General features: G+C 73.5%; 50 protein-coding genes, 1 tRNA gene and 1 pseudogene. 29 read left to right on the forward strand and 23 right to left on the reverse strand.

Annotated elements, in window-relative coordinates:
* The 4 genes from ACFRU2_RS39535 to ACFRU2_RS39550 form a co-directional block, all read right to left on the reverse strand.
* On the reverse strand, positions 1–1,485 hold a 1,485-nt coding region (locus tag ACFRU2_RS39535; RefSeq protein ID WP_382981152.1), incomplete at its 3' end, for a DEAD/DEAH box helicase.
* Positions 1,486–1,605: 120 nt separating this feature from the next.
* Positions 1,606–1,809 carry a cold-shock protein gene (locus ACFRU2_RS39540; RefSeq protein ID WP_112447913.1) on the reverse strand — a complete coding sequence of 68 codons (204 nt, stop codon included), beginning with the start codon at positions 1,807–1,809 and terminating at the stop codon, positions 1,606–1,608.
* Positions 1,810–1,936: 127 nt separating this feature from the next.
* Positions 1,937–3,142, reverse strand: a complete 1,206-nt coding sequence (locus ACFRU2_RS39545) for a sensor histidine kinase (RefSeq protein WP_382981153.1) — start codon at positions 3,140–3,142, stop codon at positions 1,937–1,939.
* 125 nt (positions 3,143–3,267) lie between these two features.
* Positions 3,268–4,413, reverse strand: coding sequence for a peptidoglycan DD-metalloendopeptidase family protein (locus ACFRU2_RS39550; protein WP_382981155.1), 1,146 nt, complete (start codon positions 4,411–4,413; stop codon positions 3,268–3,270).
* A gap of 228 nt (positions 4,414–4,641) precedes the next feature.
* Here ACFRU2_RS39550 and ACFRU2_RS39555 point away from each other — a divergent pair, with 228 nt between their 5' ends.
* The 3 genes from ACFRU2_RS39555 to ACFRU2_RS39565 are packed head-to-tail and all read left to right on the forward strand — an operon-like array spanning position 4,642 to position 6,575.
* Complete coding sequence (locus tag ACFRU2_RS39555) at positions 4,642–5,295, forward strand: response regulator (protein ID WP_382981156.1); 654 nt, start codon at positions 4,642–4,644, stop codon at positions 5,293–5,295.
* Positions 5,296–5,340: 45 nt separating this feature from the next.
* Positions 5,341–6,174, forward strand: coding sequence for a class I SAM-dependent methyltransferase (locus ACFRU2_RS39560; RefSeq protein ID WP_382981210.1), 834 nt, complete (start codon positions 5,341–5,343; stop codon positions 6,172–6,174).
* Between the two features lie 11 nt (positions 6,175–6,185).
* Complete coding sequence (locus ACFRU2_RS39565; RefSeq protein ID WP_382981157.1) at positions 6,186–6,575, forward strand: YrdB family protein; 390 nt, start codon at positions 6,186–6,188, stop codon at positions 6,573–6,575.
* Here the strand turns inward: ACFRU2_RS39565 and ACFRU2_RS39570 are convergent.
* Genes ACFRU2_RS39570 through ACFRU2_RS39580 form a run of 3 tightly spaced genes read right to left on the reverse strand, consistent with a single transcriptional unit; the run spans position 6,557 to position 9,545 of the window.
* Complete coding sequence (locus tag ACFRU2_RS39570; protein WP_382981158.1) at positions 6,557–7,540, reverse strand: acyl-CoA dehydrogenase family protein; 984 nt, start codon at positions 7,538–7,540, stop codon at positions 6,557–6,559. The genes ACFRU2_RS39565 and ACFRU2_RS39570 overlap by 19 nt on opposite strands.
* Positions 7,540–8,685, reverse strand: coding sequence for an acyl-CoA dehydrogenase family protein (locus ACFRU2_RS39575; RefSeq protein ID WP_382981160.1), 1,146 nt, complete (start codon positions 8,683–8,685; stop codon positions 7,540–7,542). The genes ACFRU2_RS39570 and ACFRU2_RS39575 overlap by 1 nt, the downstream gene beginning before the upstream one ends.
* Positions 8,685–9,545 carry an enoyl-CoA hydratase gene (locus ACFRU2_RS39580; RefSeq protein ID WP_382981161.1) on the reverse strand — a complete coding sequence of 287 codons (861 nt, stop codon included), beginning with the start codon at positions 9,543–9,545 and terminating at the stop codon, positions 8,685–8,687. The genes ACFRU2_RS39575 and ACFRU2_RS39580 overlap by 1 nt, the downstream gene beginning before the upstream one ends.
* A gap of 46 nt (positions 9,546–9,591) precedes the next feature.
* Here ACFRU2_RS39580 and ACFRU2_RS39585 point away from each other — a divergent pair, with 46 nt between their 5' ends.
* From ACFRU2_RS39585 to ACFRU2_RS39610, 6 genes are all read left to right on the forward strand, one after another.
* Positions 9,592–10,740, forward strand: a complete 1,149-nt coding sequence (locus ACFRU2_RS39585; protein WP_382981162.1) for an acyl-CoA dehydrogenase family protein — start codon at positions 9,592–9,594, stop codon at positions 10,738–10,740.
* Positions 10,737–11,531, forward strand: a complete 795-nt coding sequence (locus tag ACFRU2_RS39590) for an SDR family oxidoreductase (RefSeq protein WP_382981164.1) — start codon at positions 10,737–10,739, stop codon at positions 11,529–11,531. Before ACFRU2_RS39585 ends, ACFRU2_RS39590 begins: the two co-directional genes overlap by 4 nt.
* A gap of 15 nt (positions 11,532–11,546) precedes the next feature.
* The gene (locus ACFRU2_RS39595) at positions 11,547–12,158 is read left to right on the forward strand and encodes a TetR/AcrR family transcriptional regulator (RefSeq protein ID WP_274552401.1); all 612 of its coding nucleotides are present in this window, start codon (positions 11,547–11,549) and stop codon (positions 12,156–12,158) included.
* 16 nt (positions 12,159–12,174) lie between these two features.
* The gene (locus tag ACFRU2_RS39600) at positions 12,175–13,332 is read left to right on the forward strand and encodes an acetyl-CoA C-acetyltransferase (protein WP_382981165.1); all 1,158 of its coding nucleotides are present in this window, start codon (positions 12,175–12,177) and stop codon (positions 13,330–13,332) included.
* Between the two features lie 109 nt (positions 13,333–13,441).
* Positions 13,442–14,155 carry a signal peptidase I gene (gene lepB / locus ACFRU2_RS39605; protein WP_382981166.1) on the forward strand — a complete coding sequence of 238 codons (714 nt, stop codon included), beginning with the start codon at positions 13,442–13,444 and terminating at the stop codon, positions 14,153–14,155.
* A gap of 58 nt (positions 14,156–14,213) precedes the next feature.
* Complete coding sequence (locus ACFRU2_RS39610) at positions 14,214–15,470, forward strand: MFS transporter (protein WP_382981167.1); 1,257 nt, start codon at positions 14,214–14,216, stop codon at positions 15,468–15,470.
* Between the two features lie 48 nt (positions 15,471–15,518).
* Here the strand turns inward: ACFRU2_RS39610 and ACFRU2_RS39615 are convergent, their stop codons facing one another.
* Entirely contained in the window at positions 15,519–15,848 is a 330-nt protein-coding gene (locus ACFRU2_RS39615; RefSeq protein ID WP_382981168.1) for a hypothetical protein, read from the reverse strand.
* A 65-nt stretch (positions 15,849–15,913) separates the two neighbouring features.
* On the opposite strand from ACFRU2_RS39615, the gene ACFRU2_RS39620 reads away from it, so the two are divergent.
* A tRNA-Ala gene (locus ACFRU2_RS39620) sits at positions 15,914–15,995 on the forward strand.
* Positions 15,996–15,999: 4 nt separating this feature from the next.
* On the opposite strand, the gene ACFRU2_RS39625 is transcribed toward ACFRU2_RS39620, so the two are convergent.
* From ACFRU2_RS39625 to ACFRU2_RS39635, 3 genes are read right to left on the reverse strand one after another with little or no spacing between them, the layout of a single operon-like run.
* On the reverse strand, positions 16,000–16,890 hold the full coding sequence (locus tag ACFRU2_RS39625) for an alpha/beta hydrolase (protein WP_382981169.1): 891 nt from the start codon (positions 16,888–16,890) through the stop codon (positions 16,000–16,002).
* Positions 16,887–17,633, reverse strand: a complete 747-nt coding sequence (locus ACFRU2_RS39630) for an SDR family NAD(P)-dependent oxidoreductase (protein ID WP_382981170.1) — start codon at positions 17,631–17,633, stop codon at positions 16,887–16,889. The genes ACFRU2_RS39625 and ACFRU2_RS39630 overlap by 4 nt, the downstream gene beginning before the upstream one ends.
* A 3-nt stretch (positions 17,634–17,636) precedes the next feature.
* A complete protein-coding gene (locus ACFRU2_RS39635) occupies positions 17,637–18,767 on the reverse strand; it encodes an LLM class flavin-dependent oxidoreductase (protein ID WP_382981171.1) in 1,131 nt (376 codons plus the stop codon).
* A gap of 116 nt (positions 18,768–18,883) precedes the next feature.
* Here ACFRU2_RS39635 and ACFRU2_RS39640 point away from each other — a divergent pair, with 116 nt between their 5' ends.
* Positions 18,884–19,546, forward strand: a complete 663-nt coding sequence (locus tag ACFRU2_RS39640) for a PadR family transcriptional regulator (protein ID WP_382981211.1) — start codon at positions 18,884–18,886, stop codon at positions 19,544–19,546.
* Between the two features lie 47 nt (positions 19,547–19,593).
* On the opposite strand, the pseudogene ACFRU2_RS39645 reads toward ACFRU2_RS39640, so the two are convergent.
* Positions 19,594–20,007, reverse strand: a pseudogene (locus ACFRU2_RS39645) (flavin reductase family protein); the annotation flags it as partial.
* A 98-nt stretch (positions 20,008–20,105) separates the two neighbouring features.
* Between ACFRU2_RS39645 and ACFRU2_RS39650 the strand changes: the two are divergent.
* Genes ACFRU2_RS39650 through ACFRU2_RS39665 form a run of 4 tightly spaced genes read left to right on the forward strand, consistent with a single transcriptional unit; the run spans position 20,106 to position 24,268 of the window.
* Positions 20,106–21,752, forward strand: a complete 1,647-nt coding sequence (locus ACFRU2_RS39650; protein ID WP_382981172.1) for a FadD3 family acyl-CoA ligase — start codon at positions 20,106–20,108, stop codon at positions 21,750–21,752.
* Positions 21,749–22,930 (forward strand): acyl-CoA dehydrogenase family protein, encoded by a 1,182-nt coding sequence (locus tag ACFRU2_RS39655; protein ID WP_382981174.1) that lies wholly within the window; start codon positions 21,749–21,751, stop codon positions 22,928–22,930. The genes ACFRU2_RS39650 and ACFRU2_RS39655 overlap by 4 nt, the downstream gene beginning before the upstream one ends.
* A gap of 51 nt (positions 22,931–22,981) precedes the next feature.
* Positions 22,982–23,710: a vWA domain-containing protein gene (locus ACFRU2_RS39660; protein ID WP_382981175.1), complete on the forward strand. Its 729-nt coding sequence runs from the start codon at positions 22,982–22,984 to the stop codon at positions 23,708–23,710.
* Positions 23,711–23,746: 36 nt separating this feature from the next.
* The gene (locus ACFRU2_RS39665; RefSeq protein ID WP_274552389.1) at positions 23,747–24,268 is read left to right on the forward strand and encodes a pyridoxamine 5'-phosphate oxidase family protein; all 522 of its coding nucleotides are present in this window, start codon (positions 23,747–23,749) and stop codon (positions 24,266–24,268) included.
* A 54-nt stretch (positions 24,269–24,322) separates the two neighbouring features.
* Here ACFRU2_RS39665 and ACFRU2_RS39670 read toward each other — a convergent pair whose 3' ends face one another.
* Entirely contained in the window at positions 24,323–25,858 is a 1,536-nt protein-coding gene (locus ACFRU2_RS39670; protein WP_382981176.1) for a glycoside hydrolase domain-containing protein, read from the reverse strand.
* A 116-nt stretch (positions 25,859–25,974) separates the two neighbouring features.
* Positions 25,975–26,469 carry a MarR family winged helix-turn-helix transcriptional regulator gene (locus ACFRU2_RS39675; RefSeq protein ID WP_382981177.1) on the reverse strand — a complete coding sequence of 165 codons (495 nt, stop codon included), beginning with the start codon at positions 26,467–26,469 and terminating at the stop codon, positions 25,975–25,977.
* A 95-nt stretch (positions 26,470–26,564) separates the two neighbouring features.
* Here ACFRU2_RS39675 and ACFRU2_RS39680 point away from each other — a divergent pair, with 95 nt between their 5' ends.
* From ACFRU2_RS39680 to ACFRU2_RS39690, 3 genes are all read left to right on the forward strand, one after another.
* Positions 26,565–27,038, forward strand: coding sequence for an SgcJ/EcaC family oxidoreductase (locus tag ACFRU2_RS39680; RefSeq protein WP_382981178.1), 474 nt, complete (start codon positions 26,565–26,567; stop codon positions 27,036–27,038).
* A gap of 86 nt (positions 27,039–27,124) precedes the next feature.
* Positions 27,125–27,814, forward strand: a complete 690-nt coding sequence (locus ACFRU2_RS39685) for an SgcJ/EcaC family oxidoreductase (protein WP_382981180.1) — start codon at positions 27,125–27,127, stop codon at positions 27,812–27,814.
* Entirely contained in the window at positions 27,811–28,608 is a 798-nt protein-coding gene (locus ACFRU2_RS39690; protein WP_382981181.1) for an SDR family NAD(P)-dependent oxidoreductase, read from the forward strand. Before ACFRU2_RS39685 ends, ACFRU2_RS39690 begins: the two co-directional genes overlap by 4 nt.
* A gap of 16 nt (positions 28,609–28,624) precedes the next feature.
* Here ACFRU2_RS39690 and ACFRU2_RS39695 read toward each other — a convergent pair whose 3' ends face one another.
* The 3 genes from ACFRU2_RS39695 to ACFRU2_RS39705 all read right to left on the reverse strand — a co-directional run bounded on the left by ACFRU2_RS39695 (position 28,625) and on the right by ACFRU2_RS39705 (position 30,952).
* Positions 28,625–29,713, reverse strand: coding sequence for a hypothetical protein (locus tag ACFRU2_RS39695; RefSeq protein WP_382981182.1), 1,089 nt, complete (start codon positions 29,711–29,713; stop codon positions 28,625–28,627).
* Complete coding sequence (locus ACFRU2_RS39700) at positions 29,710–29,934, reverse strand: hypothetical protein (RefSeq protein ID WP_382981183.1); 225 nt, start codon at positions 29,932–29,934, stop codon at positions 29,710–29,712. The genes ACFRU2_RS39695 and ACFRU2_RS39700 overlap by 4 nt, the downstream gene beginning before the upstream one ends.
* A gap of 100 nt (positions 29,935–30,034) precedes the next feature.
* Positions 30,035–30,952 (reverse strand): NAD-dependent epimerase/dehydratase family protein, encoded by a 918-nt coding sequence (locus ACFRU2_RS39705; RefSeq protein ID WP_382981184.1) that lies wholly within the window; start codon positions 30,950–30,952, stop codon positions 30,035–30,037.
* A 111-nt stretch (positions 30,953–31,063) separates the two neighbouring features.
* Here ACFRU2_RS39705 and ACFRU2_RS39710 point away from each other — a divergent pair, with 111 nt between their 5' ends.
* Positions 31,064–32,044: a GlxA family transcriptional regulator gene (locus ACFRU2_RS39710; RefSeq protein WP_382981185.1), complete on the forward strand. Its 981-nt coding sequence runs from the start codon at positions 31,064–31,066 to the stop codon at positions 32,042–32,044.
* 30 nt (positions 32,045–32,074) lie between these two features.
* Here ACFRU2_RS39710 and ACFRU2_RS39715 read toward each other — a convergent pair whose 3' ends face one another.
* A complete protein-coding gene (locus ACFRU2_RS39715; RefSeq protein ID WP_382981186.1) occupies positions 32,075–33,037 on the reverse strand; it encodes an FAD binding domain-containing protein in 963 nt (320 codons plus the stop codon).
* Positions 33,034–35,604, reverse strand: a complete 2,571-nt coding sequence (locus ACFRU2_RS39720) for a molybdopterin-dependent oxidoreductase (RefSeq protein WP_382981187.1) — start codon at positions 35,602–35,604, stop codon at positions 33,034–33,036. The genes ACFRU2_RS39715 and ACFRU2_RS39720 overlap by 4 nt, the downstream gene beginning before the upstream one ends.
* 283 nt (positions 35,605–35,887) lie before the next feature.
* Between ACFRU2_RS39720 and ACFRU2_RS39725 the strand changes: the two genes are divergently transcribed.
* Positions 35,888–36,229, forward strand: a complete 342-nt coding sequence (locus ACFRU2_RS39725; RefSeq protein ID WP_382981188.1) for a DUF1330 domain-containing protein — start codon at positions 35,888–35,890, stop codon at positions 36,227–36,229.
* 161 nt (positions 36,230–36,390) lie between these two features.
* Here ACFRU2_RS39725 and ACFRU2_RS39730 read toward each other — a convergent pair whose 3' ends face one another.
* Positions 36,391–36,780 (reverse strand): ATP-binding protein, encoded by a 390-nt coding sequence (locus tag ACFRU2_RS39730; RefSeq protein ID WP_382981190.1) that lies wholly within the window; start codon positions 36,778–36,780, stop codon positions 36,391–36,393.
* Between the two features lie 148 nt (positions 36,781–36,928).
* On the opposite strand from ACFRU2_RS39730, the gene ACFRU2_RS39735 reads away from it, so the two are divergent.
* Positions 36,929–37,477, forward strand: coding sequence for a GntR family transcriptional regulator (locus tag ACFRU2_RS39735; RefSeq protein ID WP_382981191.1), 549 nt, complete (start codon positions 36,929–36,931; stop codon positions 37,475–37,477).
* Positions 37,474–38,256, forward strand: a complete 783-nt coding sequence (locus tag ACFRU2_RS39740) for a GntR family transcriptional regulator (RefSeq protein WP_382981192.1) — start codon at positions 37,474–37,476, stop codon at positions 38,254–38,256. The genes ACFRU2_RS39735 and ACFRU2_RS39740 overlap by 4 nt, the downstream gene beginning before the upstream one ends.
* Before the next feature lie 317 nt (positions 38,257–38,573).
* Here the strand turns inward: ACFRU2_RS39740 and ACFRU2_RS39745 are convergent, their stop codons facing one another.
* From ACFRU2_RS39745 to ACFRU2_RS39755, 3 genes are all read right to left on the reverse strand, one after another.
* The gene (locus ACFRU2_RS39745) at positions 38,574–40,034 is read right to left on the reverse strand and encodes a glutamate synthase subunit beta (RefSeq protein ID WP_382981193.1); all 1,461 of its coding nucleotides are present in this window, start codon (positions 40,032–40,034) and stop codon (positions 38,574–38,576) included.
* Entirely contained in the window at positions 40,027–44,568 is a 4,542-nt protein-coding gene (gene gltB, locus ACFRU2_RS39750) for a glutamate synthase large subunit (protein WP_382981212.1), read from the reverse strand. The genes ACFRU2_RS39745 and gltB overlap by 8 nt, the downstream gene beginning before the upstream one ends.
* A 377-nt stretch (positions 44,569–44,945) precedes the next feature.
* Entirely contained in the window at positions 44,946–45,677 is a 732-nt protein-coding gene (locus ACFRU2_RS39755) for a VIT1/CCC1 transporter family protein (RefSeq protein WP_250743816.1), read from the reverse strand.
* A 268-nt stretch (positions 45,678–45,945) separates the two neighbouring features.
* Between ACFRU2_RS39755 and ACFRU2_RS39760 the strand changes: the two genes are divergently transcribed.
* The 7 genes from ACFRU2_RS39760 to ACFRU2_RS39790 all read left to right on the forward strand — a co-directional run bounded on the left by ACFRU2_RS39760 (position 45,946) and on the right by ACFRU2_RS39790 (position 55,166).
* Positions 45,946–46,932: an ADP-ribosylglycohydrolase family protein gene (locus ACFRU2_RS39760; protein ID WP_382981194.1), complete on the forward strand. Its 987-nt coding sequence runs from the start codon at positions 45,946–45,948 to the stop codon at positions 46,930–46,932.
* Positions 46,933–47,501: 569 nt separating this feature from the next.
* Positions 47,502–49,016, forward strand: a complete 1,515-nt coding sequence (locus tag ACFRU2_RS39765; RefSeq protein ID WP_382981214.1) for an ADP-ribosylglycohydrolase family protein — start codon at positions 47,502–47,504, stop codon at positions 49,014–49,016.
* Positions 49,013–50,200 (forward strand): ADP-ribosylglycohydrolase family protein, encoded by a 1,188-nt coding sequence (locus ACFRU2_RS39770; RefSeq protein ID WP_382981195.1) that lies wholly within the window; start codon positions 49,013–49,015, stop codon positions 50,198–50,200. Before ACFRU2_RS39765 ends, ACFRU2_RS39770 begins: the two co-directional genes overlap by 4 nt.
* Positions 50,197–52,122: an ADP-ribosylglycohydrolase family protein gene (locus ACFRU2_RS39775; RefSeq protein ID WP_382981197.1), complete on the forward strand. Its 1,926-nt coding sequence runs from the start codon at positions 50,197–50,199 to the stop codon at positions 52,120–52,122. Before ACFRU2_RS39770 ends, ACFRU2_RS39775 begins: the two co-directional genes overlap by 4 nt.
* Positions 52,119–53,024 (forward strand): ribokinase, encoded by a 906-nt coding sequence (rbsK, locus tag ACFRU2_RS39780; RefSeq protein WP_382981198.1) that lies wholly within the window; start codon positions 52,119–52,121, stop codon positions 53,022–53,024. Before ACFRU2_RS39775 ends, rbsK begins: the two co-directional genes overlap by 4 nt.
* A 97-nt stretch (positions 53,025–53,121) precedes the next feature.
* On the forward strand, positions 53,122–54,348 hold the full coding sequence (locus tag ACFRU2_RS39785; RefSeq protein WP_382981199.1) for a CaiB/BaiF CoA transferase family protein: 1,227 nt from the start codon (positions 53,122–53,124) through the stop codon (positions 54,346–54,348).
* On the forward strand, positions 54,345–55,166 hold the full coding sequence (locus tag ACFRU2_RS39790; protein ID WP_382981200.1) for an HpcH/HpaI aldolase/citrate lyase family protein: 822 nt from the start codon (positions 54,345–54,347) through the stop codon (positions 55,164–55,166). The genes ACFRU2_RS39785 and ACFRU2_RS39790 overlap by 4 nt, the downstream gene beginning before the upstream one ends.
* The last annotated feature ends 181 nt before the right edge of the window (positions 55,167–55,347 follow it).

The following is a 55,347-nucleotide window of genomic DNA, read 5'->3' on the forward strand; positions in this document are numbered from 1 at the left end:
GCCGCGGCCGCCCCCGGCGGCCGGAGCCGCACCCGTGCCGGAGCCGGTGCGCGGACCGCCCGAGCGGCGGCGCGCGCCACCGCCGGAGCCGCCGCCGGCCTGGCCGGCGGAGCGCTGGCGCGGCGGGGTGGCCTGCGGGACCTCCATGACGACCGGGATGCCCGAGGGCTCCTTGGCGCCGGTGATGCGCGCAAGCTCCTCGTCGGAGGACTTGATCTGCGCGGTGCGCGGGGAGATCCCGGCGTCCGACATCAGGCGGGTCATGTCGCGCTTCTGGTCGGGCAGGACCAGGGTGACGACGCTGCCGGACTCGCCGGCACGGGCGGTACGGCCGCCGCGGTGCAGGTAGTCCTTGTGGTCGGTCGGCGGGTCCACGTTGACGACGAGGTCGAGGTCGTCGATGTGGATGCCTCGCGCGGCCACGTTGGTGGCGACCAGAGCGGTGACCTCGCCCGTCTTGAACCAGTCGAGGGTCCGGTTGCGCTGCGGCTGCGAGCGGCCGCCGTGCAGGCCGGAGGCGCGGACGCCGTCGGCGAGGAGCTTCTTGACCATGCGGTCGACCCCGCGCTTGGTGTCGACGAACATGATCACCCGGCCGTCGCGAGCGGCTATGCGCGTGGCCACGGCCTTCTTGTCGGTCTCGTCCATGACGTACAGGACGTGGTGCTCCATCGTGCTGACCGCGCCGGCGGACGGGTCGACGGAGAAGGCGACCGGGTCGGTGAGGAACATCTTGACGAGCTTGTCGATGTTCTTGTCGAGGGTCGCCGAGAACAGCATGGTCTGACCCTGGGGCTGGACCTGCTTGAGCAGGGAGGTGACCTGCGGCATGAAGCCCATGTCGGTCATCTGGTCGGCCTCGTCGAGGACCGTGATGGAGACCTGGGAGAGGTCGGCGTCACCGCGGTCGATGAGGTCCTTCAGGCGGCCGGGGGTGGCGACGAGCACCTCGGCGCCGCGGCGCAGGGCGCCGGACTGCCGGTTGATCGACATGCCGCCGACGACGGTCGTGATGCGCAGGTTGACGGCCGTGGCGTACGGGGACATCGCGTCGGTGACCTGCTGCGCGAGCTCACGGGTCGGTACGAGGACCAGGGCGAGCGGCTGCTTCGGCTGGGCGCGGCGGCCGGCGGTGCGGGCCAGCAGGGCCAGGCCGAAGGCCAGCGTCTTGCCGGAGCCGGTACGGCCGCGGCCGAGCAGGTCACGGCCGACGAGGGAGTTCGGCAGGGTCGCGGCCTGGATCGGGAACGGCTCGGTGACACCCTGGGCGGCGAGGGTCTTCAGCAGCGCCTCGGGCATGTCCATGTCCCCGAACGAGTCCACCGGCGGCAGGGCCGGGGTCAGCGGTTCGGGCATGGTGAATTCTTGGGGCCTGGCTACGGGGGCGGACTTCTGCCGTCCCGCGCCAGCCTTCGGACGTCCCTGGGCCGCACCTCGACCCCGGGTGGGGCGGCGGCTGGGTCGTGCGGAGCTGGAGCTGGTCATGCGAGAAAGCCCTCCTGAAACCGGCAGGTACTGCAGAAAACGCTGCAATCAAATGGTTCGAAACAGCAGACAAGCCGGGGCCCGCACCTACTCGGTGCGGACCCCGGCGTGCTGACTGCCTTAGGCGGGGAGGATGTTCTCCGCCTGGGGGCCCTTCTGGCCCTGGGTGACGTCGAAGGACACGCGCTGGCCCTCGTTGAGCTCACGGAAGCCCTGGGTGGCGATGTTCGAGTAGTGGGCGAAGACGTCCGGGCCGCCACCGTCCTGCTCGATGAAGCCGAAGCCCTTTTCCGAGTTGAACCACTTCACGGTGCCAAGTGCCATTTTTGAATCTCCTGAATAGGCGGCAAAGGGCCCCATCCGGAGATTCCGGCAAAACAATAAAAGCGCCTGTCGGAGCATTCCCGTCAGGCGCACATAAAGTTCATGGGTACCACAACTGCAACGAGCTCTAAGCTAGCACACGTCGGTCGGGGAGTGTCGCCGCGAGCATGTGACCTCCGTCCTGAGTGGATCCGGCGCGCAGCTTCCCGCCCACCTCCGCGAGGGCGCGCCGGAGCCCCGGAATGCCCATCCCACCGGAGTCGAGGACGATCCTCTCCCCCTCCGGGGCGGTGTTGATCACGTCGAGGCGGACCTCCCCGTCCTCGGCGTACAGATTCATCCGAACGGCGGAGCCGGGGGCGTACTTCGCCGCGTTGGTGAGTCCCTCGCGGGCTATCCGCAGCAGCAGCCGCCCGTCGCCGGCCGGGAAGGACCCCAGGCCGGGCTGGGTGTGGTGGGTGATCTCCATGCCGGTGGCCCGCATGTTCCGGGCCAGGGAGCCGAGGAAGCGGCCCACGTCCACGGGAGAGGTGTACGCGCGGCTGCCCGCGGGGTCGGTCAGCATGTCCAGCACCTCCCTGACCTCGGCCATCGCGGCCCGCGCCGATTCCTCCACGGCGCCGGCGGCCTCCCGGACCCGGGGGTCGGCCTCGGCGTCCAGGCGCAGGGCGGCGGCCTGCATCGTGAGGGCGGTGAGGCGGTGGCCGAGCCCGTCGTGGGTGCGCTGGGCCAAACGGGTGCGTTCCTGGACGACGGCCAGGTCGGCCGCCTGGTCCACGGCGGCGTGGGCCTGGCGGGCCCGCTCGCGCAGCGCGGTCATGACGTGCCGGTTGCGCCGCACGGTCTCCCCGTACAGGGCGGGCACGAGGATGGAGCCGAGGACGAAGGAGGCGGGGTCGCGCCCGGCGTACCCGAGGGGCAGGAAGAGGTCGCGGGTGGTGGCGTAGACGGCGCCCATCAGCAGGACCCCGACCCAGCGGTGGGACCGGCCGTACGCGGCCAGGGCGTAGGCGGCGAAGACGAGGGGGCCGCGGTCGTCGGAGACGACGGTGGCGGCGGTGGCCGCGAGGGCCGGGATCCAGGGGTGGGAGCGGCGCCAGAGCAGGGAGGCGGCCGCGAGCCAGCCGGCGGCCAGGCTGGTGGGGTAGTCGGTGACGAGGCCGAAGCGGTGGACGTCGTGGAGGTTGAGGGTGGTGAGCAGTCCGCAGAGCAGGGCGAGCCAGCTGTCGGTGCGGCGGGCGCGCACGGGGTCCGGGGCTCCGCTGCTCTCCCCCGTCAGGGTCCGCAGACCCCGTTCCAGCAGCTGTCCGGTGCGACCGGGCACGGCCTGCATGACTCCACCCCTCCCCGTCTGCGCACAAAACTGCGCAGAGCATGCCAAAACGTCCCCCCAGGGTGCCCTTCTTCCGCCGAAGGGGCATCCCGGGGGGACGTGTTCTTGGTGGCGCGGCGGGCCCGTTACAGGGAGACGCCGAGGCCGTTCAGCCAGGTGACCGGGTTGACGTCGGCGCCGTAGCTGTTGCTGGAGCGGACCTCGAAGTGGAGGTGCGGGCCGGTGGAGTTGCCGGTGTTGCCGGAGCGGCCGATCTGCTCGCCGGCGGAGACGCGCTCGCCTTCGGAGGCGGTCGCCGAGGACAGGTGGGCGGAGAGGGTGTAGCGGCCGTCGTCGTGCTTGATGACCACGGCGTTGCCGTACGCGCCCTGCCAGCCGGAGGAGACGACGGTGCCCGCGGCCGCGGCCCGCACCGGGGTGCCGGTGGACACCGCGAAGTCGATGCCGGTGTGGTACCCGGCCGCCCAGCCGCCCGCCTGGTGGTAACGGGCGGAGATGCTGCCGCCCGAGACGGGCAGGACGCCCTCGGCGCCGCTGCTGCGGGAGCTGCTCCGGGAGGAGCCCGAGGAGTCCGAGGAGTCGGAGTCGTCGGAGGAGCTCGACGAGCTGGAGGGCTTCGGCGCGGCCGGGGTGCTGCTGCCGGAGTCGGAGGAGCCGCCGGAGCCGTACGCGAGGCGCTGGCCCGGGAGGATCATGTCCGGGTTGGACCCGATCACCGAGCGGTTCTCGGAATAGAGGGTCTGCCAGCTGACGCCCAGTTCGGAACCGATGGTGCCGAGGGTGTCTCCGCTGACGACGGTGTAGCTGTTGGCGCCCTGGGACTTCGGGGCGGCCGGGGCGGCCGGGGCCTCGGCGTTCTTGTTCGCGGTGGAGGTGCCCGTACCCCTGTTGGTGGCAGCCGGGGCCTCGGGGGCCGGGCCGCCGCGCTGGAGGCCGGCGAGCTTGCCGCAGGCGGGCCAGGCGCCGGGGCCCTGGGTCGCCAGGACCTTCTCGGCGATGGCGATCTGCTGCGCCTTGGTGGCCTGGTTGGCCTGGGGGGCGTACTGCCGGCCGCCGAACTCCGCCCACGTGCTGGAGGAGAACTGCAGGCCGCCGTAGTAGCCGTTGCCGGTGTTGATGCTCCAGTCGTTGGTGGACTCACACTGGGCGACCTTGTCCCACGTGCCGACCGACGCGGCGGACGCGGGCTGTGCCACGAGACCCACGGCGGCGGGTGCGGCGATACCGGCGACAACGAGACCGGCGAGGGTACGAGCAGACGGGAAAGACATGCGGAGTTCCTGACTTCGGGGACATTGCGGAGGCCGGTGCACCGGGTGAAGCGGTGGTGCGTTCTGCCTCGGTAACCACCGTCCGGGAGGACGGGGGGTCGCCGAAGTCGCCGAAAGAGGACAGGACGGGCAGCAAAAGGGGACTGGGGAGGGAGGGTTGGACGGACTTAAGTCCCTATATGGCGGTAATGTCCGCAATAAGACGGGGATTCAGGGGAGGTGGGTCACATGACGATCCGCGTGATGGTGGTCGACGACCAGAGCCTCATACGGTCGGGACTGGTGACCCTGCTCGCGAGCGCGCCCGACATCGAGGTGGTCGCGGAGGCCGCCGACGGGGCCGAGGCGGTGCCGCTGGCGCGCACGTACCGGCCGGATGTGGTGCTCATGGACCTGGTCATGCCGAAGGTCGACGGCATGGAGGCCACCTTGCAGCTGCTGCGGCTGCCGGAGCCGCCGCGCGTGCTCGTCCTCACCGGCTACACGGCGGACGACCTGGTCCTGGACGCGCTACGGGCCGGAGCGGCGGGATTCCTGCTGAAGGACCTGCGCCCCGAGGAGCTCTTCGCCGGCATCCGCACGGTGGCGGCGGGCGGCAGCGCACTGGCACCCGGGGTGATGCGGGTGCTGCTGGAACGGGCGGACTCCCGCACCGAGGCGCCCGACCACGCGGAGCAGCTCTCCACCCTGTCCCCCGGCGAGCGGGACGTCCTCGCGCTGGTCGGCGAGGGCCGGACGAACCTGCAGATAGCGGAGGCGCTGCACCTGTCCCCGGCGAGCGTGAAGACGTACGTCTCGCGGATCCTGACGCAGCTCGACCTCTCGAACCGGACCCAGGCCGCGATCCTGGCCTACGAGGCGGGGCTGGTCCGCGCCGCGTGACCGGGCGGGGCCGGGCGGGGCGGGGCGGACAATGGCGGCATGACGATGACTCCCCGCTCCCGGGCCCGGTCCTTCGACACCGCCGCCGCTCTGTACGCGGCACACCGGCCCGGCTATCCGGAGGCGCTGTACGACGCGGTCGAGGAGTTGGCCGGGCGCCGGTTCGCGGGGGCGCGGGTGGCCGACGTGGGGGCGGGCACCGGAATCGGCACGGCCCCGATGCGGGCCCGCGAGGCCGAGGTGGTGGCCGTCGAGCCCGGGGACGGGATGGCGGCGGAGTTCCGCGTCCGCAACCCCGGGATCCCGATCGTGCGCGGGGACGGGAACCGGCTGCCGCTGGCCGGGGCCGCCTTCGACTTCATGACGTACGCCCAGGCCTGGCACTGGACGGACCCGGCGCGGTCCGTGCCCGAGGCGCGCCGGGTGCTGAAGCCCGGCGGGGCGCTCGCGATCTGGTGGAACGACCTGGACGAGTCGGCCGACTGGGTCGTCGAGCAGGGCGAGCGGATCCGTGTCTTCTTCGGGGCCGACGGCCCGGGCGGCGCGATCACGGGTGGGGCCGGCGCGGTCGGCGGGAGCGCCCAGGCGCTGGGCTACCGCACGCTTCCGCGGGGCCTCGACTCCGGTTTCGCCACGCGGAGCGTCCCGTGGTCGCGGCGGATCACGCTGGAGGCCCACCTGGCGAACCTGGCCAGCCACTCCGCGTTCCTGCTGCTGGGCGAGGCGGGCACGCGGGAGTTCCTGGACGCCGAGCGGGAGCGGCTGCATCCGGCATTTCCGGACGGAGTGGTGGAAGAGCCCTACGTGGTCACCCTCAGCGTGGCCGTCATCCGAGACGGTGCGGTCGCGCCACTAGCGGATCACGCCCCGGCCCCGTGAAGCTGACCGCCATGTCTCCCACTCCGCCTCCGCCGTCTTCCCGGCTGTCCCCGCCCGTCCACGCGTTCTTCCTCGTCAACGAAGGCATCGCCTTCCTGCTGGAGCTGCTGATCCTGGTCGTGCTCGCCTGGTGGGGCTTCAGCCGGGACATCGGCTGGGCGGGGTCCCTCGGCCTGGCGGTGGCCGCGCCGGCCGCCGCGGCCGTCCTCTGGGGGATGTTCGCCGCACCGAAGGCCCGGTACGCCGTCCCGCTCGCCGCTCAGCTCGGGGTGAAGGCCGTGGTGTACGGCGCCGCCGCCCTGGCGCTGTTCGCGCTCGGGCAGCGGCAGCCGGCCCTGTGGTTCGCGGTGGCCGTGGTCGTGAACACGGCCCTCTCCGCGTACTACCGCAACCGCTCCTGAAGCACCGCCGCCCGGCACTGCGCGGGGCTCCCCCAGGCGTCGCGCAACGGGCGGGCCTTGCGCAGCCACAGGGAGAGGTCGAGCTCCTCGGTGTAGCCGACGGCGCCGTGGAGCTGGAGCGCGGTCATGGCGGCCGCGTACGCCGCTTCGCCCGCGGTCAGCTTCGCCGCGGCGATCTCCCCGGGGGCCAGGGAGAGCGCGGCCGCCCACAGCAGGGGCCGGGCGAACTCCAGGCCGAGCAGGGTGTCCGCGAGCCGGTGCTTCACCGCCTGGAAGCCGCCGATCGCCGTGCCGAACTGCGTGCGCTGCTTCGCGTACTCCACCGTGCGCGCGAGGAGGGCCTCGCCGGTGCCGAGGCACTGGGCGGCGGTGAGCAGTCGGGCCCAGTCCGCGGCGTCCCTGGCCGCCGCGGTGACCGCCGGGCCGGCGGCGAGGAGTTCGCCGCCGCCGTCGGGGAGGGCCAGGCGGCGGGCGGGGTCTACGGAGGTGCGCAGCGTCCCGGCACCGGGGGCCAGGCGGAGTTCCCCGGCCGGGGACACCGTGAAGAGGTGGGTGGCCGCGTCGGCGTCCAGGGCGTACGGGCCCCCGCCGGGCAGGGTGAGGGTGGCCGAGGTCTCCCCCGCGACGAGCCCGGGGAGGAACCGCTTGGCCAGTGCTTCGTCGCCGAGCCGGGTCAGGAGGACGGCGGCGGCGGCCGTCTCCACCACCGGGCCGGGGACCCCGGCGCGGCCCAGCTCCACGAAGCCGGTGGCCAGCTCCAGCGGCATCAGGCCCATGCCCTCGTGGGCCTCGTCGGCCGCGAGGGCGAACAGTCCGGTGTCGGCGAGCCGCGCCCACACGGCCTTGCCCGGTGCGTGGTCGCCCGCGCCCCAGGCCCGTACCGCCGCCGGGACGTCGCAGGCGCCGAGCAGACCCCGCAGGGTGCGGGCGAAGTCCGACTGTTCTTCGGACGGCAGGAAGCGCATCAGCGGCGGCCCTTCGGGAGGCCGAGCAGCCGCTCGGCGATGATGTCGCGCTGGATCTCGTTGGTCCCGGCGTAGATGGGGCCGGCGAGGGAGAAGATCCACGGCTCCGCCCATTCCCCGTCGGCGAGTTCCGCGTCGGGGCCCAGCAGGTCGAGGGCGCTCTCGTGCAGGGCGATGTCGTACTGGGACCAGAACACCTTGTTCAGGCTGGACTCGGCGCCGATCGTCTCTCCGGCGGCGAAGCGGGAGGCGTTGGCCCAGGTGAACAGCTGGTAGGCGCGTGCTCCGACGACCGCGTCGGCGACCCGGTCGCGCCGGGCGGTGTCGGCCGGGTTCCCGTGGCTCTGCCAGAGCTCCACGAGACGGTCGGCGGCGGCGAGGAAGCGGCCCGGGGCGCGCAGGGTGAGCCCGCGCTCGTTGCCGGTGGTGGACATGGCGATCCGCCAGCCCTGTCCGGGCTCCCCGATGACGTCCGCGTCGGGGACGAAGACCTCGTCGAGGAAGAGTTCCGCGAAGGCGGGCTTGCCGTCGAGGCGGCCGATGGGCCGCACGGTGACCCCGGGGGCGTGCAGGTCGAACATCAGGTAGGTGAGGCCCTGGTGGGGTTTGGGCGCGTCGGGGTCGGTGCGGAAGATCCCGAAGGCCCGGTCGGCGAAGGCGGCCCGGGAGGACCAGGTCTTCTGTCCGGACAGCAGCCAGCCGCCTTCGGTGCGCACCGCCCGGGAGGTGAGGGAGGCGAGGTCCGAGCCGGATTCGGGCTCCGACCAGGCCTGGGCCCAGATCACCTCGCCGCTGGCCATGGAGGGCAGGACGCGGGCGCGCTGTTCGTCCGTGGCGTGGTCGAAGAGGGTGGGGGCGAGCAGGTTGATGCCGTTCTGCGAGACCCGGCCGGGTGCGCCCGCGGCCCAGTACTCCTCCTCGAAGACCAGCCAGTGCTCGATGTCGACGCCGCGGCCGCCGTACTCCTCGGGCCAGGACACCACCGACCAGCGGGCGGAGTGCAGGAGCGCCTCCCATTCCCGGTGGGCGGCGAAGCCCTCGCGGGTCTCCAGCGAGGGCAGGGGGGTGGCGGGCACGTGCGCGGCGAGCCAGTCGCGCGCCTCGGCCCGGAAGGCCTCCACGTCCGCCGAGTGGTCGAGGTCCATCAGCTGTTCGCCTCCTTCATCTTCATCGCGGCGATGTTCATTCCGCCGAGCGAGTCCGCCGCCGTTTCGGCGTTGTGGGCGTGCGCGAGGTGGTGCAGGCCGAAGACGGAGTCCATGCCGGTGTGGAGTCCCTGGAGGTCTTCGGCCTGGTTGACGGCCCGCTTGGTGAGGGCGAGTCCGAAGGAGGGCATCTCGGCGATCCGCAGGGCGAGCCGGTCGGTGGCTCCGGCCAGTTCGGCCCGCTCGACGACCCGGTTGACCATGCCGATCTCGTAGGCGCGGCGGGCGGGCATCCGGTCGCCGGTGTAGAGGAATTCCTTGGCGATGCGCGGGGGCATGGCCCACGGGTGGGCGAAGTACTCGACGCCCGGGATGCCCATGCGGACGACCGGGTCGGCGAAGAAGGCGTCCTCGCTGGCCACGATCAGGTCGCAGACCCAGGCGAGCATCAGCCCGCCGGCCACGCACGCGCCGTGGACGGAGGCGATGACGGGTTTGGGCAGTTCGCGCCAGCGCCGGCACATGCCGAGGTAGACCTCGGATTCGCGGGCGAAGCGGGATTCGGCGCCGGAGCGCTGGGAGTGGTCCCACCAGAGGCCGGCCCGGCGTTCGAAGGGCAGGTGGGCGTCGCGCTCGGGGGTGCCGATGTCGTGGCCCGCCGAGAAGTGCTCGCCGGCCCCGGCCAGGACGACGACCTTGACCGCGGGATCGTCGGCGGCCCGGTAGAAGGCGTCGTCGAGGGCGTAGGTCATCGCGCTGTTCTGGGCGTTGCGGTACCGGGGGCGGTTCATGGTCACGTACGCGACCGGGCCGCGGCGCTCGTAGAGCACGGGGGTTTCGTCGGGCATCTCTTCGCGCATCACTGCATCCTTCCCTAACAAGTGTTTGGTAGGTTAACGTACGGCCATGAGCAGCGTCGAGGAGTTCCGCACCGAGGTTCGGAGTTGGCTACGGGCCCACCTCACCGGCGAGTTCGCCGCCCTCAAGGGCCGCGGCGGACCGGGCCGGGAGCACGAGGCCTTCGCCGAACGCCTCGCCTGGGAACGGCACATGGCGGCGCACGGCTGGACCTGCGTGGGCTGGCCCGTCGAGTACGGAGGCCGCGGCGCCAGCACCGCGCAGCAGATCGCCTTCCACGAGGAGTACGCCCTGGCCGACGCGCCCGCGCGCGTGAACCACATAGGCGAGCAGCTCCTCGGCCCCACCCTCATCGCGCACGGCACCGAGGAGCAGCGGCGGCGCTTCCTGCCGCCCATCCGGGCCGTGGAAGAGCTGTGGTGCCAGGGGTACAGCGAGCCCGACGCCGGCTCGGACCTGGCGAACATCCGCACCCGGGCCGCCCTCGTGGACGGCGCGTGGGTGGTGGACGGCCAGAAGGTCTGGACCTCCCTGGCCCACGAGGCGCAGTGGTGCTTCGTGGCCGCCCGCACCGAGCCGGGCTCCCGTCGGCACGCCGGACTGTCCTACCTCCTGGTCCCGATGGACCAGCCCGGGGTGGAGGTCCGGCCCATCGTGCAGCTGACCGGCACCTCGGAGTTCAACGAGGTCTTCTTCGACGGGGCCCGCACCGACGCCGCCCACGTGGTCGGCGCGCCCGGCGACGGCTGGGCCGTCGCCATGGCCACCCTCGGCTTCGAGCGCGGCGTCTCCACCCTCGGCCAGCAGGTCGGCTTCCGCCGCGAGCTGGAGGACCTGGCCGCGCTGGCCAAGCGCAACGGCGCGATGGCCGATCCGCTGATCCGCGACCGGCTCGTCCGGGCCTGGATCGGCCTGGAGACCATGCGCGCCTCCGCGCTGCGGCCCGGGGTCGCCCCGTCCACGGCCAAGCTGTACTGGGCCCGCTGGCACCGGGACCTCGGCGAACTCGCCATGGACGTCTGCGGAGCCGCCTCGCTGCTCGCGGCCGGGGCGCACGGGGACCCGTACGACCTCGACGACTGGCAGCGGCTCTTCCTCTTCTCCCGCGCCGACACCCTCTACGCGGGCTCCGACGAGATCCAGCGCACCATCGTCGCCGAGCGCATCCTCGGCCTTCCCAAGGAGGTACGGGCGTGAACCGGATCGGCAATGCACCCGAGTACGTGGCCGGGCACGGGCTGCTGACCGGCCGGAGCGCCGTGATCACCGCGGCCGCCGGGGCCGGCATCGGCGGGGCCACCGCGCGCCGCTTCCTGGAGGAGGGGGCCCGCGTCCTCATCGGCGACGCGCACGCCCGCCGCCTCAAGGAGAGCGAGGAGGCGCTGGCCGCCGAGTTCGGCGCGGACCGGGTCGCCTCCCTGCCCTGCGACGTCACCGACGAGGAGCAGGTGGGCGCCTTCTTCGCGCTCGCCGAACGGCTCCACGGCCGCCTCGACCTCGTCGTCAACAACGCCGGGCTCGGCGGCACGGCCAACCTCGTCGACATGACCGACGAGCAGTGGTCCCGCGTCCTCGACGTCACCCTGAACGGCACCTTCCGCTGCACCCGCGCCGCGATGCGCGCGATGAAGGCCTCGGGAACGGGCGGGGTGATCGTCAACAACGCCTCCGTGGTCGGCTGGCGCGCCCAGACCGGGCAGGCCCACTACGCCGCCGCCAAGGCCGGGGTGATGGCGCTGACCCGCTGCTCGGCGCTGGAGGCAGCGGAGTTCGGCGTACGGATCAACGCGGTCGCGCCGAGCCTGGCCATGCACCCGCACCTGGTGAAGGTCACCAGCGAGGAGCTGCTCACGGAACTCACCGCCCGCGAGGCCTTCGGCCGGTACGCCGAGCCCTGGGAGGTCGCCAACGTCATCGTGTTCCTGGCCAGCGGCTACTCGTCGTACATGACGGGCGAGACCGTGTCGGTCAGCAGTCAGCACGCGTAGGCCCAGAATGGCCCCGTGCCAACGAACAAGAAGAAGCAGGTGACCGCGTCGCCCGAACGTCGCCGCGAACTCCTCGACACCGCCGCCGAGGTCTTCGCCGCGCAGGGCTACAACGCCACCACCGTCCGAAAGATCGCCGACGCCGCCGGCATGCTCGCCGGCAGCCTCTACTACCACTTCGATTCCAAGGAATCGATGCTCGACGAGATCCTCTCCGCCTTCCTGACCGAGCTGTGGGAGGGGTACGACACCGTCCTCGCCGCCGGTCTCGGACCCAGGGAGACCATCGAGGCCCTCGTCACCGAATCGTTCCGGGAGATCGACCGGCACCGCGCCGCCGTCGCCATCTACCAGAAGGAGTCCCGGACCCTGTCGGTCCAGCCCCGCTTCCACTACCTCTCCGACTCGCAGGTCAAGTTCGAGAAGGCGTGGCTGGGGACGCTGGAGCGCGGGGTCGCGGACGGGGTCTTCCGCGCCGACCTGGACATCCGCCTCACCTACCGCTTCGTGCGCGACACGGTGTGGGTGGCGGCGTCCTGGTACCGGCCGGGCGGCCAGCACAGCCCCGAGGAGATCGCCCGCCAGTACCTGTCGATGGTGCTGGACGGGATCGCCACCCGTACGTAACCCCTGAGGAGTTCCGATGCCCGAGGCCTACATAGTCGAAGCGGTGCGCACCCCCGTGGGCCGCCGCAAGGGGGGCCTGTCAGAGGTCCACCCGGCCGACCTGGGAGCGCACGTCCTGAAGGCGCTCGTCGAACGGTCCGGGATCGACCCGGCGGCCGTGGAGGACGTGGTGATGGGCTGCCTCGACAACGTCGGGCCGCAGGCCGGCGACATCGGGCGGACCGCCTGGCTGGCCGCGGGGCTCCCCGAGGAGGTCCCGGGCGTCACCATCGACCGCCAGTGCGGGTCCTCGCAGCAGGCCGTGCACTTCGCGGCGCAGGGCGTCATGTCCGGCACCCAGGACCTGGTGGTGGCCGCCGGCACCCAGAACATGTCGATGGTCCCGATCGCCTTCGCCTCGCGGCAGGCCGCGGAACCGCTGGGCTTCACGGAGGGCCCCTACCTGGGGTCGCAGGGCTGGCGGGCCCGGTACGGGGACTCCCCGGTCAACCAGTTCTACGGGGCCCAGCTGATCGCCGAGAAGTGGGGCATCTCCCGCCTCGACATGGAGGAGTTCGCCCTGCGCTCCCACCAGCGGGCGCTGCGCGCGATCGACGAGGGCCGCTTCGAGCGGGAGATCGTGCCGTACGGGTCGGTGTCGGTGGACGAGGGTCCGCGCCGCGACACCACCCTGGAGAAGATGGCGGGGCTCAAGCCGGTCATGGAGGGCGGCACGATCACGGCGGCGGTCTCCTCCCAGGTCTCGGACGGTGCGGCGGCGATGCTGCTGGCCTCGGAGCGGGCGGTACGGGAACACGGGCTGCGCCCGCGGGCGCGCATCCACCACCTGTCGGTGCGCGGCGAGGACCCGATCCGCATGCTGTCGGCTCCGATCCCGGCGACGGCGTACGCCCTGAAGAAGACGGGCATGTCCCTCGCCGACATCGACCTGGTCGAGATCAACGAGGCCTTCGCCCCGGTGGCCCTGGCCTGGCTGAAGGAGACGGGCGCGGACCCGGAGCGGGTCAACGTCAACGGCGGCGCGATCGCCCTGGGACACCCCCTGGGCGCGACGGGCGTCAAGCTGATGACGACCCTGCTGCACGAACTGGAGCGCACGGGCGGCCGCTTCGGCCTCCAGACCATGTGCGAGGGCGGCGGCCAGGCCAACGTCACCATCATCGAGCGGCTCTAGCCCCCGCCGGAACGGCCCCCGGGGCACTGCTCCCGGGGGCCCTCTTTACCGCCGGCACACCGCCTCATGGTGTTTCGTGGTCCTGGTCGACACATGATCGGAGGCCTCGATGGGCGCCCCAGCCGACGCGCAGACCGCGTCCAGGTCCAAGCAGCGGCCGTTCTGGAAGGAGCTGCCGCTGCTCGTCGCCATCGCCCTCGTGGTGGCGTTCCTGATCAAGACCTTCCTCTTCCAGGCGTTCTCCATCCCGTCGGACTCGATGCAGAACACCCTCCAGCGCGGGGACCGGGTCCTGGTCGACAAGCTCACCCCCTGGTTCGGCTCGGAGCCCGAACGCGGCGAGGTCGTCGTCTTCCACGACCCGAGCGACTGGCTGAAGGACGAGCCCGTCCCGCAGCGCAACGCCCTCCAGAACGCTCTCAGCGCCATCGGCCTGATGCCCTCCGCCAACGAGAAGGACCTGATCAAGCGGGTCATCGCGGTCGGCGGCGACACGGTCGAATGCCGCGGGAACGGACCGGTCGAGGTCAACGGCAAGGCGCTGGACGAGCCGTACGTCTTCCCGGGGAACACCCCGTGCGGCGACAAGCCGTTCGGGCCGCTCACCGTGCCGGCCGGGAAGCTCTGGGTCATGGGGGACCACCGGCAGAAGTCCTCGGACTCCCGCTACCACCAGAACGACCCGAAGACCCACGGCTTCGTACCGGTGTCGGACGTCGTCGGCCGCGCCGTCGTCGTCGCCTGGCCCGTCACCCGCTGGGCGACCCTGCCGGTCCCGGACACCTTCGGACAGCCGGGGATCGGCGACCAGGGCAAGCGCTAGGCGTCTCGCCCTACGAAATATTCGTCTCGCATGACGGAACGCTCACTAGAGTGCCGGCATGAAAGAGGCGCGGATACCCCGCAGTTGGCTCATGCTCGCTCTGGGCACCGGCGGCCAGACCGCCAGCACGACGGTGCTCTACGGGCTGCCCTACCTGCTCCCCGCGCTCCAGCGCGAGCTCGGGCTGTCGCTGGTGGGCGCCGGGGTCCTCGTCTCCTGCCCGATCGCCGGGGTGCTGCTCGGCCTGATCGGCTGGGGCGTGGTCGCCGACCGGTACGGGGAGCGGGTGGCGCTGTCGGCCGGACTGCTGGGCGCTGCCGGGGCGATGGCCCTGGCGGCCGCCGCGCCAGGGGTCCGGCCGCTGGGCGCGCTGCTCGTACTGGCCGGGGCGGCGGGCTCCTCCGTCAGCTCGGCCTCGGGACGCCTGGTCATCGGCTGGTTCCCGCCCGCCCGGCGGGGCGTCGCGATGGGGGTGCGCCAGGCCTCGCAGCCGCTCGGCATCGCGCTGGCCGCCGCCGTCCTGCCCCCGGTGGCCCACCAGGCCGGCCTGTCCGCGGCCTTCGGTCTCTGCGCCGCGCTGTGCGGGGGTGCGGGGGTGGCGATGGTCCTGTTCGCCGCCGACCCGCCGCGTCCCGGGCCGGCGGCCGGTGAGCCGGCGCCCAGCCCGTTCCGGGGTGGCTACCTGTGGCGGCTGAACGGAGTCGCCGCGGCGCTGTGCGTGCCGCAGTTCGTGGTGACCGGGTTCTCCCTGCTCTTCCTGACCGAGGTGCGCGGATGGTCCGCCGGCACCGCCGGCACCGTGCTGGCCGTGGCCAACCTGGCCGGCGCGGGCGTGCGGCTGTTCGCCGGCTGGTGGTCCGACGCCGTGGCCAGCCGGGTCCGGCCGATGCGGCTGCTGGCCGTGGCCACCGCGGCGGACCTGGTGCTGCTGACCGTCGGAGCCGCCTGGCACTCGCCGGTCGCCACCGTGGCCCTGCTGGTGGCCTCGGGCCTCACGGTCAGCACCAACGGCCTGCACAGCACGGCGGTCGCCGAGTACGCCGGCCCCGACTGGGCAGGCCGCGCCCTGGGGGTGCACCAGATGGGGCAGCACGCCGCGGTGGTCCTCGTCCCGCCACTGGCGGGCGCGCTGATCGCGGGCCACGGATACCCGCCGCTCTTCGCCGCGGCGGCGGCCTTCACCGCGCCGGCCATCGCCTTGCTGCCGCACGCCGACAGGACCACGCCCTGGGCCGCACCGGCAATTCCAGCCCCTCCGGCGTTTGAGGAGCGGGGTCTGGGGCGGAGCCCCGGGGAACGGGCGAAGGGCGGGTAGGGGACTTCGCCCCGGACAGCGGGACCGGCGCCGCGGCCGGCCGACCGGTCAGCGGGCCGGGGCCCGGCGGGAGAGCCGGGTCAGGGACACCGTCTGGGTGAGGGTCAGGGCTCCGGTGAGGATCTGCCAGAGGAGCGGGTCGGGGGCGTCCAGGGCGCGGGCCGCGGACAGGGCGATCGCCACCGCGCCGAGCGCGAGTGCGATCCGGTGGACGAAGCCGGCGTCGGTGCCGTGCGGCAGTCCGGACACCAGGGCGACCAGGCCGAGCAGGATCGGCAGCCAGTGCGGCTGGGAGCCGCGCATCAGCAGGGCGGCGGCGAACTCCGCTGCGAGGGCGAGGGAGTTGCGCGCCAGGGCCCCCGGGACCGATATCGACATGCGCACATCATGCCGGGGATATTCGCGTGCGCGTCCGGCGGGTCGCCTCCTAGGATCCGGGGCAAGGGCTGGGTCGTAGCACAGAGGTAGTGCGCCTACACAGCATGGAGGAGGACGCCGGTTCGAATCCGGCCGCCCAGCCCCCCACCCCCTACTTCGCGGGTGTCGCCGCCACCCACGCCCCCGCCGCCGCGATCGCCGCGGCCGCGGCGGGGAGCGGCAGGCCGAGGAAGCCGTGGAAGACCCCGGGGACCAGATGGACCCCGCAGTCCACGCCCGCCCCGCCCAGCCGGCGCCCGTAGGCCAGGCCCTCGTCCCGCAGGACGTCGCAGTCGGCCAGGACCAGCAGCGTGCGCGGCAGCCCCGAGAGGTCGGGGGCCCGCAGCGGGGAGACGTGGGGGTGGTCCGGGTCGCCGCCGTACTGGTCCCAGTACCAGGCCATGTGCGCGGCCGTGTGGAAGTGACCCTCCCCGAACTCCGCCACCGAGGGCTGCTCCATCGAGGCGTCCAGCGCCGGGTAGAACAGCAGCTGGCCGGCGACCAGTTCGGGGGCCCGCAGCGCCGTCACGGCCGCGAGGTTGCCTCCGCTGGAGTCCCCGGCGACGACCAGCCGCGCGGGATCGCAGCCCAGTGCGGCCGCCCGCGCCCGGGCCCACAGCAGCACCGTCAGCGCGTCGTCGGGCGCCGCCGGCCAGGGGTGTTCGGGCGCGAGGCGGTAGTCCGCGGAGACCACCACCGCGCCCGAGGCCACGGCCAGTGCACGGCACAGCGCGTCGTGGGTGTCCAGGCCGCACATCACCCAGCCGCCGCCGTGGAGGAACACGGCGAGGGGACGGCCCGCGGCGCCCGGCGCCGGGTCGTAGATCCGGACGGGAACCCCGTCCCCGTCCGCGTCCCGTACGGAGGCCACCTCCGCGCCCCCGCCCGGGGAAGCGGCCGCGGCCGCGCGCAGGGCGGCCGGGTCCCCCGGTCCGGGGAAGGCGGCCGCCATCGCGTCGCACAGCCGGCGGGCCGCCGGGGACAGCCGATCGGTGCCGCTCATCGCGCCGTCATCCCGCCGTCGACCGTGAACTCCGCGCCCGTGATGTACGAGGAGCCGTCCGAGCAGAGGAAGAGGACCAGTTCCCCGACCTCCTCGGGCCGCCCGATCCGCCCGAGCGGCAGGTGCGACCAGTCCCGCCCCGCGACGGCCTCGCTGACCATCGGGGTGTCGATCGCCCCCGGATGCACGGAGTTGATCCTGATCCGGTCCCCCGCCAGGTCCAGCGCGGCCGACTTCGTGAGCCCGCGCAGGGCGAACTTCGTCGACCCGTACGCCGCGTGGCCCGGGATGCCGACCAGCCCGGCGGTGGAGGAGACGTTGACGATGGAGCCGCCTCCGGCGGCGCGCAGCACCGGGGCCACCGCCTGGATGCCGAGGAACGGCCCGAGCAGGTTGACCCGCAGGAGGGCTTCGAACTCCTCCAGGCCCTGGCGCTCCACGTGGGCCGTGCGCCACAGCGCGGCGTTGTTGACCAGGGCGGAGACCGTGCCGAAGGCGCGTACGGCCTCGCGGACCACCTCCGCCCAGCTGTCGGCGTCGGCCACGTCGTGGCGGACGTAGAGTCCCTGGTCGCCGAGCGAGGCGGCGACCGCGCGGCCCTCCTCCTCCCGGATGTCGGTGACCACGACCCGCGCGCCGGCCTCGGCGCAGAGCCGGGCCTCGGCCGCGCCCTGGCCGCGTCCGGCGCCGGTGATGACGACGACCTTGCCGTCGAGGACCCTGCCGTCGAGAGAGGGGCTCACGGGTCAGCCCTCCAGGGCGCGGAAGTGCGGGATGACCGTCTCGCCCCACTGGCGGATGGTCTCCATGCAGGCCTCCTGGGGGACGGTGCCCATCTGGATCAGGCACATGACCTCGTCGACGCCGATCTCGCGCAGCTGCTCGACGTAGGCGATGGCCGTCTGGGCGTTGCCGTAGGCATGCTCGGCGTTGTAGGTGCCGGTGTCTATGGGGCGGGCCGGGATGTTCGCCTCGTGGAGCTTGGCGACGAGCTCCTCGCGGCCCTTCTCCAGCGCGGCCACGTGCTCCTCTGCGGTCTCGTCCTCGGAGTAGCCGGTGGGCTCGGGGGCGTTGCCGTACCAGTGGGCGATGGACTCGGCGAAGAAGCGCTGGCCGCGGGTGCCCAGGCGCAGGGCCCGCTCGGCGTCGTCGAGGACGATGGTGGGGCAGAGCGCGGAGAGGTGGTCGTTGACCTCGGTGGAGACGAAGCGGTCCCCGCTGCGGGTGGCGATGGCCTCGTCGTAGACCTTGCGCATCGTACGGACGTCGTCGGCGCCGGCGAATCCCATCACGAGGGCTCCGATGCCCAGTTCGGCGGCGAGCTTGAGGGTGTCGTGCTTGGAGCAGGCCATGAAGAGCGGCGGGTGCGGGTCCTGGACCGGCCGGGGCAGGACCGCGCCGGGGCCGATGTCGATGGAGCCGTGCCACTCGAACTTCTCCTCGCGCCAGGCGGAGGAGAAGATCCGCAGCGCTTCCTCCATCTGCGGGTAGGTGTCCTCGGGGCGGACCCCGTACATGGACATCTCCTGGCGGGTGGCCCCGCGTCCGGCGCCGATGTCCACGCGGCCGCCGGAGAGCACGTCGAGCATGGCGGCGCGTTCGGCCACGCGCACGGGGTGCTGGTAGCCGAAGGGCATGGTGACGACGCCGTGGCCGATGCGGATCTTCTCGGTCCGGGCGGCGACCCAGGTCAGGAAGATCTCGGAGGCGCTCATGTGGGCGTACTGGGTGAGGGCGTGGTGCTCCACGGCCCAGATCCGGTCGAAGCCCATCTCCTCGGCGAACACGGCCTGTTCGACGCAGTCGTGGATGACCTGGCGCTCACGTTCGGGCGTCGGGTCGACGAGCTGCGCCTCGAAGATCATCGAGAACTTCACGGGGTGCCTCCCAGCCGTGCGCTGCGCACGGCACGTCGGTGATGTATTTCGAATAGGAATATTTCTAGCAGTCATATCGGGCCGGGGGAAGGGCCGCCGCGAAGACCGGTCGTAGACTGCGCTGCGTGACCAACGAGGCGACAGAAGAGACGAACGGGCGCACGCTCCCCGCGACCAGCTGGGCGGTGCTCGGGCTGCTCTCCTTCGGGGAGGAGCTCTCCGGTTACGACCTGAAGAAGTGGTCGGACTGGTCGCTGCGCTTCTTCTACTGGAGCCCGTCCTTCAGCCAGATCTACAGCGAGCTCAAGCGGCTGGAGAAGGCCGGCTACGCCTCTTCGCGGATGGTCGCCCAGGAGACCGGCACCCGCGACAAGCGGGTGTACCGGATCACGGACGAGGGCATGACGGCCGTACGGCGCTGGGCGCGCGAGGCGCCCGTCGACCCGCCGGTGCTCAAGCACGGGCCGATGCTGCGGCTGTGGCTCGGCCACCTGCTGGAGCCGGAGCAGATGCGCGAAGTCCTCGTCCAGCACCAGGAGTTCGCGGAGAAGATGCGGCGGCGCGCGGTGGCCGACGCGGACGGGGCCCGGGAAGAGGCCTCGTGGGCGTACCCGACGCTCACCCTCAAGTGGGCGGAGCGGTACTACGCCTCGGAGCGCGACCTGGCGGCCGCCATGCTCGACGACATAGCGGAACTGGAGAGCGCGCGCGGCGCGGCCCCGGAGTCCGCCCCGACCCCGCCGACCCCGGCGCCTGACGAGCCCGGCAAGCGCCCGTAGGTGCGCCGGAAGTAGAGCAGCGGCGCGCCTTCGCGGTGCGCCGTCAGGGCGGTGACCCGGCCCAGCGCGATGGCGTGGTCACCGCCGTCCAAGGCGGCCTCCAGGTCGCATTCGACGGTGGCGAGGACCCCGTCCAGCAGGGGCGCGCCGTTGCCGCCGGCCCGCCAGGGGACCCCGGCGAACTTGTCGCCCCCGGTCACGGCGAACCGGCGGCACAGCTCCTGCTGGTCGGCGGCGAGGATGTTGACGGCGAAGGCTCCCGCCGCCTGGATCCGGGGCCAGGTGGTGGACGTGCGCGCCGGGCAGAAGCAGACCAGCGGCGGGTCCAGGGACACGGACGAGAAGGACTGGACGGCCATCCCGACGGGACGGCCGTCGGCTCCGCGTGCCGCGATGACGGCGACGCCGGTGCAGAAGCTGGACAGGACCGACTTCATGTCGGACATGGCTGCCTCCCTCATGGGAACCTCCCTGATTATTTCTACTAGGTATATGCCTAACCGAAACACCTGTGATTGGATACCGCCCACGCTCGCTCGTCAAGTAGGGAGGGTCCCCGATGCCACCGCCCCCGCCTCAGCCGCCCGCCACGCTCGCCCGGCTCCCCGAGTACGCCGCCGCCGCGTACGGGGAGCGCGAGGCGCTCGCCGACGGAGAGGTCCGCTGGACCTTCGCCCGCCTCGCCGCCGAGATCTCCGCGGCCGCCCGCGCCGCCATCGCCCACGGCATCCGCCCCGGCGACCGGGTCGCGATCTGGGCCCCCAACAGCCGCCGGTGGATCACCGCCGCCCTCGGCGCGGTCGGCGCCGGAGCGGTCCTCGTACCGGTCAACACCCGCTACAAGCCCGCGGAGGCCGCCGACATCATCCGGCGCAGCGGCTCCCGCGTCCTGTTCACCGAGCGCGGGTTCCTCGGTACCGACTACGCCCGTGACCTGCACGCCTCCGGCGAGGACCTCGGGGCGCTCGCCTCGACGGTGATCCTGCGCGACGGGCGCGAGGCGGACGCGGCGGACGCGGCAGACGCCGAGGACGCGGCCGCCGGACCCGACGGGCCGCCCGGGACCGTCTCCTGGGAGGCGTACCTGGGCGCCGGCGAGGCCGTCCCCGACGCGGAGCGCGCCGCGCGCGCGGCCGCCGTACGCCCCGAGGACCTCAGCGACATCCTCTACACCTCCGGCACCACCGGCCGCTCCAAGGGCGTCATGACCACCCACGGCCAGGCCGTCCGGCTCTACGCCTCCTGGTCCGGCCTCGTCACCCTGCGCCCCGGCGACCGGTACCTGCTGGTCAACCCCTTCTTCCACACCTTCGGCTACAAGGCCGGTGTCCTCGCCTGCCTGCTGCGCGGGGTCACCATGCTCCCCGAGGCGGTCTACGACACCGACCGCATCCTGCACCGCATGGCCGCCGAGCGCGTCACCTGCCTGATGGGCCCGCCGACCGTCTTCCACGGCCTGATCCGCCACCCGGCGCGGGCCGCGCACGACCTGTCCGCGCTGCGCCTGGCCGGCACCGGAGCCGCCTCGGTGCCCGCCTCCCTCGTCGAGGAGATCCGCACCGAACTGGGGGCGCCCGACGTGTTCACCGCGTACGGGCTCACCGAGTCCGGCGGGGTCGTGTCCGTCTGCCCCACCGACGCCGACGCCCGGACCCTCGCCCACACCGTCGGCCTGCCGCTGCCGGACACAGAGGTACGGATCACCGACCCGCTCGGCGCGGTGCTGCCCGCCGGGGAGCCGGGCGAGGTGCAGGTCCGCGGCTACCACGTCACCCCCGGCTACCTGGACGACCCGGCGAGCACCGCCGAAGCCGTCCTGCCCGGCGGCTGGCTGCGCACCGGAGACATCGGCGTGCTCGACGGGCGCGGCTACCTCTCCATCACCGACCGGCTGAAGGACATGTACGTGGTCGGCGGGTTCAACGCCTATCCGGCGGAGGTGGAGAACGTGCTGCTGACCCACCCCGCCATCACCGACGCGGCGGTCGTCGGCGCCCCCGACGAGCGGCTCGGCGAGGTCGGGGTGGCCTACGTCGTCACCACCGGGCCGGTCACCTCCGAGGAGCTGACCGCCTGGACCCGGGAACGGCTGGCCAACTTCAAGGTGCCGCGGCGGTTCACCCGGATGGATGAGCTCCCGCGCAACGCGGGCGGCAAGCTGCTGAAGACGGAGCTGCGCCGCACGGCGCGAGGGGAGTCGGCGTGAGGTCGCTGGAGCCGACGAGGGAGCAGGAGGAACTCCGGGACGCGGTACGGGCGGTCCTGGCCCGCCACCCCGGCCACACGGCCTGGGCTCCGCTGACGGCGCAGATCGGCGCGGCCGCGCTGGCGGTCCCCGAACAGTACGGCGGGCTGGGCTGCGGGCCGGCCGAAGTCGGGGTGGTCATGGCGGAACTGGGGCGCGTACTGAGCCCCGTACCGTACCTGGGATCGGCGGTGCTGACGGTGGAGGCCCTGCTCGCGTCCGGGGACCGGGAGGCCTGCGCGAAGCACCTGCCGCACCTGGCGGAGGGCACGGTCGTGGGCGCCCTGGCCTGGGCGGAGGAGCAGGGAGACCCGCTCGCGCCGGGGGGCGGGTGGGAGGACGGCGACCTGTCGGCCCGGGCCGAGCCCGCCGGGGCGGACTGGCTGCTCACCGGCACGAAGCAGTACGTCCTGACCGGCCCCGCCGAGCCGTCCCTGCTGCTCGCGTTCGCCTGGATGGATCCGGCTCCGGGTCCCGGCACCGCCGCCGGGGCAGCCAGGTCCGCCGGGTCCGCCGCAGCAGCCGGGCCCGGCATCCCCGTCCCGCCCGGCCAGGGCAAGCGCCGGCTCGGGCTGTTCGAGCTCCTCGCCGCGCCGGCGGCCTTCACCGTACGGTCCACGATGGACCGCACCCGCCCCCTCGCGGAGCTGACCCTGGACCGGACCCCGGCCCGGCTGCTCTCGGCCGACGGCGCGGGCGTCCTCGCCCGGGTCCGGGACCTGGCCTGCACGGCGCTCGCCGCCGAGCAGGCGGGGGCGGCGGCGCGGGCACTGGAGGTGACGGTCCGGTACGCGAAGGAACGGGTGCAGTTCGGGCGGCCCATCGGCTCCTTCCAGGCGGTCAAGCACCGGCTCGCCGACCTGCACACCGCGGTGGAGGGAGCCCGCTCCCTCGCCCTCGCGGCGGCCGCCGCCGACGCGGCCCCGGAAGCGGCGGCCGCCGCCAAGTCGGCCTGCTCGGAGGCCTCCGCGTACGTGGCGGGCGAGATGATCCAGCTGCACGGCGGCATCGGCATCACCTGGGAGCACGAGGCGCACGAGTACTTCAAGCGGGCCCACGGATCGGCCCTGCTCTTCGGCTCCCCCGCCGCACACCGCGAACGGCTCGCGGTCCGGCTGGGGTTCCTCCCGGCCGGGTGACGCACCGGCGACCGGGGGCGCGGGGAGCGGAGGCTGTCGTACGCTCGGCCCATGACGGGCAGTGCGATAGACCTCCGGAAGATCGAAGAGACCGCCCCGGCGCTGGTGAGCCTGTACAAGAGTGCCGGGGTCTCGCTCCGCAAGCACGGTCTGGAGGGCGGCCGGGCCGCCGTCTACCTGGTCCTCGACTACTCCGGCTCGATGCGCCCGTACTACGACGACGGCAGCGTGCAGGCCCTCGCCGACCGGGTGCTGGGGCTCTCCGCGCACCTGGACGACGACGCCCGCGTGCCGGTCGTGTTCTTCTCCACCGAGGTCGACGCGGTCGAGGAGATCTCCCTGGCCGGCCACGAGGGGCGGGTCACCGCGATCGCCGCCGGCCTCGGCCACATGGGCAAGACGGCCTACCACGCGGCGATGGACGCGGTGATCGACCACTACCTGGACTCGGGTTCCACCCTCCCCGCGCTCGTGGTCTTCCAGACGGACGGCGGCCCGATCAACAAGCTCGCCGCCGAGAAGTACCTGTGCAAGGCGGCCCGGCTGCCGCTCTTCTGGCAGTTCGTCGGCTTCGGGAACACCCGCAGCTCACAGTTCGACTTCCTGCGGCGGCTGGACGAACTGCCCGTCCCGCAGAAGCGGGTGGTCGACAACGCGGGCTACTTCCACGCCGGCCCCGACCCGCGGACCGTCGCGGACCCGGAACTGTACGACCGCCTGGTCGGGGAGTTCCCGACCTGGCTGACGGCGGCCCGGGCGGCGGGGATCGTGCGCGCCTGACCGGCGGGTGCGCGCACCTCGCGCTTTGATGGGCGTATGACGACGAACAACTGGGCCGTATTCGAAAAGGCGGAACCGGAATTCGCGGCGGCCGTCCAGGCCCGCTTCGCTCAGTTCCCGCACCACGTCCTGGCGACCCTGCGCAAGGACGGCTCCCCGCGCGCGACCGGACTGAACGTCGAGATCCGCGGCGGCGAGCTGTGGCTGGGCATGATGCCGGGGTCGATGAAGGGGAAGGACCTGCGGCGCGACGGGCGCTTCGCCCTGCACACCAACCCGGGTCCGGGCGAGACCATGCCCGACGGGGACGTGCGGATCGCCGGGCGGGCGGTGGAGATCGTGGAGCAGCCCGAGCTCCACCGGTACGCGGAGGAGGCCGAGGAGAACGACACCCCGCACCCCTTCGACCTGTTCCGCGCCGACCTGACGGAGGTGGTCCACGTCGGGGTCGAGGGCGACGACCTGGTGGTCCGCTCGTGGACCCCGGAGCACGGATTGCGCACCCTGCGCCGGGGCAACGACGACGAGCCGGCCCGCGAGGAGCCTGCGGCGGGCTGAGCCGCCGGGGGGCTGGGGGGCTGGCTTGCGGCCCGGACGCCCCCTGGACCCCGGCTAGACCCTGGCCGGGGTCTTCGCCGGGACGACCGCCGGGGTCTTGGCGGGGGCCTTGGCCGGGGACTTGGGCGAGGCCTGGGCGGGGGCCTTGGGCGAGGCCTGGGCGGGGGCCTTGGGCGAGGCCTGGGCGGGGGCCTTGGGCGAGGCCTGGGCGGGTGCCTTGGCCGGGGACTTGGCGGAGGATTTGGCCGGAGACTTGGCCGGGGACTTGGCGGGAGCCTTCTTGGCCTTGCCCGGGGTCTTCGGGGTCTTCGGGGCCTTGGCCGGGGACGGGGTCTGGGCGCCGACGTCCAGCCAGCTCCGGTCGATGTTGAGCGTCACGTCGCCGTACGTGGCGTCGTGGTCTCCCCGGAACTGGTGGGCACGACGGCCCCCCGTCCACCGGTCGGTCCCGGCGGGCAGGCCCAGGTCGGCGTCGGTGACCGAGGCCGCGCCGTTCCAGCGGGCCACCCACAGCACGTCGGGCATGGCCTCCGGGGCCTGGTCGTAGTGGGCGCTCAGCGCCTTGGCACCGGAGCTCGCCGCGACGTAGGCGGCGGCCCCGTAGCCCAGTTCGTGCAGCCGGGTCGTCCAGGCCGTGAGGTAGGCGACGACCGGGGCGTCCCAGGTGGCGCGGTCCGTGTAGTTCTCGAGGTCGTTGTAGAGGACCGTGCCCTCGGCCATGCCCAGCGCCGCGGCCGCGTGGGCCGCGCCCTCGGCCTCGGCCCGGCCCTGTTCGTTGGCCTCGGAGGGGTCGGTGGAGAGCCCCGTGGAGGAGCTGTTCCAGGGCTGGGGGCCCACCCAGATCGGCATGAGGTGCCAGCCCGCCTCGGCCTGCCGGCTCACCCAGCCCGCGGTGAGCTGCGGCTGGGCGCAGGCACGGGCGCGGCCGCCGATGTAGACGCCGACGGCGCCGAAGGGCGAGTCGGCCCGCCAGGCGTTCATGGTGCGCTGGGTCGGGGCCGTGCAGGCGTCGAAGCCCTCGCCGGTGAAGGGCGTCTGGACGGTGGTGCGGGAACCCCCGCCGACCACGCCGACCGGATCGACGGGGACCGGGCCGGGGGCGGCCGGGGGTGCGAGGGCGCGGGCCCGGGTGAGGACCCCGCGGACGGCCTCGGGGGTGGACCCGTAGGAGACGGTCGCCATCACCCCGGCGCGGCGCAGGGCGTAGCGGATCTCGTTGCTGTCGCCCCGGACCTTGGGCAGGGGGTCGCCCTCGTCGCCTCCGACGGTGGGGATGTCGGCGCGCGGCGGGGCTCCGTCGAGCGGCTCCAGGTGCAGGGTGTCGGAGCGGGGGGCGGCCGCGCGGGCGGCTCCGCATTCGCCCTGGGCGCCGGCGTGTCCGAGGTAGAGGGTGGGCAGGTCGAGGCGCAGGCAGGCGTCGGGGTTGCGGTCGAGGTCGACGACCCGCCAGTCGGCGGGGACGGTGAGGCGCAGCCCGCGGTAGTCGACGGTGCGGCCGTCGGTGGTGTGGCCGTCGGCGGACCCGAGGGGGACGGGGGCGAGCAGCGCGGCGCCCAGCAGGCAGCTCAACATCATGTGGGAGGGGAGCATGTGACCCACTGTTACCAGAAGCCCCGGAGGATGACACAGAGGCACGAGAGCCCGCGGTCACCTGTTGACGGGACGGCCGCACGGCAGTGTGGCCGATCCCCCTCGCCCCCGCTCCCCTACTCCGCCGCCGGGCGGCCCTTGCCCCGGCGGGGCGCGGTGGCGCCGCGGATCTCCTCCGTGGCCGCGCGGAACGCGGGCGCGGCGCGGGCGAAGTAGTCGAAGAGCAGGGCCTGCTGCTCCGGGGTGTAGGAGCCGATCACTGCCGCGATGTGCCGGCGGGCCGGTCCGACCACGCCCTCGATGCGGTCCAGCGCGTCCGGTACGGGCTGCACGATGACCCGGCGCCGGTCCCCCGGATCGGCGGCCCTGCGGGCGTAACCGGCCCGTTCGAGGCGGTCGATGAGCCGGGTCGTCGCGCCCGTCGTCAACCCGGTGCGAGTGGCGAGCTCGCCGGAGGAGAGCCCTCCTTCCAGGGTGATGAGACTGAGCGCGTACCACTCGGAGGTGTGCAGTCCGGCCGCCTCTGCGCTGGCCAGGCCCTGGAGTCCGACGGCGTCCAGGTACTGCCGGAAGGTCGTGTGCGCGTCCGGGACGCCGCCACCTGTTGCCATTTTCGGGATCGCCTCCTACATTTATATCTGCACGCATGCAGATACTGCGTTCGCTCAGTATCTGCTTCAGTCTAGCCAATTGGGAGTGGTCCGTCATGCAGCAGCCCACCAGCGAGTCCCTCGCCTCCGCCTCCGCCACGGCCTCCGTCCGGGCCGTGCTCGACCGGCTCGTCGCCGCCTGGGAGGCCCACGACGCCGAGGCGTACGGCGAACTGTTCACCGAGGACGCCACGTACATCACCTACGTCGGCACCTTCTACCGGGGCCGCCATGACATCGCGGACAGCCACCGCACCCTCTTCGCCGGCTTCCTCAAGGGCACCCGGCTGGCGGACGAGATCCTCGACGTCCGCTTCTACGGGCCCGACGTGGCCGTGGTGAACGGCCGCGGGGACACCTACAAGGGCAAGCGCCCGACGAAGCTCACCAAGATCCAGACGTACACCCTCGTCCGCGACCCGGACGGGTCGTGGCGGATCGCCGCCTTCCAGAACACCAAGCGCAAGCCCCTGATGGAGGCCGTGTCCTACCGGTTCGCCCCGGGCCTCGTCCCGGCCGCGGAGCGCTGACCGTGCGCCGCGACCCCGCCCCCGCACCCGCACCCGCACCCGCACCCGCACCGACGACCTTCCCGACGACCTTACGGAGAACCCGCATGACCACCGTCAGCACCGACGCCCGCACCGCCGACCGCGCCACCGCCCCGAGCACGGGCCCGGCGGCCCCGCCCGCGCCCCGCTCCCGCCGACGCACCCTCAAGCGCGCCCTGATCGGCACCGCGCTCGCCCTCGGCCTCACGGCCGGCGGCGGCTACCTGTGGCTCGACGCCACCTCGGAGGTCAAGGTCACCGGCTCCGCCGCCTGCACGGCCGTCACCGCCACGGAGTCCGGCACCGGTGGCCGTTCGGGCGACCGCGACGCCGTCTGCGGTGTGCTGGCCTCGCTCGCCGGGGCCTGGGGCGCCGCCGATGCCGACGCGTACGGAGCCCTCTTCACGCCGGACGCCACGTACACGACGTACGTCGGCACCCACTACCAGGGCCGCGGCGACATCACCGAGGCCCACCGGGCCCTCTTCGGGGGCTTCGTCAAGGGCACCAAGCTGGCCGACTCGATCCTGGGCATCCGCTTCCTCGGCCCCGACGCGGCCGTGGTCACCAGCCGCGGCGACACGTACGAGGGCGGGCGGCCGGCGGAGCTGTCGAAGGTCCAGACGTACACGCTGACCCGCGAGAGCGACGGACAGTGGCGGATCGCCGCGTTCCAGAACACCCAGCGGCAGCCGGTCATGGAGCGGGCGTCCTTCCTGCTGTCGCCCGGCACGGTGCCCGGAGCCGAGAAATGACGGCCCGCACCGCCCTGGTCACCGGGGCCAGTTCCGGCATCGGCCGGGCCTTCGCCCGCGAACTCGCCGCGGCCGGCTGGACCGTGACCCTCGTGGCCCGCGGCGAGGACCGGCTGCGCGCCCTCGTGGAGGAGCTCGGACCCGGTCACCGCCATCTGGCAGCCGACCTGTCCACCCCCGAGGGACAGGGGCTGGTCGCCGCCGAGCTGCGCCGGCGCCCCGTCAACCTGCTGGTCAACAGCGCCGGCACCGCCCACCACGGGCCCTTCGCCGGGTCCGACCCGCGGGACGCCCTCGCCGCCACCCACCTGGGCTGCGACGCCGTCATCACGCTGGCGCACGCCTTCCTCTCCGGGGCCCGCAGCGGAGACGCCCTCGTCAACGTCTCCTCCACCCTCGGCAGCGCCCCGTCCCCCGGCCTCGCCGTCTACAGCGCCGGCAAGGCCTTCGTGACCGCCTTCTCCGAAGCGCTCTGGCACGAGCAACGCCCCCGCGGCGTCCACGTCATGGCCCTCTGCCCCGGACCCACCGCCGCGGATCCGGACAACGAGACCGAGCCGATGCCGGAGACGGAGACGGAGACGGAGCCGACGTCCGCGGCCCCGCCCCTGCGGCATCAGGACGCTCCGGCCGCCCTGATCCAGAGCCCGGAGGCCGTGGTGCGCGCCGCCCTGCGCGCCCTGGACCGGCGCAGCACCCGCCCCACCGTCGTCCCCGGGCGCGCGAACTCCCTCTTCGTCCTCGCCGCCCGCCTGCTCCCGCGCCGCACGCTGCTGGCGCTGCTCAGCCGGTAGCGCGCCGGCGCCGCCGCTACTCCTGCTGCTCCTGGAAGGCGGGCAGGGCGAAGATCCGCTCCTTCCCCGACTCCTCCATCAGCTCGACGAGCGGCAGCACCAGTTCCCACAGGTCCTGCTTGTCGACCTCGCGCACGAGTCCGTCGAGCTCCGCGTCGCCCAGCCCGGCGGCGGCATCGGCCACCACCTTGCGCGCCTCCTCGGGCAGTACGCCGACCAGCGGCAGGAACGCTCCCCACAGTGCGGTCGCCACCACGGCCCGTACCACCCCGGCCAGTACGAGCGGGTCCCGCAGGGAGTCCAGCCGGGCCACCGCGAGCCGGTCGTCCTCGCCGAGCAGCGCCACGAGCGGGAGCAGGGACTCCCACAGCCCCTCGGCGTGCGTGACCCGTACGAGCGAGTCGAGCTCCGCCGCATCGAGACGGGCCGTGAGTTCGGCGATCCGCAGCCGCTGGTCGCCGCCGACCATCGCGGCGACGCCGAGGGCCTCCTCCCAGAGCCCCTCGGCGGCAGCGGCCCGTACGATCGCGCCGAGGCGGTCGTCGCCCATGAGCTCCAGGATCCGGGGCAGCCGCTCGGGCTGGTCGACGTAGAAGCCGGCGCGCAGCACCGCCGCGTCGTCCACCTGGTCCAGGATCCGGCGGAGCACCTGGTCCCGCATGTGGCCGACGAACCGGCCCATGGTGAGGTGGTCGCGGTTCTCGGCGAGGGTGGTGGCGATGCGGACGACGAGCCCCTCGTCGAGCCGGTCGACGATCCCGGAGATCTTCCGGGGGTCCAGGTGTCCGCAGGCCTCGGCGGTGAAGGAGACGGGCAGCTTCTCGATGATGGCGGCGGCCCGGCCCGACTCCAGCCGGCCGGCCACCCCGGCGGCCAGCCGGGGTCCGAGCGCCTTCTGCGAGATGGCGGCCGCCACCCCGGCCGGCACCAGTTTGGTCGCGGCGGCGATCCGGTCGAGCATCTCGGGTGCGCCGTCGTTCAGTACGCCGCTGACCTGCTCGCGGAACGCCCGTACGTCCTCGTCGGGCAGCCCGCGCAGGAAGCCGAGCTCCCCGGCGTCCGCGCCCACCAGCCGGGCGATCTTCTCCACTTCGGCGCGGCTCACCGGAACAGCACCTTGCGCACGGCCCCGCGCGCGAGGGCGGGGACCAGCCCCAGCGCCTCCTCGGCGGCCTGGTTCAGGCCTTCGGCCTGGCGCGCCCGCTCCGCTTTGAGTGACTCGGCGAGCCGCGCGAGCTCCCCGGCGTCCAGCTGCGCGAACGACGCGGGCGGCCGGGCGCCGCCCAACTCCCCACTCAAACGGCCCAGTTCCTCATCTGTACGCACGGGACGACCTCCCACACCAAAGACGACACGACGGCTCGCGTCGAGCGTGGGCCCGAATTGACTAATAGTCAATACTCGCGGGTAGGACCGACCGCGGGCATCAGCTCCCGCTCTCCGCCAGCTCCTTGAGGACGAGGTCCAGCGCGGTGGCCCGTACGCCGAGCACGTGCTCGGTCTCGGAGGCGTCGACGCGCAGCGCCCTGTCGTACAGGTACGCCATCTCCGGGATCTCGGCCGTCACCGCGTCCGCGGCGACCTGCTCGGCCAGCTCCCCGGGCGTCATCCGCCGCAGCCGCGGGTCCGGCGCACCGGCGGCTTCGGCGAGCCGGCCGGCCAGGGCCCGGATGGACAGCTCCGAGGTGGACGGCACGTGCCAGGCGCGGCCCCAGCCGTCCTCCCGGGCGCCGACGGCGATGAGGGTACGGGCCACGTCGTCCACGTAGGACCAGGCGTGCGCCTCGTCCAGGCCGACCGGGAGCAGCGCCTCCGTGCCCGCGAGCACGGCGGGGACGGCCGTCCAGGTGAAGAGCGAGAGCGCCCCTGCCCCGAGGTAGTCGCTGCCCCGGACCTCGGCGACGCGCACGCGCCCGGCCTCGTGGGCGGCGAGGGCCTCCTCCCACATCGCGGCGCGCACCCGCCCCTTGTCGGAGTCCGGCCGCAGGGGCAGACCGGGGGTCAGGGGCCCCTCCACCGGTCCGTACCCGTAGAGGTTCCCCAGCATCACGTAGTCCGTGCCGGTCCGCTCGGCGGCGGTGAGCAGGGAGGCCGCCAGCGGCGGGAAGGCGGTGCGCCAGTCCTGATAGGCGGGAGCGGCCGCGTTGTAGAGGGTGCGCGCGCCCCGGAGCAGCTCGGTGAGGCGGTCGGCGTCGGTGATGTCCGCGGCGACCCGCTCGACGAGCGGATGCTCGGGCCCGCCGCCGCTGCGGGTGATGACACGGACCCGTTCGCCGGACGCGGCGAGCAAGCGGGCGGTGGCGGTGCCGATCGGGCCGGCCCCGGTGACGACGTGCACGGACATGGCTGTACTCCCTTGCGGAGAGCGCGAGTTGTTCACGCGATGGATCAACCCTCGCTCGGTGCGGCGCCGTACAGTAGTGGCCTGAATGCCAGCCATCCGGAGATTCGAGCCATGACGACTCCTCCCGCGCACCGCCCGCACCGCCCGCACCGCGTGACGGTCATCGCGGTCCCCCCGGTGACCACCTTCGACCTGTCGATCCCGGAGTTGGTCTTCGGCGCGACGCGGATCGGGGAGGACCCGGCCTACGAGGTGACGGTCTGCACGCCCACCCCCGGCGTCGTCCCCGCTGCGATCGGCATCGACATCGTCGTACGCCACGGCCTGGAGGCGATCGAGCGGGCCGACACGGTGATCGTGACGGGCACGGGCGCCCGGGTCAGCGCCGACCCGCGCGTACTGGACGCCTTGCGGGCCGCCGCCGCGCAGGGCCGGCGCATCGCGTCCATCTGCACGGGCGCGTTCGTCCTCGCCCAGGCCGGTCTCCTCGACTCCCGCCGCGCCACGACGTTCTGGAGCATGTCGGAGGAGTTCAGGGAGCGCTTCCCCGGGGTCGACCTCGTGCCGGGCGTGCTGTTCGTCGAGGACGCCGGGGTGCTGACCTCGGCGGGGCTCTCCGCGGGGATCGACCTGTGCCTGCACATGGTGCGCTGCGACTACGGGGCCGCCGTCGCGAACGGCACCGCCCGCCTGGTGGTCGCGGCCCCCGTGCGGCCGGGCGGCCAGGCCCAGTTCATCGAGACCCCGCTCCCGGCCGACCGCGGCACCTCCCTCGCCGCGACCCGCGCCTGGGCCCTGGCCCGCCTGCACGAGCCGACCGCGCTGGCCGATCTGGCCCGGCACGCGGGCCTGAGCGTGCGCACCCTGACCCGCCGCTTCCGCTCGGAAACGGGTCTCAGCCCCCTGCAGTGGCTCCTGCACCAGCGCCTGCACCGGGCCCGCGAGATCCTGGAGACGACCACCCTCCCGATGGACCAGGTCGCCGCGCGCAGCGGCCTCGGCACGGCCGACTCCCTCCGCGCCCACCTGGTCCGCCGCACGGGCTCCACGCCGACCGTCTACCGGGCCACGGCACGGGCACGGCAGCCGTAGGCGAGCCCGGCCCGATCGGCAAGACGCCCCTTATCCGGCCGCAGCGGGGTCCGCGGCCCGCTCCAGTACCTCCAGTACGGTGTCGCGGAACAGCGTGGTCTTGTAGCCGGTCTGCGGCAGCGGCCGGCAGCGGGCGAGCACCGTCGCGGCCGCTTCCGCAAGGACCTCGGGGGTGGCCTCCCGGCCGATCAGGGCGGCCTCCACCTCCGGAAGCCGCAGCGGAACCCGCGCCACGCCGCCCGCCGCGACGGCGGCGTGCGTGACCGTCGCGCCGTCGAGCGCGAGCCGGGCGGTGGCCTCGACCAGGGGCCATTCGCCGTGGGCGCGACTGGTGGCCCGGTGGCAGGCGGCCCGTTCGCCGGGCAGGGGCGGCGGCAGCAGGACCGCGGTGAGGATGCGGTCCGGTGCCAGCAGGTGGTCGGCCCGGTGGAGCCGGTCGCCGTCCCCGTACAACTCGGCCACCGTGCGGGGTGATTCACCGTGGACCTCGGCCCCGGCGTCGTAGGTGAGCAGGGCCATCGCGAGGGTCGACGGGTGCGGGGCGACGCAGGGGCCGTCGCCGCTGACCACGCCGAAGTGGTGGTCCCCCTCGCGCGCGGGGCAGCCGGAGCCGCCCTTCTGGAGGCAGCTGAAGTGCGGGTTGCGGTAGTACCAGCAGCGGTTGCGCTGGAGCAGATTGCCGCCCAGGGTGCCGGCGGCGCGGATCTGCGGGGTCGCCGCGGTCCCGGCGGACACCGCCAGGGCGGGCCAGCCGGAGCCCACCCGCGGATCGGTGGCCAGCGCGGCGAGCGTGGTCAGGGCGCCGATCCGCAGCCCGCCGCCGGGCAGCGGCGTACAGCCGCGCAGGCTGCCCGCGGCGTCGAGGTCGGTGAACGGGCCCGGGGCGATGCCCGAGCGCTGCCGGGCGGTGGTGTCGGTGCCGCCGGCGCGCAGCTCCCCGCCGCGCGCCAGGACGGCGGCCGAGAGGTCGGTGAGGGTGGGCTCGGTGCTCACGTGGCCAGGCCTTCCAGGAGCCGGTCGGGGCGGATGGGCATGTCGTACGGGCGCCAGCCGGTCGCATCGCGGACCGCGTTGGCGAGGCAGGCCGCGGTGGGCAGGGTGGCGATCTCCCCGAGGCCGACTCCGCCGCCGGGGACGTGCGCGAAGCCCTCCTGGTGGAAGTGGACGGTGATCTCGGGGGTGTCTCCGATGCCGGGGATGCGGTAGTCCTCCAGGTTGTCGGTCAGCACCCGGCCCGTGGCCGGGTCGGTGCGCCGCTCCTCGAACAGGGCGTAGCCGACGCCCTGGACGACGGCGCCCTCGCACTGGCTGCGGGCGAGCCGCTCCTCGTGGATGCGGCCCGCGGCGATGCCGCTCCACACCCGCAGCGGCCGGATCCGGCCGAGCCGGGTGTCCACCTCCACCTCGGCGACCTGCACCGATCCGGTGAAGCCGCGGCCGATGGCCACGCCTCCCATGGTCAGATTGAGGGGGGTCACGAAACCCCGGTGGTCGCGGCGGCGCCGGCCGGTGACCCGTACGCCCTGCGCGAGGCCCAACCGGGAGGCCACGTCGCCGTCACCGGCGCCGAGCGCGTCGCGCAGCCGTTCGGCGGCGTCCACGGCGGCGGGCACGATCGACGGCGTGGTGCGGCTGCCGCCGGAGGTGGGGCCGTGGACGGCGTCGCTGTGCCCGACCTCGGCCCGCACCCTGTCCTCCGGCACGCCGAGTCCTTCGGCGACGGCCCGGCGCAGTACGGTGCGCGCGCCCGTGCCCATGTCCTGCACGGCGCAGCGGGCGACGACGATCCCGTCCTCGACGGTGAGCTCGACCTCGGTGGCGGGGTCGAGGAAGTACAGCCAGTTGGCCGCCGCGACGCCGACGCCCCGGCGGAAGCGTCCGGTGCCGCCGCGGGTGCCCGACCAGGCCGGAAGGGCCGCGGCCAGGTCGTACAGCGCATGCCGTTTCGGGTTGCCGTCCCAGCGGCGCCGCAGGGCGATCGGATCCTCTCCCAGCCGGTGGGCCATCTCGTCGACGGCCTGTTCCAGGGCCCAGCACATCGTGGGCCCGCCCGGGCCTCGGAAGGGCGCGCCCGGCGGCCGGTGGGTGACGTTGTCGAAGTCCCGTAGCCGGCGCGGGGCCTTGCCGTACATGAACCGGGCCAGCGCCGCGACGGTGCCGCCCACCGAGACCCCGCCGTCGGTTTCCGCGTCCATGGCCAGCGCGCTCAGCTCCCCGGAGGCGTCCGCGGTCATCGCCAGCCGGATCCGGGTGCCGGGCCGGTACCCGCCGTCGGTGAGCTCCTCGTCCCGGTCCAGCACCACCCGCACCGGGGCGCCGTGCAGCCGGGCCAGCTCCACCGCGGCGACCACGTCGGAGGTCAGCCCCATCTTGCAGCCGAAGCCGCCGCCCACGTGGACGGCCCGGGCCACCACCCGGTCGAGGGGCACGCCGAAGCGCTCGGCGGCGCGTACGGCCACCTGCTTCACCGACTGCGTGGACACCTCCAGGTGGAGGGTGCCGTCGACCCACTCCGCCAGGCAGGCGTGCGGTTCGAGCGGGGTGTGGGTCTGGGCGGCGGTCGTGAACAGCCCCTCGACCACCCGCTCGGGACTGTTCTTGCGGGCCTCCGTGATCCGGCGCACGGCCGTGGCGGGCCGCCGGCTCATGGCGGACGGGCCACGCCGGTTGCCGCTCCAGCGGGCGGGCGTCAGCTGCGGAGCCTCGCCCGACCCGGGCGCCAGCTTCCGCGCCGCCTTGTCCTCGTAGACCAGCGGCCCCTCGCCGGCCCGCGACCGGCTCACGTCGAGGGCGGCCGGCAGCACCTCGTACTCCACGGTGACCCGCTCGGCGGCCGCCCGCGCGGAGGCCCGGTCCGCCGCGGCGACCGCCGCCACGGGCTGCCCGACGTACCGCACCACGCCGTCGGGGGGCAGCAACGGCACCAGCGCGACATCCCCGGCCTCCAGGGACCGTACGTACGCATGCGCGTGCGGCGACCGGATGATCACGCCCTCCAGCAGCCCCTCGGGCCGCTGATCGGTGGTGTACCGGGCCGACCCGTCGACCTTCTCGGGTGCCTCGGCGCGCGGAACGGGCCCCCGCGCCTCCCCGTCCGTCTCGTACTCCCCCGCGCAGGCGGCCGCCACGGCGCCGAAGATCCCCTCGTAGGCGCCGCACCGGCACAGGTGACCCGCCAGCGCCTCCGCGATCTCCTCCCGCCCCGGCCTGCTCCGCCCGTGCGCGGCCCGCCACCTCTCGAAGAACGCGGCCGCCTCGACCACGAACCCGGGCGTGCAGTAACCGCACTGGAGCCCATCCTCACCGGCGAAGGCACGCCCGACCGGGTGACCGGCCAGCCCTTCGACCGTGGTCACCCGCCGCCCGCCGAGCCGGACCGCCGGCGTCAGACAGGCCACCCGCGGCTCACCGTCGACCTGGATCGTGCAGGCCCCGCACACCCCGCCGGCGCACACCAGCTTGGTGCCGGTCAGCCCCAACTGCTCGCGCACCACCTCCACGGCGGCCGGATCACCGTCCACGTCCACCGCGCACGGGACGCCATTGATCTCGAACTCCACGAGACGCACTCCTCAACGGTGGGGGCGACGACCCCCACACCACCCGGGCTCGCCTTCACCCCCTTGATAACCCGCCCCCACCCACCCCGCAGCCCGGCACACCCACTCAGCGGGACGTGTCGGCCGGCAGACCGGCAGACCGGTGGATACCGAGGAGGCATCGTGAGCCGCACTCCCCCGCACCTCGACCTCCCGGCCGTTACCTCGGGGGTAATCGCAACGCCCAGCCGACCTCGACTAGGTTCGCGGTCATCGCTCACCCCCGGAACGAAGGAGCCCCGTGGTGCCCGCTTACGGCTTCGCCCATCTCCGCAGCCGCCGGAACCACTCCGACGTCATCGAGTACCTGGAGCGCATCCAGGCGACCCTCGCCCCCTTCGCGGGCCGCTTCGTCATCCACGGTCCGCCGACCGAAGTCGTAGAGGGCAGCTGGCCCGGCAGCATGGTGCTGATCGAGTTCCCCGGCCTTGCCGAAGCCCGTGCCTGGTACGACTCTCCGGCCTACCGGGCCATCCTGCGCCTGCGCACCGACCACATCGAAGGCGATCTCCTGCTGATCGAGGGTGTCGGCCCGAACTACGACCCAGCCGAACGAGCTCGCAAGCTCCGAGCAGAAACCGGCTGATCGAGCCGTTCGACCCATAGCCGCACCGTGATGGTGAAGGCCGGCCATCTGTACGAGCTCCAGTACGAGTTCACCCCCGAAGCCTGACCACCCCGAAACGCCACAACGCCCGCCACCCCTGGTCGGGGACGTGGCGGGCGTTGTGTCAACCGTCACCCACCTCAGCCCGCGGCCAGCTTGAACCCGGCCCAGACCGTCTTGCCCACCCGCTCGTCACGGATCTGGAATTCGTCCGCGAGCTCCTCCACCAGCCAAAGCCCCCGGCCGCACCGGGCACCGAGGTCGGGCTGCTTCACGACGGGGCGACCCGGACCGCTGTCGCGCACCTCGACCGTCACGATCCCGCCTTCCCACTCCAGACGCACGGAGAACTCCCGCCCCAGCGGGACCCCGTGAAGAACTGCGTTCGTGGCGAGCTCGGAGACACAGAGCCGTATGTCGCCCCGTCGCTCGGACACACCCCACTCACCAAGCGTGTCGCCTACGAACTGACGGGCCGCGCGCACCGAGGCACGGGCCCGAGGGAACCGCTGCTGCCGGGACAAGGACATAGCACCCCACCGCCTTAACGCTGAGCTTCCAAGGCCATACAGAACGTATCGCTATTCGCGAAAAGCAGCAAGGTTTGCGAGGCTGGGATAGCACAGAGGTGTCGCTTAACGTGGGGACTGGCAGAGCGACAGACACTCAGGAGGCAGCGTGAGCGGCAGCGGATGGACCAGCACGTCGATGCCGTACCTGACCCCTCGAGCCACCGGCAGCTCGGACGCCTGGACCGCCGAGGCCGAAGCCGCGGGTCGCCGCGGCGCGCAACGCATCCTGCACGCCGGCGAGGTCGACGCACCGACCGAAGTCGCCGGGATGCTCGGCCTCCCGACCGGGGAGACCGTCGTCGCCCGCCGCCGGATCATCGAACTCGACGGCGAACCAACCGAATTGACGGACACCTACTACCCTGCCGACATCGCCGCGGGCACCCCTCTGGCCGGAACGGCGAAGATCCGAGGCGGCGCAGTGACCCTGCTGGCAAGGCTCGGACACATCGGCGCACGCGCCGTCGAGAACGTGACGGCGCGGATGCCCGGCCCCGAGGAGCAGGAGCACCTGCGACTCGGGCCGGTCGAGCCGGTCCTCCAACTCGCCCGTACGACTTACGACTCGGCAGGCCGACCGATCCAGGCCGACGTGATGGTCATGCCTGCCGCACGCCAGCAGTTGCGGTACGAGATCGACATCGAGGTCGCATGACCCTGTCCAGTTCCGAAACCGCGGGCTCCGACCCCCGTCCGCTCCACGCCCGCATCGCCGCCGACCTGCGGGACGAGATCATGAGCGGCGACCTCGCACCGGGATCGAAGCTGCCTTCGACCTCGCGGCTGAAATCCCGGTTCGACGCTTCCAACGCAACGATCCAGAAGGCCGTCCAGCTCCTCAAGGACGAGGGACTGGCCCTGGGCCGTGCGGGCGCGGCAGTGACCGTACGGGACACCCGGCAGCGGACCGTTCGCCCGGCCGGCTCCCTCTCTCCGGCCATGGATGGGGCGGCCTACCCGTGGCTCGCCGAAGCATCGGAACCGGCCCGCCCTGCGCACAGCACCCTGCTGGCAGTGGAAGAGGTGCCCGTCGTCGGTGATGTCGCTGCCGCGCTCGGCCTCCCGGCGGGCAGCCCGGCCGTGTGCAGGCGCCAGCTGATCACCATCGAGGACGAACCCGCCGAGCTGGTGAGCTCGTACTACCCGCCGGAGCTCGCACGCGGCACGGCACTCGCGGAGCCCCGCCGGATCCGGGGCGGCACTCCGACCCTGCTGACGGAGCTCGGCTTCGCACCCCTCCGCAGCGTGGACCGGCTCTCCGCCCGGGTCGCGACGCAGGAGCAGTACACCGCTCTGCGACTGCCCGGCGACCTGCCCGTCCTGCGGACCCTCCGTACGGTGTACGGCGAGGACGGGCGACCGATCGAGGTCACCGTGATGGTGAAGGCCGGCCATCTGTACGAGCTCCAGTACGAGTTCGCCCCCGAAGCCTGACCACCCCGAAACGCCACAACGCCCGCCACCCCTGGTCGGGGACGTGGCGGGCGTTGTGTCGAGTGCCGTACTTCGTTGTACGGACCGTATGAGGGGTCCCGGCCGGAGCCGGGGGTACTGCTGGGCCTCAATGACCACCCGACGGCCGGAGGCCGGCGCAGCCGGGCGAAGCCCGGGAGGCCGCCTGCGGCCGAGCGGTGCGCGAGCACGGCGTCCAGAAGGAGTCGTGGCGGGCGTTGTGTCGAGTGCCGTACTTCGTTGTACGGACCGTATGAGGGGTCCCGGCCGGAGCCGGGGGTACTGCGGGGTCAGACGGGTCAGACGGTGATCGAGCGGTCCGTCGGCTTGACCGGGTACGGGAGGGCGCTGGTGCCGGTCAGGAAGCGGTCCACGCCGCGGGCGGCCGAGCGGCCTTCCGCGATGGCCCAGACGATCAGCGACTGGCCGCGGCCGGCGTCGCCGGCGACGAAGACGCCGTCGACGTTGGTCGCGTAGGAGGCGTCGCGCTCGATGTTGCCGCGGGCGTCCATCGCCAGGCCGAACTGGGCCGTGAGGCCGTTCTCCTGGTCGGTGCCGGTGAAGCCCATCGCCAGGGTGACCAGCTGCGCGGGGAGGACGCGCTCGGTGCCGGGCTTCTGGACGAGCTTGCCGTCTTCGAAGGCGACCTCGACCAGGTGGAGGGCCTGGACGTTGCCGTCCTCGTCGCCCTCGAAGTGGGTGGTGGAGACGGAGTAGATCCGCTCGCCGCCCTCCTCGTGAGCAGAGGTGACCTTGTACAGCATGGGGAACGTCGGCCAGGGCTGGCCCGCGGGCCGGTCCTCGGACGGACGCGGCATGATCTCCAGCTGCGTGACCGAGGCCGCGCCCTGGCGGTGGGCGGTGCCCACGCAGTCCGCGCCGGTGTCGCCGCCGCCGATGACGACCACGTGCTTGCCCTCGGCCGTGATGGGGGGCGCCATGAAGTCGCCCTCCTGGACCTTGTTCGCGAGGGGCAGGTACTCCATCGCGAAGTGGATGCCCTTGAGGTCGCGGCCCGGGACCGGCAGGTCGCGGGAGACGGTCGCGCCCGCCGCGATGACCACCGCGTCGAACCGCTTGCGCAGGTCGGTGGCGGTGACGTCGCGGCCGACCTCGACGCCGGTACGGAACTTGGTGCCCTCCGCGCGCATCTGCTCGATGCGGCGGTTGATGTGCACCTTCTCCATCTTGAACTCGGGGATGCCGTAGCGCAGCAGCCCGCCGATGCGGTCGGCGCGCTCGTACACCACCACGGTGTGCCCGGCCCGGGTCAGCTGCTGGGCCGCGGCGAGACCCGCCGGGCCGGAGCCGATGACCGCGGCCGTCTTGCCCGACAGGCGCTCGGGCGCCTGCGGGGTGACGTCGCCGTTGTCCCACGCCTTGTCGATGATCGAGACTTCGACGTTCTTGATGGTGACGGCCGGCTGGTTGATGCCGAGCACGCAGGCGGACTCGCACGGCGCCGGGCACAGCCGCCCGGTGAACTCCGGGAAGTTGTTCGTCGCGTGCAGCCGCTCGGAGGCGGCGGTCCAGTCCTCGCGGTACGCGAAGTCGTTCCACTCGGGGATCAGGTTCCCGAGCGGGCAGCCGTTGTGGCAGAACGGGATGCCGCAGTCCATGCAGCGGCCGGCCTGCTTGCTGATGATCGGCAGCAGCGAGCCCGGAACGTAGACCTCGTTCCAGTCCTTGAGGCGCTCGGCCACAGGACGGGTGCAGGCGGTCTCGCGCGGGGTGGTGAGGAAGCCCTTCGGGTCAGCCATTGGTCGCCGCCTCCATCATCTTCTCCGTGGTCTCGGACTCGGAGAGTCCGGCGAGCTCAGCGGCGTCCTTGGCGGCGAGCACTGCCTTGTACGTGGTCGGGATGATCTTGCTGAAGCGGGCCGCCGAGGCGGTCCAGTCAGCCAGGAGCTTCGCGGCCACGGTCGAGCCGGTCTCCTCCTCGTGGCGGCGCACCACATCGTGCAGCCACTGGGCATCCGCGTCGGAGAGGGCCTCGACCGCGCCCGTGTTGCCGACGTTGACGTTGTTCGGGTCGAGGTCGATGACGTACGCGACGCCGCCCGACATGCCCGCCGCGAAGTTGCGGCCCGTCTCGCCGAGGACGACCGCCGTGCCGCCGGTCATGTACTCGCAGCCGTGGTCGCCCACGCCTTCCGAGACGACCAGGGCGCCGGAGTTGCGGACGCAGAAGCGCTCGCCGGTGCGGCCGCGCAGGAACAGCTCGCCGCCGGTGGCGCCGTAGCCGATCGTGTTGCCCGCGATGGTCGAGTACTCGGCCAGGTGGTCGGCGCCGCGGTCCGGACGGACCACGACACGGCCGCCGGAGAGGCCCTTGCCGACGTAGTCGTTGGCGTCGCCCTCCAGGCGGAGGGTCACGCCCTTCGGCAGGAAGGCGCCGAAGGACTGGCCGGCGGAACCGGTGAAGGTCAGGTCGATGGTGTTGTCGGGCAGGCCCGCGCCACCGAACTTCTTCGTGACCTCGTGGCCGAGCATGGTGCCGACCGTGCGGTTGATGTTGCGGATCGCGACCTGGGCGCGGACCGGCTGTGCGGTCTCGGCCGAGTCGGCGTTCAGCGCGTCCGCGGCGAGGCGGATGAGCTCGTTGTCGAGCGCCTTCTCCAGACCGTGGTCCTGCTCGATCACGGCGTGGCGGACCGCGCCCTCGGGCAGCTCCGGCACGTAGAAGAGCGGCTCCAGGTCGAGACCCTGCGCCTTCCAGTGCGTGACGGCCTTGCTGGTGTCGAGGAGCTCGGCGTGGCCGACGGCCTCCTCGATCGTGCGGAAGCCCAGCTCGGCGAGGAGCTCGCGCACCTCCTCCGCGATGAACTCGAAGAAGTTGACGACGAACTCGGGCTTGCCGGAGAAGCGGTCGCGCAGGACCGGGTTCTGGGTGGCGATGCCGACCGGGCAGGTGTCCAGGTGGCAGACGCGCATCATGACGCAGCCGGAGACGACGAGCGGCGCGGTCGCGAAACCGAACTCCTCGGCGCCGAGCAGCGCGGCGATGATGACGTCGCGGCCGGTCTTGAGCTGGCCGTCCGTCTGGACCACGATGCGGTCGCGCAGCCCGTTGAGCAGCAGGGTCTGCTGGGTCTCGGCGAGGCCGAGCTCCCAGGGACCGCCCGCGTGCTTCAGCGAGGTGAGCGGGGAGGCACCCGTACCGCCGTCGTGGCCGGAGATGAGGACGACGTCCGCGTGGGCCTTGGAGACACCCGCGGCGACCGTACCCACGCCGACCTCGGAGACCAGCTTCACGTGGATGCGGGCGACCGGGTTGGCGTTCTTGAGGTCGTGGATCAGCTGAGCCAGGTCCTCGATGGAGTAGATGTCGTGGTGCGGCGGCGGGGAGATCAGGCCGACGCCCGGGGTGGAGTGACGCGTCTTGGCGACCCACGGGTAGACCTTGTGGCCGGGCAGCTGGCCGCCCTCGCCGGGCTTGGCACCCTGCGCCATCTTGATCTGGATGTCGTCCGCGTTGACCAGGTACTCGCTCGTGACACCGAAGCGGCCGGAGGCGACCTGCTTGATGGAGGAGCGGCGCGCCGGGTCGTACAGGCGGTCCGGGTCCTCGCCGCCCTCACCGGTGTTGGACTTGGCGCCCAACTGGTTCATGGCGATGGCGAGGGTCTCGTGCGCCTCCTTGGAGATGGAGCCGTACGACATGGCGCCGGTGGAGAAGCGCTTGACGATGTCGGCGACCGACTCGACCTCGTCGATGGAGATCGACGGACGGTCTTCCGTCTTGAAGCCGAACAGGCCGCGGAGCGTCATCAGGCGCTCGGACTGCTCGTTCACCCGGTCCGTGTACTGCTTGAAGATGTCGTACCGGCGGTTGCGCGTGGCGTGCTGCAGGCGGAAGACCGTGTCCGGGTCGAACAGGTGCGGCTCGCCCTCGCGGCGCCACTGGTACTCGCCGCCGATCTCCAGCGCGCGGTGCGTGGCCGCGATGCCGGAGGCCGGGTACGCCTTGGTGTGGCGCGCGGCCACCTCCTTGGCGATGACGTCCAGGCCGGCGCCGCCGATCTTGGTGGCGGTGCCCGCGAAGTACGCGGCGACGAACTCCTCGTTCAGGCCGACGGCCTCGAAGACCTGCGCGCCGCGGTAGGAGGCGACGGTGGAGATGCCCATCTTGGACATGACCTTCAGGACGCCCTTGCCGAGCGCGTAGATCAGGTTCTTGATGGCCTGCTCCGGCTCCAGGCCGGACAGGAAGGTACCGGCGCGCAGGAGGTCCTCGACGGACTCCATGGCCAGGTACGGGTTGACGGCCGCGGCACCGTAGCCGATGAGCAGCGCGACGTGGTGGACCTCGCGGACGTCGCCGGCCTCGACCAGCAGACCCACCTGGGTGCGCTGCTTGGTGGCGATGAGGTGGTGGTGCACGGCGGAGGTGAGCAGCAGCGACGGGATCGGCGCGTGTTCGGCGTCGGAGTGACGGTCCGAGAGGACGATCAGGTGCGCGCCGTTCTCGATGGCCGCGTCGACCTCGCCGCGGATCTCCTCGAGGCGGGCGGCCAGTGCCGCGCCGCCGCCCGAGACCCGGTACAGGCCCGAGAGGGTGGCGGCCTTCATGCCCGGCATGTCGCCGTCGGCGTTGACGTGGATGAGCTTGGCCAGCTCGTCGTTGTCGATCACCGGGAACGGCAGCGTGACGCTGCGGCAGGACGCGGCGGTCGGCTCCAGCAGGTTGCCCTGCGGGCCGAGCGAGGACAGCAGCGAGGTGACGAGCTCCTCGCGGATGGCGTCCAGCGGCGGGTTGGTGACCTGCGCGAAGAGCTGGGTGAAGTAGTCGAAGAGCAGCCGGGGGCGCTCGGACAGGGCCGCGATCGGGGAGTCCGTACCCATGGAGCCGAGGGGCTCGCCGGCGGTACGGGCCATCGGCGCGAGGATGACGCGGAGCTCTTCCTCGGTGTAGCCGAAGGTCTGCTGGCGGCGGGTGACCGAGGCGTGGGTGTGCACGATGTGCTCACGCTCGGGCAGGTCCGTCAGCTCGATCTCGCCCGTCTCCAGCCATTCGGCGTACGGGTGCTCGGCGGCCAGCGCGTCCTTGATCTCGTCGTCTTCGATGATCCGCTTCTGGGCGGTGTCGACGAGGAACATCTTGCCGGGCTGCAGGCGGCCCTTGCGGACGACCTTGGCCGGGTCGATGTCCAGGACGCCGACCTCGGAGGAGAGCACGACGAAGTCGTCGTCGGTGACCCAGTAGCGGCCGGGGCGCAGACCGTTGCGGTCGAGGACCGCGCCGACCTGGGTGCCGTCGGTGAAGGTGACGCAGGCGGGGCCGTCCCACGGCTCCATCTGCGTGGAGTGGTACTTGTAGAACGCGCGGCGGGCCGGCGACATGGAGGTGTGGTTCTCCCACGCCTCCGGGATCATCATCAGCACGCTGTGCGGGAGGGACCGGCCGCCGAGGTGGAGCAGCTCCAGGACCTCGTCGAAGGAGGCCGAGTCGGAGGCGTCCGGGGTGCAGATCGGGAAGATGCGCTCGAGGGCGCCCTCGCCGAAGAGGCCGGAGGCCAGCTGGGACTCGCGGGCCCGCATCCAGTTCCGGTTGCCCTTGACCGTGTTGATCTCGCCGTTGTGCGCGACGAAGCGGTACGGGTGGGCCAGCGGCCACGACGGGAAGGTGTTCGTCGAGAACCGGGAGTGGACCAGCGCGATCGCGGAGGCGAAGCGGCGGTCGGAGAGGTCCGGGAAGAAGGGCTCCAGCTGGCCGGTGGTCAGCATGCCCTTGTAGACGATCGTGCGGGCGGAGAGCGACGGGAAGTAGACCCCGGCCTCGCGCTCGGCGCGCTTGCGCAGCACGAAGGCCTTGCGGTCCAGCTCGATGCCCGTGGTCCCGTTGCTGACGAACAGCTGCGAGAAGGCCGGCATGGTGGCGCGGGCGCCGTTGCCGAGCAGGTCGGGGGTGACCGGAACCTCGCGCCAGCCGAGAACCGTCAGGTTCTCCTCGGCGGCGATGGCCTCGATCTGCTCCACGGCGACGGCCTGTGCGGTGCCGTCGGCGGGGAGGAAGGCGATGCCGACGGCGTACGCGCCGGCCTCGGGAAGGTCGAAACCGGCCACCTCGCGCAGGAACGCGTCCGGGACCTGGGAGAGGATGCCGGCGCCGTCGCCCGAGTCGGGCTCGGATCCGGTGGCGCCTCGGTGCTCGAGGTTCCGCAATACGGTCAGCGCCTGCTCGACCAGCGTGTGGCTGGCCTCGCCGGTGAGGTTGGCCACAAAGCCGACGCCACAGGCGTCGTGCTCGTTGCGCGGGTCGTACATGCCCTGCTGGGCGGGGCGACCGTCCATGGGCGACCAGGCGGTGTTGCTGAGGCCGGTCGCGGAGTGCGTGGATGCGGAACGCATCGGCTCTCCCGTCGTCGTCGTGGCATATGTGCATAGCCGAGGGACGACGTTGGCCCTCTGCGAAATTTCGTGCAGATTACATGATGACGACAATCCCGCGAAGCGGATATGTCATTCCAGCATGCGGACACTGCACGGAGCAGATAAGAGGGGACTTTCGCAGGTGTCCTGCCATCGGGACACGGGACGAAGGTCCCGGTGCGGGGCGGGCCTCATTGCCCGGCGCCCAGGGGGTCTGTGCCCGGCGGACACGGATTCGAAACCGCCGAGTAACCAACTACTTATGTTGCCTACTGCATAGTGTCTCACTCCCTGCGCGGTCAGCCTACGGCTCCGCCGATCCAGGTTCCCAGGATGTACGTCACACCCGCGGCCGCGCCACCCAGGACGAGCTGACGCAGTCCGCTGTACCACCAGGACCGGGCCGTGACCCGGGAAACCACCGCGCCGCAGGCGAAGAGGCCCACCAGCGCCGCCAGCACCGCGGGCCACAGGAGCGTCGCGCCGAGCAGGTAGGGCAGCAGCGGGATCACCGCGCCGAGCGCGAAGGACCCGAAGGAGGACACGGCCGCGACCATCGGCGACGGCAGGTCGTCCGGGTCGATCCCGAGCTCCTCGCGGGCGTGGATCTCGAGCGCCTGCTCCGGGTCGCGGGACAGCTGCATGGCCACCTCGCGGGCCAGCGCCGGCTCGACGCCGCGCGACACGTACAGCTCGGCCAGCTCTTCCATCTCGTCGATGGGGTGCTTGCGCAACTGCTGGCGCTCTATGTCCAGTTCGGCGAGCACGAGCTCGCGCTGCGAGGCGACCGAGGTGTACTCCCCCGCCGCCATGGAGAAGGCGCCTGCGGCGAGGCCGGCCAGGCCGGTGACCACGACGACGTGCGGGGCGACGGCGCCGCCGGCCACGCCGGTCATCAGGGCGAGGTTGGAGACGAGTCCGTCCATCGCGCCGAAGACCGCCGGGCGCAGCCATCCGCCGTTGACGTCACGGTGGGTGTGGTTGTCGCGGTGGGCGGTGTGGAGCGGCGCTTCGATATCAATGATGGACATGCCGACTATCTCCCCTTTTGCACGAGTGGGTGCACAGAGCTGTGCCATGGACGACGCGCGGACACCCACTCCCCCTGAACACCTCGAAACTACGCACGATTTTTGCCCTCCGCCAGCAAGGAAGGCCGTACTTACCTGGGGTTTTGGGGCTCGGCGACCGGGTGACGGCGACCCGCGGCGGGTGTTTCGCGACGAGCGACAAACCACATGCCATGGCACAAATCCCCCAAGGGCTCAATATGAGTCCCATCAAGTGGAGAGGCGCGCCATGGAGCTGATTGCATGCAATCCGCAGGTCCTCCTCGAACGGGCCCGGGGCGCTCTTCTCGGACTCGCGGTGGGTGACGCGCTGGGCGCCCCCGCGGAGAACATGAAGCCGTCGGAGATCCGGGCCAAGTGGGGCCGGATCGAGGGCTTCGTCTCGGACGACCCGGCGGGCACGGACGATACGGAGTACGCGATCTTCTCGGGCCTGCTGCTGGCCCGCCACGGATCGGCGCTGACGGTCGCCCACGTCGAACGGGCGTGGCACCACTGGATCGCGGACCTGGACGAAGGCCCGTTCCGCGGAGCGGGCTTCTCGGAACGCGGCACCCTGGAGAACCTCCGCCGGGGCCTGGCGGCCCCCATCTCCGCCCAGCACCGGCACGCCTGGTCGGACGGTCTGGCCATGCGGGCGGCCCCCTTCGGGGTCTTCGCGGCGGGCCGGCCCGCCGAAGCCGCCCGGCTGGTCGCCATCGACGGCTGCGTCAGCCACGACGGCGAGGGCATCTACGGCGGCCAGGCCGTCGCCGCCGGGGTCGCCGCGGCGATGGCCGGAGGCTCCGCGGCCTCCGTCGTCTCGGCGGCCCTCTCCGTCATCCCCTCGGACTCCTGGACGGCCCGGTCCCTGCGCCGGGCCGTGACGGCCGCCCCGCGCGGCGAACGGGCGGTCCGCTCGGCGGTGGTCATCGGCGGCTACCCGTGGACGGACCTGGCCCCGGAAGCGGTCGGCCTGGCCTTCGGCGCGTTCGCCGCGTGCCGCGGCGACTTCCCCTCCTCCGTCCTCATGGCGGTCAACATGGGCCGCGACGCGGACACCACGGCGGCCGTGGCGGGCGCGCTCGCCGGAGCGCTGTCCGGCGCCCCCGCCATCCCGGCCGCCTGGTCCTCGGCGATCGGCCCGGTCCGCGGAAGCTGCCTCCCCTCGATGCGCGGCTACCACGTCCTGGACATCGCGGACCTCCTCACCCCGGAAACCGAGACCCCCCGATGACCCTGACCCCCACCACTCCCTCCCCCACGGACCGGCCCCCGCAGCCGGACACCCCGGAAGCCACCCACCCGACCGCCCCGGCCGCCCAGGACGACTCCACGCCCGAGCGGCCCCCGACCCACGCCACCGAGCCTGCGTCCGCGTCCGCGGTACGAGGCCACGCCGCATCAGGGCCCGTGGTACGGGGCAACACCGCCCCAGCTCCCGCTCCCGCAGCGCGGGCCGACGCCGCACCCACCCCCGCGGCCGGGACCACCGGCACGCCGGTCCCCGAGTTCCTCCGCACCACGACCGCGGTACGGGGCCACGCCGCACCAGGGCCCGCAGCACTGGGCAACACCGCCCCCACCCCCGCAGCACGGACCGACGCCGCACCAGGGCCCGCAGCCCGGGCCGACGCCACCCCCACCCCCGCGGAGGCCACGGCCCCGGCCGCGCCGGTCCGGGGGCCCGGGGGCCTGCCCCCGGTTTCGGGAAGGGGCGGGTACGGGGAGAGTCCCCCCGCCCCGGAGCCGGCCCCCGCCGGGGGCGACGCCCCGCCGCGCACGCAGGCCCGTACCGCCGATGCGGTGGCCGCCCCCGGCCGCGGAACCCCGCACCCGAACGGGAGCGCCTCCCCCCGGGACACCCCGGCGAGCGGCACCGGGCAGCCCCGCGCCACCCCGCCGGAGGCCTTGACGCCCCCCGGGGCCGGTACCGCGGGCGGCCCGCAAGCCCGTACCGCTCCGGCCGAGGGCACCGCCGGGGCGCTCGCCGCCGCGCCGTGCCCGGCAGCGGCAGCGGCTACGGCCGGGCCGCAGGACGCGCAGCCCCGTACGGGCACGGCCCCGGGCTCCGTCACCCCGCACGCGCGGCCCCGTACCGCAACGGCAACGGCAACGGCAACGGCCATCGCCGAGCCCGCGCCCACCCCCGCCCAGCCCCCGACGGGGCCCCGCCGGATCGAGGGGCTGCTCCTCGGGCTCGCCGCGGGCGACGCCGCCGGGTGGCCCGCGGCCCGCCACCGGGCCAGCCGCATGCCCGAGTGGACCCGCCGCCTCACCCGCGAGCTCGACACCTTCGCGGAGCAGAACGCCACCACCACCCTCCCCGTCCCCATCGCCCTCAACCAGCCCCCGGAACCGCTCCGCCTCGGCCCCTCCGACGACGCCGAGTGGGCGGCCTTCGCCGCCGAGTCCGTGCTCACCGCCGCCGGCGTGCTGCTCAGCGACCTCTCCCGGTCCCGCCGCATGCGCGCCGCCATCGACCTCGCCTGGAACGCCCTGGCCAGCGAGGTCGCCGCAGCAGCGGAACGCGCGCCCGAGGTGGAGTCCGCCGTCCTCCCGCTCCGCGCCCGGATCTCCGTCCGCGCAGGCCTCGGCAACCTCGCCGCCGGCCTGCGTCCGCCCGCCACCGGCCACGACAACCCGCACTACTTCGACGACGCCGCCTGCATCCGGGCCTGCGTCCTCGCCGTCGTGCATCCCGGGGATCCCGACGCCGCCGCCGACCTCGCCGAGTTCGACGCCCGCTACACCCAGGACGGGGACGGGGTCCACGGCGCCCGCGCCATGGCCGCCGCCATCGCCACCGCCCTCGCGAGCACCGGAACCTGCACCGCCTCCGACACCGACGCCGCCGTCGACGCCGCCCTCGCGCAGCTCCCGGAGTCCACCGAGATCGGCCGCAACGCCCGGCACGCGGTGAAACTCGCCCGCGCCGAGACGACCGGCGGAGCCTTCGCCATCGTCCCGCTCCTGGAACACCAGATCGTCGACCACGTCTACAGCTACGGGATCGCCGCCGCGGAAACCGTCCCCGTGGCCCTCGCCCTCGCCACCGCCGCCCGCGGCCGGGTCGGCGAGGCGGTCCCGGCCGCGGCCTGCCTGTCGCGCGTCGCGGACTCCGCCCCTGCCCTCGCCGGTGCGCTGACCGGCGCACTCGGCGGCGGCGACTCGCTCCCCGCCGCCTGGCGCGAAGCGTGCCGCACCCTCTCCGGCTGCGCCCTCCCCCGCCTGGCGGGCACCGACCTCGTCGAACTGGCCGCACTGCTCACCCGTACGGAACTCACCTCACCCAAGCCCCAAGGAAAGCCCCGGACATGACGACCCTGACCCCCGTGGACGCCGCCCCCGGCACCACCTCCTCCCCCACCCTCGACGACCGGATCACCGGCGCCCTCGTCGGCGCGGCCGTCGGCGACGCGCTCGGCGGCCCGGTGGAGGGCTGGACCCCGGAACAGATCGTGGAGCGGCACGGCGGCCGGGTGCGCGGCATCGTCGGCCCGTGGCACGAGGACTGGCGTACGGCGCGTCCGATCGCCCCGTACCACAAGGGCGACGGCCACGTCACCGACGACACCCTGATGACGCACGCGCTGGTCCGCGTCTACGAGGCCGTACGGGACCACCTGGACGCGTACGCGATCGCCGAGCACCTGGTCCCGGACCTGATGACGACCCCCCGCTGGATCCCGGAACTGGAGGCGGACGCCCTCCCCCTCCAGCGGATCTTCCTCGCCGAGAAGTGGATCGTGACCCGGCTGCACTACGCGCACGCGGACCCGCGGGAGGCGGGCAACGGCAACATCGTCAACTGCGGCGCGGCGATGTACATGGCGCCGGTCGGCCTCGTCAACGCCGGCCATCCGGCCGGGGCGTACGCGGAGGCGCTGGACGTCACCGGCGCGCACCAGTCCTCGTACGGACGGGAGGCGGCGGGCGTCTTCGCGGCGGCGGTGGCCGCGGCGTGCGTGCCCGGTGCGACGGCGGCCTCGGTCGTCGACACGGCCCTCTCCCTGGCCAAGGACGGCACCCGCGCGGCCATCGCGGCGGTCTGCGAAGTGGCCGCCCGCCACCGGGACTTCGAGTCGGCGCTGGCCCCCCTCCGGGCCGCGGTCGCCCCGTACGACTCGGTCGGCCCGGACTACCGCGCGCCGTCCCTGGGCGCACGGCGCCCCTCGCGCCTGCACTCCATCGAGGAACTCCCGGTGGCGCTGGGCATGTTGCTCGTCGCCGACGGCTGCTACGAGACCTCCGTGCTCGGCGCGGTCAACTACGGCCGCGACTGCGACTCCATCGCGACCATGGCCGGTGCGATCGCGGGCGCCCTGTCGGGCGGGGCGGCGGTCCCGCCCGCCTGGGCGGACCGGGTCGCGGAGGCCAGCCGCCTGGACCTGCACGCACCGGCGGCGGCCCTGGCCTCGGTCACCCGCGAGGTCTTCGCCCGCGACCGAGCCCGCCGCCACACCCACGAAGCCGCCTTCGCCACCCTGACGGCCCCCCGATGACCCCGCCCCGGCCGGCACCCCCGCCGGCGTCCCCGGCCCGGGCCCCGCGCCCGACCCCGGGCACTCCCGGAGCCACGGGAGCGGGGTCCGGCCCCCCTGCCCGGGCCACGCGCTCGCCCCTGCACGGCCCGGAGGCCCGCGGCCCGGCTCCGGCCCCCCACGGGGCCCCGGGAGCGGGGTCCGGCGCCCCTGCCCGGGCCGGGGACGAGGGTTCCCCCACCCCGCCCCTTCCCGAAACCAGGGGCAAGCCCCTGGACCCCGACCTCACGCCGCCGCACACCGAGGCCGGAACCCGGGCCGAGCCCGGGGCCGAGACCCAGACCGAGGCCGGGGGCGGGGCCCGGGGCGAGGTCGGGGGCGAGGTCGGGGCCGGGGCCGGGGCCAAGGGCGAGGCCGTCCGGCTCACCTGGGTGCAGCCCGAGGATCTGGTCGGGCACGAGTTCCGGCAGGCCGCCGAGGACGGTCGCGGGGAGGCCGCGGAGCCGCTGCTGCGCGTCTGGCTCGCCGCGGGCGGCCACCTCGCCCCCGCCCGGGCGGGCGCCTCCCCCACCCCGGCCCCGCCGGAGCTCCGCGCCCTGGCGACCGACCTCCTGACGGCCCTGGCGGCCCTCCCGCACCCCACCTCCGACTCGGAACAGGCCCCGTGGGCCACCCCCGGCACCCCGGGGTCCAGGGGCCTGCCCCTGGTTTCGGGAAGGGGCGGGGTGGGGGAACCCTCCCCCACCGGAGCCCCCGGCCCCAACCCCGGGTCCGGACCGCGGGCCGGAACAGAAGCCCGGCCCGGCTCCCGGCCGACGCACGGGCTCGACTCCGCAAGCCCGGCCCCCCAGGACACCGACGCCGGAGGCGACCCCGCCCTGCGCCGCAGGCTGGAGGCCGCATGGCTCGGGCGCGCCGTGGGGTGCGTGCTCGGCAAGCCCGTGGAGAAGCTGCCCCTGCACGGGATCCGGGCCCTGGCCCGGGCCGCCGGGAACTGGCCCCTGGCCGACTGGTTCACCGAACGCGGCGTACCACCGGAGGTCCTCGCCGCCCACCCCTGGAACCGCCGCTCCGCACCCACCTCCCTCGCCGAGAACATCGACGGCACCCCCGAGGACGACGACCTCAACTACCCCCTCCTCGGCCTGCTCCTCCTCCAGCGCCACGGCAAGGGGTTCACCACCGCCGACGTCGGCCGGCTCTGGCTCGACGAGCTCCCGGCCGGCCGTACGTTCACGGCCGAGCGCGTCGCGTACCGGAACCTGCTCCAGGGGCTGGAGCCGCCCGCCACGGCCACCCACCACAACCCCTTCCGCGAGTGGATCGGCGCCCTCATCCGCGCCGACGTCCACGGCTGGACCAACCCGGGCGACCCGGCCGCCGCCGCGGCCCAGGCGCACCGGGACGCCGCCCTCACCCACACCGGCAACGGCGCCCACGCCGCCGCGTTCGTGGCCGCCGCCACCGCCGCGGCGGCCACCGGCCGGGCCGACGTGCACACCGCGCTGCGGGCCGGGCTGGCCGTCGTACCGCCGCGTTCCCGCCTCGCCGAGGCCATCCGCTTCGGCATCCGGACGGCCGTGGACGCACGCGCCACCGACACCGGCTTCGATACCGTCGTGGACCTGCTCCACGCCCGCTACGGCCACTACCACTGGGTCCACGCCGTGCCCAACTCCGCCGTGATCGCCGCCGCCCTCACCCACGCCGACGGGGACTTCACCCACTCCGTCTGCCGCGCCGTGTCCGGCGGCTGGGACACCGATTCCAACGGCGCCACCGCGGGCGCCCTCGCCGGGCTGGTCGCCGGGTCCCCCGAGGCCATCCCGCACCGCTGGACCGCCCCGCTGAAGAACCGCCTCGCCACCACCGTCCCCGGCTTCGACGGCATCGGCTTCGACACCCTCGCCCACCTCACCGCACAGGAGGCAGCCCGCTCATGACGGCCATCGCCGTGCTCGGCAGTACCAACATGGACCTCGTCGCCTACGTGGCCAAGGCCCCCCGCCTCGGGGAGACCGTCACCGGCCGCGCCTTCCGCACCGTCCCCGGCGGAAAGGGCGCCAACCAGGCCGTCGCCGCCGCCCGTTCGGGCGCGGAGGTGGTGATGATCGGGGCGGTCGGGGCCGACGAGTTCGGCGTACGGCTGCGTTCCGCGCTCGCCGGCGCCGGGGTCGGGACGGCGGCCCTGCGCACCGTCGAGGGCGCCAGCGGCACCGCGCACATCACCGTGGACGACGAGGGGGGCAACAGCATCATCGTCATCCCCGGCGCCAACGCCCTCGTCACCTCCCTGGAACCGGGCGACGCCGCCCGCATCGGCGCCGCGGACTCCCTGCTCCTCCAGCTCGAACTGCCCCTTGAGGCCGTGCTCGCCGGCGCCCTCGTCGCCCGCGCCCACGGCGTGCGGACCATCCTCACTCCGGCCCCCGCCCAACCGCTGCCGGCCGAACTCCTCGCCGCCACCGATCTGTTGGTGCCCAACGAGCACGAGGCCGCCGCGCTCACCGGGCTCACCGACGTCCACCTGGCAGCGGCGGCCCTGCTCCAGGACGTGCCGGAGGTGGTCGTCACCCTCGGCGCCGCCGGGGTCCTGTACGCCGCCCGCGGCCGCGAGCCGCTGGCCGTGCCCGCGCCTCGGGTGCGGGCCGTGGACACCACCGCCGCCGGAGACACCTTCGTCGGCGCGCTCGCCGTGGCCCTGGGCGAGGGCCGGCCGATGCGCAGCGCCCTCGACTGGGCTTCGTGTGCCGCCGCCCTGTCCGTGCAGCGCCCCGGCGCCCAGGACTCGATGCCGACCCGTGCCGAGGTCGTCGCGTTCGCGGCCGGACAGGGTGTCCGCTGATGACCGAGCCCCTCGCCGCACCCCGAACCGGCTCCGGATCCGGCGGCCAGGGCCGCGCCTCCGCCCCCGGGCCGCACCCCTCTGCCGGAGCCGCCTCGTGAGTACCGACGCCCCGTCCGCCACCGAACCGTCCGCCACCCAACCGCCCCTGCGCGGACTCCGCGTCCTCGACCTCGCCACCCTCTTCGCCGGTCCCCTCGCCGCCACCCTCCTCGGCGACTTCGGCGCCGAGGTCGTCAAGGTCGAGCACCCGACCCGCCCCGACCCCTCCCGCGGCCACGGCCCCGCCAAGGACGGCATCGGCCTCTGGTGGAAACTGCTCGGCCGCAACAAGCGGACGATGACCCTCGATCTGTCCGCTCCCGGCGGCCGGGACACCCTGCTGCGCCTGGTCGCCACCGCCGACGTGGTGATCGAGAACTTCCGCCCGGGAACCCTGGAGCGCTGGGGTCTGGGCTGGCCCGAGCTGTCCGCCGCGAACCCGCGGCTGATCCTGACCCGCGTGACGGCCTTCGGCCAGGAGGGCCCGTACGCCCACCGTCCCGGCTTCGGCACCCTCGCGGAGGCGATGAGCGGCTTCGCGGCGATCACCGGGGAGCCGGAGGGGCCGCCGACCCTGCCGCCCTTCGGGCTCGCGGACTCGATCGCCGCGCTGACCACCGCGTACGCCGTGATGGCGGCGCTCGCCGGGCGCGACCGCACCGGGCACGGGCAGGTGGTGGACCTGGCGATCATCGAGCCGATCCTGACCGTCCTCGGGCCGCACCCGCTCTGGTACGACCAGCTCGGCTACGTCCAGCCGCGCACGGGCAACCGTTCCACGAACAACGCGCCCCGCAATACGTACCGCAGTCTGGACGGCCGCTGGCTGGCGGTCTCCACCTCCGCCCAGTCCATCGCCGAGCGCGTGATGCGGCTCGTGGGCCGGCCGGAGCTGATCTCCGAGCCCTGGTTCGCGTCGGGGTCCGGCCGGGCCGGTCACGCGGACGTGCTCGACGAGGCGGTCGGCGGCTGGATCGCCCGCCACAAGGCGGACGAGGTGACGGCCGCCTTCGAGGAGGCCGAGGCCGCCGTTGCGCTGGTCTACGACGTACGGGACGTCATGGCCGATCCGCAGTACGCGGCCCTGGACACGATCACCGAGGTCGAGGATCCGGAGCTGGGCCCGATCCGCATGCAGAACGTCCTCTTCCGGCTCTCGGAGACCCCGGGCTCCATCCGCTGGGCGGGCCGTCCGCACGGCGCCGACACCGATGCCGTCCTCACCGAACTCGGCCTCTCCCCGGCCGAGATCACTGCTCTCCGCACGGAGGGGGCCCTGTGATCCTGACCTGGCTCTACGTACCCGGCGACCGGCCCGAGGTGGTGTTCAAGGCCCTGCACGCCGGGGCCGACGCCGTCATCGTGGACCTGGAGGACGCGGTGTCGGCCTCCCGCAAGGAGTACGCCCGCGGCGCCACCGCCGAGCTGCTCGGCGACCGGCACCCGGTGCCGGTCCACGTCCGCGTCAACGCGCTGGATTCCCCGTGGGGCGTCGCCGACCTCAGCGCCCTCGGCGGGCTCCACGGGCTCGCCGGTCTGCGCCTGCCCAAGATCTCCTCTCCGGAGCAGATCGTCTCCACCGCCGACCGCACCCCCGGGGTGGCCCTGTACGCCCTGCTGGAGTCGGCGATCGGCGTGGAACGGGCCTACGAGATCGCCCGCGCGCACCCCGCCCTGCGCGGCCTGTCCCTGGGCGAGGCCGACCTGCGGGCCGACCTGGGCGTCAGCGCGGAGTCGGGCCTGGACTGGCCGCGCTCCCGGGTGGTGGTCGCGGCCCGCGCGGCCGGGCTCGCGCCGCCGGCCCAGTCGGTGTTCCCCGACATCCGGAACCTGGAGGCACTGGCGGCCTCCTGCGCCCGGGGCCGCGCCCTCGGCTTCCTGGGCCGTGCGGCGATCCATCCGCGCCAGCTCCCGGTGATCGAGCGGGCCTACCTGCCCGGCCCGGCGGAGGTCAGCGCCGCCGAGGAGATCGTGGCCGCGGCCCGCCGCACCCCGGGCGCGGTGGCCCTGCCCGACGGCCGTTTCGTCGACCCGGCGATGCTGGCGGGCGCGGAGCGGATCGTGGCCCTGTCCCGCCGGGACGCGCCGGTGCTCTCCTGATCAACGAAGCCGTAGTCCGTACGTCCGTCTGCTGCGCGGGGTGATCACGCGGCTGCCGCGCCGGTGACCGGCAAACGGGAGGGGGGGGGGGGGGGGGGGGGGGGGGGCCCCCCCCTTTGCCAGGAAAAGGAGGAGGGGGTTTTTTTTTCCTGGGGGCGTTTCTTTTTTTTCCTCCTTCCTT

Origin of the sequence: Streptomyces sp. NPDC056883 (genome assembly GCF_042788835.1) — a bacterium.
GTDB lineage: Bacteria > Actinomycetota > Actinomycetes > Streptomycetales > Streptomycetaceae > Streptomyces > Streptomyces stoeckheimensis.

Coding starts and splice junctions, on each gene's coding strand:
- ACFRU2_RS39540 (WP_112447913.1), bottom strand. CDS start 1,809: ATGGCACTTGGCACCGTGAAGTGGTTCAACTCGGAAAAGGGCTTCGGC.
- ACFRU2_RS39545 (WP_382981153.1), bottom strand. CDS start 3,142: ATGCAGGCCGTGCCCGGTCGCACCGGACAGCTGCTGGAACGGGGTCTG.
- ACFRU2_RS39550 (WP_382981155.1), bottom strand. CDS start 4,413: ATGTCTTTCCCGTCTGCTCGTACCCTCGCCGGTCTCGTTGTCGCCGGT.
- ACFRU2_RS39555 (WP_382981156.1), top strand. CDS start 4,642: ATGACGATCCGCGTGATGGTGGTCGACGACCAGAGCCTCATACGGTCG.
- ACFRU2_RS39560 (WP_382981210.1), top strand. CDS start 5,341: ATGACTCCCCGCTCCCGGGCCCGGTCCTTCGACACCGCCGCCGCTCTG.
- ACFRU2_RS39565 (WP_382981157.1), top strand. CDS start 6,186: ATGTCTCCCACTCCGCCTCCGCCGTCTTCCCGGCTGTCCCCGCCCGTC.
- ACFRU2_RS39570 (WP_382981158.1), bottom strand. CDS start 7,540: ATGCGCTTCCTGCCGTCCGAAGAACAGTCGGACTTCGCCCGCACCCTG.
- ACFRU2_RS39575 (WP_382981160.1), bottom strand. CDS start 8,685: ATGGACCTCGACCACTCGGCGGACGTGGAGGCCTTCCGGGCCGAGGCG.
- ACFRU2_RS39580 (WP_382981161.1), bottom strand. CDS start 9,545: ATGCGCGAAGAGATGCCCGACGAAACCCCCGTGCTCTACGAGCGCCGC.
- ACFRU2_RS39585 (WP_382981162.1), top strand. CDS start 9,592: ATGAGCAGCGTCGAGGAGTTCCGCACCGAGGTTCGGAGTTGGCTACGG.
- ACFRU2_RS39600 (WP_382981165.1), top strand. CDS start 12,175: ATGCCCGAGGCCTACATAGTCGAAGCGGTGCGCACCCCCGTGGGCCGC.
- lepB (WP_382981166.1), top strand. CDS start 13,442: ATGGGCGCCCCAGCCGACGCGCAGACCGCGTCCAGGTCCAAGCAGCGG.
- ACFRU2_RS39610 (WP_382981167.1), top strand. CDS start 14,214: ATGAAAGAGGCGCGGATACCCCGCAGTTGGCTCATGCTCGCTCTGGGC.
- ACFRU2_RS39615 (WP_382981168.1), bottom strand. CDS start 15,848: ATGTCGATATCGGTCCCGGGGGCCCTGGCGCGCAACTCCCTCGCCCTC.
- ACFRU2_RS39625 (WP_382981169.1), bottom strand. CDS start 16,890: ATGAGCGGCACCGATCGGCTGTCCCCGGCGGCCCGCCGGCTGTGCGAC.
- ACFRU2_RS39650 (WP_382981172.1), top strand. CDS start 20,106: ATGCCACCGCCCCCGCCTCAGCCGCCCGCCACGCTCGCCCGGCTCCCC.
- ACFRU2_RS39660 (WP_382981175.1), top strand. CDS start 22,982: ATGACGGGCAGTGCGATAGACCTCCGGAAGATCGAAGAGACCGCCCCG.
- ACFRU2_RS39665 (WP_274552389.1), top strand. CDS start 23,747: ATGACGACGAACAACTGGGCCGTATTCGAAAAGGCGGAACCGGAATTC.
- ACFRU2_RS39670 (WP_382981176.1), bottom strand. CDS start 25,858: ATGCTCCCCTCCCACATGATGTTGAGCTGCCTGCTGGGCGCCGCGCTG.
- ACFRU2_RS39675 (WP_382981177.1), bottom strand. CDS start 26,469: ATGGCAACAGGTGGCGGCGTCCCGGACGCGCACACGACCTTCCGGCAG.
- ACFRU2_RS39680 (WP_382981178.1), top strand. CDS start 26,565: ATGCAGCAGCCCACCAGCGAGTCCCTCGCCTCCGCCTCCGCCACGGCC.
- ACFRU2_RS39685 (WP_382981180.1), top strand. CDS start 27,125: ATGACCACCGTCAGCACCGACGCCCGCACCGCCGACCGCGCCACCGCC.
- ACFRU2_RS39690 (WP_382981181.1), top strand. CDS start 27,811: ATGACGGCCCGCACCGCCCTGGTCACCGGGGCCAGTTCCGGCATCGGC.
- ACFRU2_RS39705 (WP_382981184.1), bottom strand. CDS start 30,952: ATGTCCGTGCACGTCGTCACCGGGGCCGGCCCGATCGGCACCGCCACC.
- ACFRU2_RS39710 (WP_382981185.1), top strand. CDS start 31,064: ATGACGACTCCTCCCGCGCACCGCCCGCACCGCCCGCACCGCGTGACG.
- ACFRU2_RS39730 (WP_382981190.1), bottom strand. CDS start 36,780: ATGTCCTTGTCCCGGCAGCAGCGGTTCCCTCGGGCCCGTGCCTCGGTG.
- ACFRU2_RS39740 (WP_382981192.1), top strand. CDS start 37,474: ATGACCCTGTCCAGTTCCGAAACCGCGGGCTCCGACCCCCGTCCGCTC.
- ACFRU2_RS39745 (WP_382981193.1), bottom strand. CDS start 40,034: ATGGCTGACCCGAAGGGCTTCCTCACCACCCCGCGCGAGACCGCCTGC.
- gltB (WP_382981212.1), bottom strand. CDS start 44,568: ATGGACGGTCGCCCCGCCCAGCAGGGCATGTACGACCCGCGCAACGAG.
- ACFRU2_RS39755 (WP_250743816.1), bottom strand. CDS start 45,677: ATGTCCATCATTGATATCGAAGCGCCGCTCCACACCGCCCACCGCGAC.
- ACFRU2_RS39760 (WP_382981194.1), top strand. CDS start 45,946: ATGGAGCTGATTGCATGCAATCCGCAGGTCCTCCTCGAACGGGCCCGG.
- ACFRU2_RS39770 (WP_382981195.1), top strand. CDS start 49,013: ATGACGACCCTGACCCCCGTGGACGCCGCCCCCGGCACCACCTCCTCC.
- ACFRU2_RS39775 (WP_382981197.1), top strand. CDS start 50,197: ATGACCCCGCCCCGGCCGGCACCCCCGCCGGCGTCCCCGGCCCGGGCC.
- rbsK (WP_382981198.1), top strand. CDS start 52,119: ATGACGGCCATCGCCGTGCTCGGCAGTACCAACATGGACCTCGTCGCC.